This is a genomic window from Hymenobacter roseosalivarius DSM 11622 (genome assembly GCF_900176135.1).
Taxonomy (GTDB): Bacteria; Bacteroidota; Bacteroidia; order Cytophagales; family Hymenobacteraceae; genus Hymenobacter; species Hymenobacter roseosalivarius.
This window is the reverse complement of the sequence record NZ_FWWW01000044.1, coordinates 1-57,671: the sequence shown is the minus strand read 5'-3', so window position 1 is coordinate 57,671 and position 57,671 is coordinate 1. Positions and strand designations below refer to the sequence as shown.

At 54.9% G+C, this 57,671-nt stretch carries 51 protein-coding genes (1 of these 51 running past the window's edge); 19 read left to right on the top strand and 32 right to left on the bottom strand.

Annotation, left to right across the window (positions count from 1 at the left end):
- Both B9A24_RS03960 and B9A24_RS03955 read left to right on the top strand, forming a co-directional pair.
- Positions 1 to 883 carry the 3' portion of a LutB/LldF family L-lactate oxidation iron-sulfur protein gene (locus tag B9A24_RS03960; RefSeq protein WP_084443876.1) on the top strand. It extends 491 nt beyond the left edge of the window, so only the last 883 of its 1,374 coding nucleotides appear in the window; its start codon lies off the left edge, out of view; the stop codon is at positions 881 to 883.
- An 83-nt stretch (positions 884 to 966) separates the two neighbouring features.
- Entirely contained in the window at positions 967 to 2,016 is a 1,050-nt protein-coding gene (locus B9A24_RS03955; RefSeq protein WP_084443875.1) for a hypothetical protein, read from the top strand.
- 42 nt (positions 2,017 to 2,058) lie between these two features.
- Here B9A24_RS03955 and sdaAA read toward each other — a convergent pair whose 3' ends face one another.
- Complete coding sequence (gene sdaAA / locus B9A24_RS03950) at positions 2,059 to 2,964, bottom strand: L-serine ammonia-lyase, iron-sulfur-dependent, subunit alpha (protein WP_084443874.1); 906 nt, start codon at positions 2,962 to 2,964, stop codon at positions 2,059 to 2,061.
- Between the two features lie 176 nt (positions 2,965 to 3,140).
- Positions 3,141 to 3,599, bottom strand: a complete 459-nt coding sequence (gene msrB / locus B9A24_RS03945; RefSeq protein ID WP_084443873.1) for a peptide-methionine (R)-S-oxide reductase MsrB — start codon at positions 3,597 to 3,599, stop codon at positions 3,141 to 3,143.
- Between the two features lie 188 nt (positions 3,600 to 3,787).
- Between msrB and B9A24_RS03940 the strand changes: the two genes are divergently transcribed.
- Complete coding sequence (locus B9A24_RS03940; RefSeq protein WP_084443872.1) at positions 3,788 to 5,299, top strand: NAD(P)H-hydrate dehydratase; 1,512 nt, start codon at positions 3,788 to 3,790, stop codon at positions 5,297 to 5,299.
- 32 nt (positions 5,300 to 5,331) lie between these two features.
- Here the strand turns inward: B9A24_RS03940 and B9A24_RS03935 are convergent, their stop codons facing one another.
- The 4 genes from B9A24_RS03935 to B9A24_RS03920 all read right to left on the bottom strand — a co-directional run bounded on the left by B9A24_RS03935 (position 5,332) and on the right by B9A24_RS03920 (position 9,560).
- The gene (locus tag B9A24_RS03935) at positions 5,332 to 6,228 is read right to left on the bottom strand and encodes a UbiA family prenyltransferase (protein WP_084443871.1); all 897 of its coding nucleotides are present in this window, start codon (positions 6,226 to 6,228) and stop codon (positions 5,332 to 5,334) included.
- 66 nt (positions 6,229 to 6,294) lie between these two features.
- Positions 6,295 to 6,996 (bottom strand): DUF6766 family protein, encoded by a 702-nt coding sequence (locus B9A24_RS03930; protein WP_234996958.1) that lies wholly within the window; start codon positions 6,994 to 6,996, stop codon positions 6,295 to 6,297.
- 70 nt (positions 6,997 to 7,066) lie between these two features.
- Positions 7,067 to 7,654 carry an inorganic diphosphatase gene (locus B9A24_RS03925; RefSeq protein WP_084443870.1) on the bottom strand — a complete coding sequence of 196 codons (588 nt, stop codon included), beginning with the start codon at positions 7,652 to 7,654 and terminating at the stop codon, positions 7,067 to 7,069.
- Positions 7,655 to 7,850: 196 nt separating this feature from the next.
- A complete protein-coding gene (locus B9A24_RS03920) occupies positions 7,851 to 9,560 on the bottom strand; it encodes an alkaline phosphatase family protein (RefSeq protein WP_084443869.1) in 1,710 nt (569 codons plus the stop codon).
- Positions 9,561 to 9,745: 185 nt separating this feature from the next.
- Between B9A24_RS03920 and B9A24_RS03915 the strand changes: the two genes are divergently transcribed.
- Positions 9,746 to 10,471 (top strand): HAD family hydrolase, encoded by a 726-nt coding sequence (locus B9A24_RS03915; RefSeq protein ID WP_084443868.1) that lies wholly within the window; start codon positions 9,746 to 9,748, stop codon positions 10,469 to 10,471.
- A gap of 124 nt (positions 10,472 to 10,595) precedes the next feature.
- On the opposite strand, the gene atpG is transcribed toward B9A24_RS03915, so the two are convergent.
- The 8 genes from atpG to B9A24_RS03875 form a co-directional block, all read right to left on the bottom strand.
- On the bottom strand, positions 10,596 to 11,489 hold the full coding sequence (gene atpG, locus B9A24_RS03910; RefSeq protein ID WP_084443867.1) for an ATP synthase F1 subunit gamma: 894 nt from the start codon (positions 11,487 to 11,489) through the stop codon (positions 10,596 to 10,598).
- 120 nt (positions 11,490 to 11,609) lie between these two features.
- Positions 11,610 to 13,190, bottom strand: a complete 1,581-nt coding sequence (gene atpA, locus B9A24_RS03905) for a F0F1 ATP synthase subunit alpha (RefSeq protein ID WP_084443866.1) — start codon at positions 13,188 to 13,190, stop codon at positions 11,610 to 11,612.
- 6 nt (positions 13,191 to 13,196) lie between these two features.
- Positions 13,197 to 13,757, bottom strand: coding sequence for an ATP synthase F1 subunit delta (gene atpH / locus B9A24_RS03900; RefSeq protein WP_084443865.1), 561 nt, complete (start codon positions 13,755 to 13,757; stop codon positions 13,197 to 13,199).
- Positions 13,758 to 13,875: 118 nt separating this feature from the next.
- On the bottom strand, positions 13,876 to 14,373 hold the full coding sequence (locus B9A24_RS03895) for a F0F1 ATP synthase subunit B (RefSeq protein WP_084443864.1): 498 nt from the start codon (positions 14,371 to 14,373) through the stop codon (positions 13,876 to 13,878).
- 214 nt (positions 14,374 to 14,587) lie between these two features.
- On the bottom strand, positions 14,588 to 14,857 hold the full coding sequence (gene atpE / locus B9A24_RS03890) for an ATP synthase F0 subunit C (protein ID WP_084443863.1): 270 nt from the start codon (positions 14,855 to 14,857) through the stop codon (positions 14,588 to 14,590).
- Between the two features lie 64 nt (positions 14,858 to 14,921).
- Positions 14,922 to 15,992: a F0F1 ATP synthase subunit A gene (gene atpB / locus B9A24_RS03885; RefSeq protein WP_084443862.1), complete on the bottom strand. Its 1,071-nt coding sequence runs from the start codon at positions 15,990 to 15,992 to the stop codon at positions 14,922 to 14,924.
- 33 nt (positions 15,993 to 16,025) lie between these two features.
- Complete coding sequence (locus B9A24_RS03880; protein ID WP_084443861.1) at positions 16,026 to 16,418, bottom strand: hypothetical protein; 393 nt, start codon at positions 16,416 to 16,418, stop codon at positions 16,026 to 16,028.
- A gap of 59 nt (positions 16,419 to 16,477) precedes the next feature.
- Entirely contained in the window at positions 16,478 to 16,723 is a 246-nt protein-coding gene (locus B9A24_RS03875) for an AtpZ/AtpI family protein (protein ID WP_084443860.1), read from the bottom strand.
- A 220-nt stretch (positions 16,724 to 16,943) separates the two neighbouring features.
- Between B9A24_RS03875 and porW the strand changes: the two genes are divergently transcribed.
- From porW to uvrC, 3 genes are all read left to right on the top strand, one after another.
- Positions 16,944 to 19,946 (top strand): type IX secretion system periplasmic lipoprotein PorW/SprE, encoded by a 3,003-nt coding sequence (porW, locus tag B9A24_RS03870; RefSeq protein ID WP_084443859.1) that lies wholly within the window; start codon positions 16,944 to 16,946, stop codon positions 19,944 to 19,946.
- 97 nt (positions 19,947 to 20,043) lie between these two features.
- Positions 20,044 to 22,377, top strand: a complete 2,334-nt coding sequence (locus tag B9A24_RS03865; RefSeq protein WP_084443858.1) for a penicillin-binding protein 1A — start codon at positions 20,044 to 20,046, stop codon at positions 22,375 to 22,377.
- 183 nt (positions 22,378 to 22,560) lie between these two features.
- Complete coding sequence (gene uvrC / locus B9A24_RS03860; RefSeq protein ID WP_084443857.1) at positions 22,561 to 24,372, top strand: excinuclease ABC subunit UvrC; 1,812 nt, start codon at positions 22,561 to 22,563, stop codon at positions 24,370 to 24,372.
- Positions 24,373 to 24,472: 100 nt separating this feature from the next.
- Here the strand turns inward: uvrC and porN are convergent, their stop codons facing one another.
- The 11 genes from porN to lipB form a co-directional block, all read right to left on the bottom strand.
- On the bottom strand, positions 24,473 to 25,363 hold the full coding sequence (porN, locus tag B9A24_RS03855; protein WP_084443856.1) for a type IX secretion system ring subunit PorN/GldN: 891 nt from the start codon (positions 25,361 to 25,363) through the stop codon (positions 24,473 to 24,475).
- 46 nt (positions 25,364 to 25,409) lie between these two features.
- Positions 25,410 to 26,993 (bottom strand): type IX secretion system motor protein PorM/GldM, encoded by a 1,584-nt coding sequence (gene porM / locus B9A24_RS03850; protein ID WP_084443855.1) that lies wholly within the window; start codon positions 26,991 to 26,993, stop codon positions 25,410 to 25,412.
- A 61-nt stretch (positions 26,994 to 27,054) separates the two neighbouring features.
- Positions 27,055 to 27,819, bottom strand: coding sequence for a type IX secretion system motor protein PorL/GldL (gene porL, locus B9A24_RS03845; RefSeq protein ID WP_200813859.1), 765 nt, complete (start codon positions 27,817 to 27,819; stop codon positions 27,055 to 27,057).
- A 122-nt stretch (positions 27,820 to 27,941) separates the two neighbouring features.
- Positions 27,942 to 28,961 (bottom strand): T9SS ring complex lipoprotein PorK/GldK, encoded by a 1,020-nt coding sequence (gene porK, locus B9A24_RS03840; protein WP_084443853.1) that lies wholly within the window; start codon positions 28,959 to 28,961, stop codon positions 27,942 to 27,944.
- Positions 28,962 to 29,185: 224 nt separating this feature from the next.
- Positions 29,186 to 29,668, bottom strand: a complete 483-nt coding sequence (locus B9A24_RS22920) for a type IX secretion system membrane protein PorP/SprF (protein WP_262490578.1) — start codon at positions 29,666 to 29,668, stop codon at positions 29,186 to 29,188.
- Positions 29,659 to 30,153 (bottom strand): type IX secretion system membrane protein PorP/SprF, encoded by a 495-nt coding sequence (locus B9A24_RS22915; RefSeq protein ID WP_262490577.1) that lies wholly within the window; start codon positions 30,151 to 30,153, stop codon positions 29,659 to 29,661. Before B9A24_RS22915 ends, B9A24_RS22920 begins: the two co-directional genes overlap by 10 nt.
- 164 nt (positions 30,154 to 30,317) lie before the next feature.
- Positions 30,318 to 31,148, bottom strand: coding sequence for a uroporphyrinogen-III synthase (locus B9A24_RS03830; RefSeq protein ID WP_084443852.1), 831 nt, complete (start codon positions 31,146 to 31,148; stop codon positions 30,318 to 30,320).
- A 77-nt stretch (positions 31,149 to 31,225) separates the two neighbouring features.
- Positions 31,226 to 32,314 carry a DUF4271 domain-containing protein gene (locus tag B9A24_RS03825; RefSeq protein ID WP_159451934.1) on the bottom strand — a complete coding sequence of 363 codons (1,089 nt, stop codon included), beginning with the start codon at positions 32,312 to 32,314 and terminating at the stop codon, positions 31,226 to 31,228.
- A 112-nt stretch (positions 32,315 to 32,426) separates the two neighbouring features.
- Positions 32,427 to 33,509, bottom strand: coding sequence for an MraY family glycosyltransferase (locus B9A24_RS03820; protein WP_234996957.1), 1,083 nt, complete (start codon positions 33,507 to 33,509; stop codon positions 32,427 to 32,429).
- Between the two features lie 50 nt (positions 33,510 to 33,559).
- Complete coding sequence (locus B9A24_RS03815) at positions 33,560 to 33,976, bottom strand: hypothetical protein (protein ID WP_084443850.1); 417 nt, start codon at positions 33,974 to 33,976, stop codon at positions 33,560 to 33,562.
- A 7-nt stretch (positions 33,977 to 33,983) separates the two neighbouring features.
- Positions 33,984 to 34,760: a lipoyl(octanoyl) transferase LipB gene (gene lipB / locus B9A24_RS03810; protein WP_084443849.1), complete on the bottom strand. Its 777-nt coding sequence runs from the start codon at positions 34,758 to 34,760 to the stop codon at positions 33,984 to 33,986.
- A gap of 70 nt (positions 34,761 to 34,830) precedes the next feature.
- Between lipB and B9A24_RS03805 the strand changes: the two genes are divergently transcribed.
- Positions 34,831 to 35,190 carry a YraN family protein gene (locus B9A24_RS03805; RefSeq protein ID WP_084443848.1) on the top strand — a complete coding sequence of 120 codons (360 nt, stop codon included), beginning with the start codon at positions 34,831 to 34,833 and terminating at the stop codon, positions 35,188 to 35,190.
- Between the two features lie 38 nt (positions 35,191 to 35,228).
- Here B9A24_RS03805 and B9A24_RS03800 read toward each other — a convergent pair whose 3' ends face one another.
- The 3 genes from B9A24_RS03800 to B9A24_RS03790 all read right to left on the bottom strand — a co-directional run bounded on the left by B9A24_RS03800 (position 35,229) and on the right by B9A24_RS03790 (position 39,200).
- Positions 35,229 to 36,176, bottom strand: a complete 948-nt coding sequence (locus tag B9A24_RS03800; RefSeq protein WP_084443847.1) for a toxin-antitoxin system YwqK family antitoxin — start codon at positions 36,174 to 36,176, stop codon at positions 35,229 to 35,231.
- Positions 36,177 to 36,363: 187 nt separating this feature from the next.
- On the bottom strand, positions 36,364 to 38,196 hold the full coding sequence (htpG, locus tag B9A24_RS03795; protein WP_084443846.1) for a molecular chaperone HtpG: 1,833 nt from the start codon (positions 38,194 to 38,196) through the stop codon (positions 36,364 to 36,366).
- 560 nt (positions 38,197 to 38,756) lie between these two features.
- Positions 38,757 to 39,200 carry a hypothetical protein gene (locus B9A24_RS03790; protein WP_143434745.1) on the bottom strand — a complete coding sequence of 148 codons (444 nt, stop codon included), beginning with the start codon at positions 39,198 to 39,200 and terminating at the stop codon, positions 38,757 to 38,759.
- Between the two features lie 378 nt (positions 39,201 to 39,578).
- On the opposite strand from B9A24_RS03790, the gene B9A24_RS03785 reads away from it, so the two are divergent.
- From B9A24_RS03785 to B9A24_RS03745, 9 genes are all read left to right on the top strand, one after another.
- Complete coding sequence (locus tag B9A24_RS03785; protein WP_084443844.1) at positions 39,579 to 39,923, top strand: hypothetical protein; 345 nt, start codon at positions 39,579 to 39,581, stop codon at positions 39,921 to 39,923.
- Positions 39,924 to 40,054: 131 nt separating this feature from the next.
- The gene (locus B9A24_RS03780) at positions 40,055 to 42,448 is read left to right on the top strand and encodes a TonB-dependent receptor (protein ID WP_084443843.1); all 2,394 of its coding nucleotides are present in this window, start codon (positions 40,055 to 40,057) and stop codon (positions 42,446 to 42,448) included.
- A 75-nt stretch (positions 42,449 to 42,523) separates the two neighbouring features.
- Entirely contained in the window at positions 42,524 to 43,087 is a 564-nt protein-coding gene (locus tag B9A24_RS03775; protein WP_084443842.1) for a hypothetical protein, read from the top strand.
- A gap of 260 nt (positions 43,088 to 43,347) precedes the next feature.
- Complete coding sequence (locus B9A24_RS03770) at positions 43,348 to 45,795, top strand: TonB-dependent receptor (protein ID WP_084443841.1); 2,448 nt, start codon at positions 43,348 to 43,350, stop codon at positions 45,793 to 45,795.
- Between the two features lie 34 nt (positions 45,796 to 45,829).
- Positions 45,830 to 46,741 carry a cation diffusion facilitator family transporter gene (locus B9A24_RS03765; protein ID WP_084443840.1) on the top strand — a complete coding sequence of 304 codons (912 nt, stop codon included), beginning with the start codon at positions 45,830 to 45,832 and terminating at the stop codon, positions 46,739 to 46,741.
- A 123-nt stretch (positions 46,742 to 46,864) separates the two neighbouring features.
- On the top strand, positions 46,865 to 48,130 hold the full coding sequence (locus B9A24_RS03760) for an MFS transporter (RefSeq protein ID WP_084443839.1): 1,266 nt from the start codon (positions 46,865 to 46,867) through the stop codon (positions 48,128 to 48,130).
- Between the two features lie 63 nt (positions 48,131 to 48,193).
- Positions 48,194 to 48,580 carry a hypothetical protein gene (locus B9A24_RS03755; protein WP_084443838.1) on the top strand — a complete coding sequence of 129 codons (387 nt, stop codon included), beginning with the start codon at positions 48,194 to 48,196 and terminating at the stop codon, positions 48,578 to 48,580.
- Between the two features lie 122 nt (positions 48,581 to 48,702).
- The gene (locus B9A24_RS03750) at positions 48,703 to 49,152 is read left to right on the top strand and encodes a DUF6526 family protein (protein ID WP_084443837.1); all 450 of its coding nucleotides are present in this window, start codon (positions 48,703 to 48,705) and stop codon (positions 49,150 to 49,152) included.
- Between the two features lie 58 nt (positions 49,153 to 49,210).
- Entirely contained in the window at positions 49,211 to 49,513 is a 303-nt protein-coding gene (locus B9A24_RS03745; protein WP_084443836.1) for a DUF4286 family protein, read from the top strand.
- Between the two features lie 88 nt (positions 49,514 to 49,601).
- Here the strand turns inward: B9A24_RS03745 and B9A24_RS03740 are convergent, their stop codons facing one another.
- From B9A24_RS03740 to B9A24_RS03730, 3 genes are all read right to left on the bottom strand, one after another.
- A complete protein-coding gene (locus tag B9A24_RS03740; RefSeq protein WP_084443835.1) occupies positions 49,602 to 50,114 on the bottom strand; it encodes a GNAT family N-acetyltransferase in 513 nt (170 codons plus the stop codon).
- A gap of 117 nt (positions 50,115 to 50,231) precedes the next feature.
- Positions 50,232 to 50,465 (bottom strand): hypothetical protein, encoded by a 234-nt coding sequence (locus tag B9A24_RS03735; protein WP_143434744.1) that lies wholly within the window; start codon positions 50,463 to 50,465, stop codon positions 50,232 to 50,234.
- A gap of 143 nt (positions 50,466 to 50,608) precedes the next feature.
- Positions 50,609 to 52,702, bottom strand: a complete 2,094-nt coding sequence (locus B9A24_RS03730) for a prolyl oligopeptidase family serine peptidase (RefSeq protein ID WP_234996956.1) — start codon at positions 52,700 to 52,702, stop codon at positions 50,609 to 50,611.
- Positions 52,703 to 53,125: 423 nt separating this feature from the next.
- Between B9A24_RS03730 and B9A24_RS03725 the strand changes: the two genes are divergently transcribed.
- Positions 53,126 to 55,579 (top strand): TonB-dependent receptor, encoded by a 2,454-nt coding sequence (locus B9A24_RS03725; RefSeq protein ID WP_084443877.1) that lies wholly within the window; start codon positions 53,126 to 53,128, stop codon positions 55,577 to 55,579.
- A 66-nt stretch (positions 55,580 to 55,645) separates the two neighbouring features.
- Positions 55,646 to 56,791, top strand: coding sequence for a PepSY-associated TM helix domain-containing protein (locus tag B9A24_RS03720; protein WP_084443832.1), 1,146 nt, complete (start codon positions 55,646 to 55,648; stop codon positions 56,789 to 56,791).
- Positions 56,792 to 56,887: 96 nt separating this feature from the next.
- Here the strand turns inward: B9A24_RS03720 and B9A24_RS03715 are convergent, their stop codons facing one another.
- Complete coding sequence (locus tag B9A24_RS03715) at positions 56,888 to 57,562, bottom strand: OmpA family protein (protein ID WP_084443831.1); 675 nt, start codon at positions 57,560 to 57,562, stop codon at positions 56,888 to 56,890.
- Positions 57,563 to 57,671: the final 109 nt, after the last annotated feature.

Below are 57,671 nucleotides of genomic sequence, written 5' to 3'. Positions count from 1 at the left end.
CATCTTTGTCAAACACCTCGGCATCGAGCACACCGACGATGCCCAGAAGCTGGTGCTCACCGCCCGCCATTTGCTGCGCGACAAGTACACGTCGGCCGAAGTAGGTATCACGGGGGGCAATTTTCTGATTGCCGATACCGGGGCCGTAGCCGTGACCGAAAACGAGGGCAACGCCCGCCTGTCGGCCACTTTTCCGCGCACCCACATTGCCATCGTAGGCATTGAGAAAGTCATTCCGACCATGCAGGACCTGAACCTGTTCTGGCCCCTGCTCAGCACCAGCGGCACCGGCCAGCAAGTCACGGTGTACAACACCATTTACACGGGCCCGCGCCAGCCGCTGGAAAAAGACGGTCCCGAGGAGATGTTCGTGGTCCTCCTCGACAACGGCCGCACCAACCTGCTGGCCCAGCCCGACAAGCGCGAGGCCCTGCACTGCATCCGGTGTGGCGCTTGCCTGAACGTGTGCCCGGTGTACAAAAACATTGGTGGCCACACCTACGAAGCTACTTACTCCGGCCCCATTGGCTCGGTCATTACGCCCCACCTCTCGGGCATGGCCGAGAACAAGCACCTGAGTTATGCTTCCAGCTTGTGCGGAGCTTGCTCATCGGTGTGCCCGGTGAAGATTAACATTCACAATATTCTGCTCAAAAACCGTCAGCAGAGCGTGGAGGAAGGCCATACGGAGAAAGAGGAGCGCATTGCTATTCAGCTCTGGATGCGCACCATGAAGAGCCGCCGCCTGCTGAACTTATTACCCGCCAAAGCCAAAAACTGGGTGCTGATGCGGATGCTAAGCCAGGTGGGCTGGAACAAGCGCCGCGACGCGCTAGAAGTAGCGCCCAAGTCGTTTAACAAGCTGTGGAAGGAGCGGCAGTAGCTGCTCTGCCTGGCTGATAGCCAACCTATTTCCTGGCAGATGAGTACAAAGGTGGCCCCTAAGGGAGTCACTTTTTTTGTAGTATGCTCGACTTAACGCTGCACGTACTGGCCTTCACGGTCGGGGTTGTTTTAATTATCACCACCCTGTCGGCAGCCATTCGCTCCTTTGTGCTGCCGCGCAACGAAGTGGTGAAGCTCAATGGCTACGTGTTCCTTAGCCTGCGGCTGGTTTTCGATTGGTTGACCTCGCTGCGCACCACCTTTGGCGCACGCGACCAGGTGCAGGCGCACTACGCGCCGGTGGCGCTGGTGGCGTTGCCTATTGTGTGGCTGACCGTTATTTCGGCAGGCTTCACGCTTATCTATTGGGGCCAGGGCGAAGGAGACTTACTGGAATGCTATCAGCTGAGCGGCAGCTCGTTACTTACGCTGGGCACCCACAAGACACGCGGCCCGGTAGTCACCGTTTTCACCTTTGCCGAGGCCACCATTGGCCTGTTGCTCCTGACGCTGCTTATCTCTTATTTACCAACTATTTACCAAGCCTTTTCGCGGCGCGAAATCGTGGTGGCGCGGGTGGAGCTGCGGGCCGGTACGCCGCCTTCAGCCTGCACCCTGCTCGTGTGGCTGAACCGCACCGGCTCCCTGCACGACGATACGGAGCAATGGGAGCTGTGGGAGGAATGGTTTGTGGAAATCGAGGAAAGTCATACTTCGCTGCCCGTTCTCTCGTTTTTCCGCTCGCCGCAGCCCGGTCGCTCCTGGGTGACGACCGCCACGCTAATCCTAGACACGGCCGCGCTGATGTTCAGCGCGGTTAAGGATTCGCGTGATTCACAGGTTGAGGTAACGTTTAAGGCCGGCTGCCTGTCGATGAACCGGGTGTATCGCTTCTTTAATGAAGACCTACGAACGGAAGCCAACGACATCCTCCCCGACAACGACCCTATCGAAGAAGCCAGCCGCGCCGAGTTTGAGCAAGCCTGCGACCAGCTAGCGGAGCAAGGTCTGGCCCTGCACCCCAACCGTGCCGAGGCCTGGCAGCAGTACAGAGAGTTGCGCGGCCGCTACGCCACAGCCGTAGAATTTATGGGTAAGCTCACGATGGCTCCAGTGTTGAAGTCGCTGTAATGGAATGGAGCGACCTGCTGGTCGGCGCGCCGCACCCAATCCTTACTGCGAGACTTCGTCGGGCAGAATGTTGATGTCCTGCACCAGTACGCGCTGCTCAATTTCGCGGCCGCGCGGTGTATTGGCCAGGCCGCCGAGCGCCGTTTCCTTGTAGCGGGTTTCCATGCTTTGGCCTACTTCGCCCAGGGCCATCACGCACTGATCGACGGGAATAACTGGATTGACCCCGGCAATGGCAATCTGGGCCGAAGAAAACGCAATAGCTGCCGCCGAGGCATTGCGCACCACGCAGGGCACTTCCACCAGGCCCGCTACTGGGTCGCAGATCAGGCCGAGCATACACTGAATGGTAATGGCTACGGCCGCGAAGGTTTGCTCCACGTCGCCGCCCAGACAGTACACGATAGCGCCGGAGCCCATAGCCGCCGCGCTGCCCGTTTCGGCCTGACAGCCGCCCACGGCCCCAGCCAGCGAGGCATTCTGCTCGATAATAAGGGCTATGCCAGCCGCGACCAACAAGCCCTCGTGAATCTTGCGGTCGTCGAGTTTATGCAAATCCTGAAGCGTGACCAGCACGCCGGGCAGAATACCGGAGGCGCCCGCCGTGGGTGCGGCTACCACCCGACCCATGCAGGAGTTTACTTCTTTTGCACCTAAGGCCCTCGTAACAAGCTGCTTAAACTCTGGTGACAACACCGTAACGGGCGAAGCGGCAATCTTTTTGGCCCCGTTGTTTACCATACCTGAGCGGGAAGTCATATCCTCGGTGAGTCCGGTGTGCACGGCTTCGCGCATCACGTCGTAGGCCCGCTGCACGCCCACCCAGATTTCTTCTTCGGTGCGGCCTTTCTGCTCAATCTCGTAGGCCAGTACGGGCTGGTACAGGGGCTCGCTGGTACGGGCGCAATGCGCTTCCCAGCTGGCAAAATCAGTGAATAACAAGGACATGGCGGGTGGGGGCAAAAGTGGGTGGAAACTCTCTGATTGAACGCGGAACAGCGGAGAGGGGTGCAAAAATCGCGATAATTTCGGCAAGAGCCGCGGCACAAAAAAGCAGCTACCTGTTTAAGGCAGCTGCTTTTCATACTTTAGCTGAACACAGATTACCGCCTGTGCTACCTCACTTATGCTTGTTGTGGCTCTTTCACCAGCTGCACGGAGGCCGAATTAATGCACAGACGCAGCCCGCTGGGCGCTGGGCCATCCGGGAAAGCGTGGCCCTGGTGGGCGTCGCACACGTTGCAGAGAACTTCTACGCGGGTCATGCCGTAGCTGGTGTCCTTCTTGTATTTGATGGCGTTGTCCTGCACGGGCTGGGTAAAGCTCGGCCAGCCCGTACCCGACTCAAATTTGGTGCGCGAGTCGTAAAGCGGCGTGCCGCAGCACACGCAGGCGTATAGCCCGGCTTCGTGGGCCTCGCAGTATTCGCCGCTGAAGGCGCGCTCCGTGCCGTGCTCGCGCGTGACGTGGTATTGCTCGGGAGTGAGTTGGGCCTTCCACTCGGCGTCGGTTTTCACTACGCGGCGCTCGGGGGGCATATTTCCGTTGTTAGCAAGGCGGATAACGTCGTTCCAGGTTTGCATGGTTTTGGGGTTGGGTCAGATAAATGGGTCGTTGTGCAAACGCGGCTGGCACCGGGGAAGTTTTATTTGCCCGCGCTACTTTGGTTAAGGCTGTCCCCACGTCCGCATTTGCCGGGGTTAGGGCGGAAAAAGCCTAAGAATTTTCGCGCCCGCGAAACGTGCGCCGGCTTTTCACGCTACACCCTACTATGAAAATTCTCACCGCCGCCCAGACCCGCGCCGCCGACCAGGCCACCATTCAGGCCGAAGGCATCAGCTCCGAAGCCCTCATGGAGCGGGCCGCCACCGCTTTCACCGATTGGCTCACCGCTCACCAGTCGCCAGCCGAGGCGGGTGAAATTCTGATCCTCTGCGGGCCCGGCAACAATGGCGGTGACGGTCTGGTAGTAGCCCGCCGACTGTATGGGCGCGACTATGCGGTGCGTGTTGCCTTATTGCCCGCGGAAAACTCATCGGCTGATTTTCAAAAGAACCTCCAAAAATTGCCCCCCGAGGTGGCAGTTGCTGAGCTATCAGCCACGCATTTACCCCCCATCGCCGCGGGTACGCTCGTGATTGACGCACTGTTTGGCACCGGCCTGACGCGTCCGCTGGAAGATCTGGCTGCAGCCGTAGTGCACCATCTGAACGCTGCCCAGGCGCGCGTAGTGTCCGTGGATATACCGTCGGGCCTGCTCTCTGACGCACCCCAACCAGCCGGCGCCGTGGTGCGCGCCCGACACACGATTAGTTTTGAGCTGCCGAAGCTGGCTTTCATGCTGCCCCATAATGCCGCGTATGTAGGCCAGTGGCATGTGCTGCCTATTGACCTGGACAAGACGTTTATCGACCAGGCCGCGGCTCGGTTCCACTTCGTCGATGCAGAACTTCTGACCGACCGGCTCCCGAAAAGGGCCCGTTTCGCTCATAAGGGCACCTATGGGCATGCCTTACTATTGGCGGGCAGTAAGGGAAAGATAGGAGCCGCGGTGCTGGCCGCGCAGGCCTGCTTACGCAGTGGCGTGGGCCTGCTTACCCTACGCGTGCCCGCCGTGGGGTACGATGTGGTGCAAACGGCCGTACCCGAAGCTATGTGCCTTACTGATCCAACTACTGATTTCCTATCGGAGCTGCCCGACCTCGCTGCCTACTCTGCCATTGGAATCGGGCCAGGGCTGGGCAGAGAAAAAGCCCCCCAGCGGGTGCTGACGCAGCTTCTGCGCGAAGTAAAAGTGCCGCTGGTGTTGGACGCCGATGCCCTGAATATCCTGGCTGAGAACCGCGAACTGCTGGCTGCTCTTCCGCCTGACTCTCTGCTCACGCCCCACCCCAAAGAATTCGAGCGCCTCACGAGCCCCGCCCGCGACGATTATCACCGGCTTGAGCTGCTGCGCGACTTCTGCCAAAAACATAGCTGCTATACCGTGCTGAAAGGGGCCAACACCTGCCTGGGCACCCCCGACGGCACGTTTTATTTTAACAGCACCGGCAACCCCGGCATGGCCACCGGCGGATCGGGCGATGTACTCACGGGTATGCTCACGGCGCTACGCGCCCAGCACCTCTCCCCTCTCGATGCAGCCTTACTCGGCATCTACGCCCACGGGCGGGCCGGCGACCTGGCCGCCCAGAAAACTGGGGAAGCAGGCTTGGTAGCGGGCGATATTGTGCGGTTTATAGGACCCGCATTAGAGGAGCTAACGACAAAAGAGACTTTTTAACTCTGGGTGCTGATTTTGCGGATGGGTGCGGGTTACGACACCCAATATACGGCCAGAAACTGCACCAGCATGACCCCATCGGCCAGCACGGCGAAATAGTAATCGGGGCGGGTTTCGTCGGCGTACCAGACGATGAGAGCAGCTAAAGCGGTAGGCACAGTGAGCACCAGCAGATACGTATGCGTAACCCCCTGTGGAATCAGGATGCCGGCTATGGCCAGGGCCAGCAGGGCCAGTATTTTGGTGGCTTTAATCCCAAAAATACCCGGAAACGTGCGTGTGCCACTCAGTATATCTTTAGTATAATCCCGGATATCAAATACGAAAGCCAGGGCCAGAATAAAGAAAAACCGCCGCGCGAACAGTACCAGTACGAGCGGCGTCGTCAGGCTTTTGTGCAGGTACAGAGCCGGAATCCAGACGGTGACGGCAGCCCAGACATAAGCTATCAGAAACACCTTGAGCAGGGGAAAGTCGCGTAGGGCGCGCCAGCGGCCTCGTATGCGCACAATTGGCAAGGAATACAGCAGCGAAATAGCGGCCAGGTGACCCAGAAAGCTAGTCAGCGGCTGCCAGCCATCGAGCCAGAAAAGCCCCCCAGCCGCCGCCAGCGCCACAAGAGCCAGCAGAAACAGCTCGCGCCGGTGCTGAATCATCCATAGCTTGCGGCCCGAAAGAATCAGTTGCTGCCGGTGCTTATAAGGCAGGACGCTGTCAATGTTGTACAGGAAAAGCGTAGCCACGAAAATCAGTACCCCTAACCGCCCCGGAATATCCACGCGCCAGAACAGAAACGTAGCCCAGGTAAGCCCCGCCGCCGCCGCCGATACCAGTACGCTGCTGTAAAGCACGGCATCGGTCCACCGCTTCAGGCCGGTGAAGGCGGAAGCCGGCGCGGTAGCCGGCGGTTTGTCGATACTCTCGTGCATGGCAGCAGGGAAGCAAGCTGGGGGGCAAAAACACTCAACGCCCAGCCTTAAAGGTACGGTTCCCGCTTATTTACCCGTTTCGGCGTGGCTCGCATCCACGGGCTTGGATTCGGGGGAGCCTTTCTGGCGCAGAAAAATGGATAAGACTACGATGGAAACAATGGACAGGAATTCACTTTGCCAGTTCTGAAATGACTCAAACCAAAATCGGGAGGTTTGCATGTAGCCCCCCACCGTAACCAGCGGCTCGCCTTCGTGGGCCTGCTCGATGTTGTACACCTCGGCTCCGCCCAAAGCATGCAGATAGAACGCGCCCAGAAACAGCAGGAAAAACGCCAAGCTCAGCGAATTCTGGTACAGCTTCCGGACCCAGCCGCCACGCTTCACCGGACCGGGAGCATCCTCTTTGGCAGGATCGGGGTCTTGGTCTACGTCTTCTTTCTCGTATAGCTTTTTCGACTCCGATGAGCCCCGCTGGCGCAGCCAGGCAGTGAGCAGCACGTACAGGCCCATCTGCAGGAATTCGCTTTCCCAGTTCTCGAACGTGGCCTCAATGAAATGCCCTGATTGAAAATACCGGCCCAGCGTAAGCGTGGCCAAGTCCATTTGCTTCAACTCGTCGTTGTAGTCGTGCCAGCCCGTAAAAAACTGTCCTGCCAGCGTAAGCACAACCAAAGCGGTTACGACCAGCGAAAGACTGTTCTCGTAGAGCCAGCGCCGGGGGCGCGAAGCGGGTGGGTGAGGTAGCATATCCGGCCATACGGCCATACCCCAAAAAAGATAAGTGGCCCGCCAGTGAAACACCAGCGAGCCGCTTCCAGGCACAGAAACATCCTTTTTACAGTTCTACCCCAGCCGGGCGGGGCTTCACGGGCGGTGTAGCGCCGCCAAGCGGGAAGGTTTCATTATAGAGCTTGATGCTGTCGCCGATAATGCGGTAAGCGTCTTCGCGGCCCATAAAGCGCTCTACCGATACCTGCTTGTTTTCCAGGGCTTTATAATCTTCAAAGAAGCGACGCATTTCGCGCAGGGTGTGGGGGGGCAAATCGGCGATGTCGTTGAAGTGGTTCACCGAAATGTCGTTGGCGGCCACGGCAATGATCTTGTCGTCCTCCTCATTCTGGTCAATCATCTGCATCACGCCAATTACTTTGGCCTCAATGATACACATAGGCACTACATCAACGGAGCAGATCACCAGAATATCGAGCGGGTCTTTATCGTCGCAGTACGTTTGCGGAATAAAGCCGTAGGCGGCCGGATAATGCACGGCTGAAAACAGTACGCGGTCCAGTTTGAGCAGGCCGCTGGCCTTGTCCAGCTCGTATTTGCCTTTTGAGCCTTTTGGAATTTCGATGATGCCATTTACAACGTTCGGCGCGTTATCGCCGCGCTCTACGTCGTGCCAGGGATTAAAATGAGTCATTAGAAGGAAAGAGAAAGTAAAATCTTGAAATCAGAAGTAGAACCCGGCAACATCCAGGTAATCAGAGGAAGGAGGAAGGAGGCAGATAGCTTATCGAACCGGAGGTGCGTACGGATTAGGCCGCGCGAAGGTGCCGGGCTTCCAATAAAAAAGCTGACTCTATCTAGTAAAGCCGGAGCTGGCCTTAGTGTTTGTGCTAACGCAAAACTTCCACCAGCGGCTTACCAGTGCACCCATCCGGTTCCTGAATATGGAGCCAGCTGGCCAGCGTTGGGGCAATGTCAATGATAGTAACCGGGGCCCTCGATTCGCCGGGGCGCACATGCCAGCCCCAGAACACTAACGGCACATGCGTATCGTAGTTGCTGGCCGAGCCGTGGGTGGTGCCCTTGTTCACCGGATACGCATACGATTCGAGCCAGCCCGGCTCCAATACCACCATTACATCGCCGCTGCGCTTCGGGAAATAGCCATTCTCCAAATACATCAGCATGCCGCTTTCCCAATGCGATTTTTGCAAATCATCGGCCGTAATGGCACGCGTAACACCGGCAAAATTCAGCATTATGTCGGCCACTTCATCCTGAAACTGCCGCAGATTCTGCTTGCGCTGGGCAACCAGCGGACGATTGAGATAAACCTGCTGGTTATCGTAGGCCAGCACCCAATTGCCCGCGCCGTGCCGTCGTACCAGCTCCCGTTGCAAGGAGTCGCGCATGATGCGCGGCCCTACCGAACCGGCGGGAATACGGTGGCTGCGCAAAAAATCAGGCGAGTGCGCCGCGCCATGGTCAGCCGACAGGAAAACCAGCGCGTTGCCCCTGCCCACGGTCTTATCCAGGTAATCCAGCAACCGCTTTATTTCCTGATCCAGCCGCAGATAGGTGTCCTGGGCCTCAATGGAATTAGGACCGAATTGATGACCCACATAGTCGGGTGAGGAAAAGCTGAGCGCCAGAAAGTCGGTTACGCCACGCTGGCCGAGCTGCTCGGCACGAATAGCTTCTATAGCAAAGTCGAGGGAGAGCGAGTTGCCAAAAGGCGTTGAGCGAATCAGATCCAGGTTGCGGGCGGCGGCTACGGGGGGCTTTTCGCCGGCAGCTTGTAGGGTCGCTTGGGTCTGAGCGGGCGCGGTGGCGCTCAGCCTGGGCAGATCATGCGGAAACACGGGTTTCGCCTCGCCCCGGAAGGCACTTTCCCAGGGCACATCGTCGGCTGAGCTCTCGGTGTACTGGGCAATGGGCAGCAGCGTATTCCAGGGCTTGTCGAGGTACTGCGCCGGCAGGTTGCGGCTGTTGAACTGCTTTACCCACTCCGGCAGGCTATTTTGGTAGAAGGTGCTGGTAATGAAAGCGCCATTTACGCCATCGTACCAATAAGCACCCGTGGCCGAGTGGCCAGCCGGCAGAATAGAGCCCCGGTCTTTCACCGAGACGCCAATCACCTTCGCCTGGAAGTTGGTGGCCAGGCGCAGCTCATCAGTAATAGTGCTGGTAAGCATGTGGCGTGGCGACATCTGGCCCGCCTCTACCGTGCCGCCCACCGACTGCACCGTTTTATCTTCAGTTACATAAGTAGCCCGGCCAGCCTCGCGCACGTACCAGTTGTTGCCCACGATGCCGTGGACCGAGGGCGTGGTGCCGGTATAGATGCTGGCGTGCCCCGGCCCGGTATAGGTCGGCACATAATTGTAGTGGGTATTTTCGTAGCTAAATCCCTCCCCCAGCAGCCGCTTGAAGCCACCATCGCCGTATTTCTCCCAGTAGCGGTAGAGGTAGTCGTAGCGCATCTGGTCGACTACTACGCCCACTACCAGCTTCGGGCGTTCCAGCGATCTGCCTTTCTTTTGGGCGAGAGCCGACACTGCCAAGAAGGCGGCCAGCAACAGAAATAGGCTCTTTTTCAAATCAATAGCGTGTGTAACCGCCTGGCTTGTTGCGGTTGGAGACAGAAGCCAGCGTTGGCGGCCGCAAAGATAACCGCCCGCGTTCGGAATCTCGGCTCTGGCAGCCGAAATAGCCCGTCCGTCGTACACCCATCAGGTTATCTTTTCATTAAAAATGCCCTAGGGACCATTTCTAACTCTATTCTATGGCTACTGCCTCCAACTACGCCCTCATCTTTGATATGGATGGGGTTTTGATTGACAATACTGCTTACCAGGCTCGCGCCTTTCAACTGCTCTTCCGCGAGCATGGCCTCACAACCAATGCCCGCCGTCTGCTGGAGCGCCTGAATGGCATGCCCGCCACCAATATTCTAAAAACCGTATTTCGGCATCCCGTACCCGAAAAAGAGCTCAAGCAATACGCCGATCAGCGCGAGTTTCTGTATCGGGTGCTGTATTGGAACAAGCGCCGTGAAGTGGCCGGCCTCACAAATTTCTTGACGGCAGCCCGGACGGCAGGCTTCAAGATTGGCCTCGGAACGGCCTCGCCCCCCGAAACGATCGGGTATATCATCGACCATTTGAACCTACGCCATTTGTTTGATACCATCACGGGCAAAGCCGATGTAGAGCGCGGTAAGCCCCATGCCGATACCTTTACCACCGCCGCCAAGCAGCTTGGTACGCCGCCTGAGCGGTGCGTTGTGTTTGAGGACGCAGTATTAGGCGAGCAATCAGCCTACAAAGCGGGCATGCGCTGCATCTGCTTAAGCACCAGCGTGAAGCCCGACAAGTTTCAGAACCCCATGAAGATCATCAAAGACTTCACAGAAATTGCCCCCCAGGATGTGCTGGAGCTTCTGGAGCAGCACCTCACAGCACCTAAACCCGATAAGCAAATAGCTCAACGCAAGTACGCGAAGCTGTAGCGCCAAGCTTTGGCTTGGCGGATCGTTGCGGTCGTTGGCATGTAGCGCGAACTATGAGCTTAACGGCACAAAAAAGCCCCCCAAATCAAGTCTGGGGGGCTTATCCTTGCAAAGAAACTCCGTCTTAACGACTCGCGGCCAGTGCTTCAGCACCACCCACTATTTCGAGAATTTCAGTGGTAATAGCCGCCTGACGTGTTCGGTTATAGGTCAATTTCAATGACTTCAACAGCTCACCGGCGTTTTCTGTCGCCTTATCCATCGCCGTCATGCGGGCACCGTGCTCCGAAGCGTTGCTTTCCAGCACCGCCTTGTACAGCTGAATCTTCAATGACTGCGGAATCAGCGTCTGCACAATTTCCTCCTTCGACGGCTCAAAAATGTAGTCGACGTTAGCCGTAGGAGTAGCCGTGGCAGGTGCCTCCGCGGGTATGAGCGGCAGCAGCTGCTCAGCCCGTACGATCTGGGTAGCTACATTCTTAAACTCGTTGTACACCATCGTCACCTCATCGAACTGCCCGGCGCGGAAGCCTTGCATGGCATCTTCAGCAGCAACGCGCACGGTATCAAATGACAATGAGCCAAAGATGTGGATGTAATTGCCTAGCATAGGCAGGCGGCGACGCACAAAGTATTCGTGAGCGCGCTTGCCGATGGCTAATACCGTTACGTTACCAGCCGCAGCCTGTGCACTGTAACGAGTAGCCAGCAACTGATTTACACCTTTGAAAATATTGCTATTGAAGGCACCAGCCAACCCGCGGTCGGAAGTGATAGCGATTATGAGCACCCGACGTACCTCACGCTGTGCACTGTATTCGCTGGCTACCTCATTCTCCATAGAGCTAGTCAGGTTGCTCAGAATGCTATTGAGCCGCTGGGCGTAGGGGCGCATGCGCAGAATGTTATCCTGCGCCCGGCGCAGCTTAGCCGCCGCCACCATTTTCATGGCTTTGGTGATTTGCTGCGTGCTTTGCACCGATATGATGCGGCTGCGGACTTCTTTTAAGCTAGCCATCTTTTGATTGTTAAATGGTTAGATGGCTAAATGGCTGAATGGCTGAACAAGTGAGTGTTCTGGCCGCACACTAAACGCAGACAAAACAAAAGCCATTCAACCATTCAGCCATTCAGCCATTTATTTCGCGTAAGACGCCGACAGATCCTTGGCTACCTGACGGATAGCATTAGTAATGCTGTCGTCGAGCTTACCAGCCTTCAGTGCCTGTAGGGCCTCGGGATGACGGGTCTGCATTACCTGGCGGAACTCCGTTTCGAAGGCGCGAACTTTCTCTACCGGCACGTTATCCAGCAAGCCATTGGTAGAAGCGTAGATAATAGCTACCTGGTCTTCCACTTTTACGGGTGAAAACTGGGGCTGCTTCAGGATCTCCAGGTTGCGACGGCCACGCTCAATCGTGAGCTTGGTAGAAGCATCGAGGTCGGAGCCGAACTTGGCGAAAGCTTCCAATTCGCGGAACTGGGCTTGATCCAGCTTCAGCGTACCGGCTACCTTCTTCATCGACTTGATCTGGGCGTTACCACCTACGCGTGACACCGAGATACCTACGTTAATAGCAGGGCGCACACCGGAGTTGAACAGGTTGGTTTCCAAGAAAATCTGGCCATCCGTAATCGAAATCACGTTGGTTGGGATATAGGCCGACACGTCACCAGCTTGAGTCTCAATCAGAGGAAGAGCCGTCAGCGAGCCGCCGCCTTTCACCAAGTGCTTGATGCTCTCGGGCAAGTCGTTCATGTCGCGGGCAATGGAGTCGGAAGCGTTGATCTTGGCGGCACGCTCCAACAGGCGGCTGTGCAGATAGAACACGTCACCAGGATAAGCTTCGCGGCCTGGAGGACGACGCAACAACAGTGACACCTCACGGTAAGCTACTGCCTGCTTCGACAAGTCATCGTACACGACCAGCGCCGGACGACCGGTATCGCGGAAGAACTCGCCGATGGCCGCACCCGTGAAGGGCGCAAAGAATTGCATCGGCGCGGGGTCAGAAGCCGAAGCGGCTACTACCACCGTGTAGTCCATGGCACCACCACGCTGGAGGGCATTTACTACCTGCGCAACCGTAGAGGCTTTTTGACCAACGGCTACATAAATGCAGAACACGGGCTCTCCGCGCTCGAAGAATTCGCGCTGGTTCAGGATAGCATCAAGCGCTACCGTTGATTTGCCGGTTTGGCGGTCACCAATGATCAGCTCACGCTGGCCACGGCCAATCGGAATCATAGCGTCGATAGCCTTGATACCAGTTTGTAAAGGCTCAGTTACTGGCTGCCGATAGATTACACCGGGAGCTTTACGCTCCAGGGGCATCTCGTACACTTCACCAGCAATAGGGCCACGGCCATCGATGGGCTGGCCGAGCGTATTCACCACGCGGCCAATAATACCTTCACCGACTTTGATGGAGGCAATTTTATTCGTGCGGCGCACCGTGGCTCCCTCCCGGACTTCGCTGTAGTCGCCGAGCATTACGGCACCTACGTTATCTTCTTCGAGGTTGAGAACCAAGGCTTGCAGGCCGTTTTCAAATTCCAGCAATTCCCCTGCCTGGGCGTTGCCCAAGCCGTAGATGCGGGCTACACCGTCGCCCACCTGCAGCACCGTGCCGACTTCTTCGAGTTCGGCTGCGGTCTTGAAATTGGACAACTGCTCCCGCAGGATGGCGGATACTTCATCCGGACGTACTTCTGCCATGATGCGTTATAATTGGGGTTGATAGGGGTTCTTGGTAAACTCGCCGCGCAGCTTGCGCAAGCGGTTGCGCACCGAGTCATCAATCTGCTGGTCGCCTATGCGCAGCACAAAGCCGCCAATGAGTGATTCGTCGATTTTCTCGGTGAGCGTAATGCTCTGGAGGCCGGTTTGACGGCGTATCAGTTGGGTAACTTCCTCACGCAGGGCTGGCGTCAGGGGCTGAGCCGTGGTGACTTGGGCCACCTGAATACCACGGAGGTATTCGTATTGACTCTGAAACTCAGTAGCTACCCATTCCAAGGCGCTTTCGCGGTTATGCTGGGTGATGATGGCGAAGAATTTCTCCGTCACTTCCGACACCTTGCCACCGAAAATAGCACGCAGAATAGCTAGCTTTTTGTCGTGCTTCACAATTGGGTTGCGCAGTAAAAGACGCAGGTCACGATTCTGCTCCATAGTCTTGGCCAGCAGATCCATGTCCTCCTTCACTTGCGGCAATGTACCCCGCTCCTGAGCTAAGTCCAGGAGTGACTTAGCGTAGCGGGAAGCAGCTCGTTGTTCAGACATTTTTGTTACTTAGAAGTGAGAGGTTAGACATAAGAAGTAAGACAACTGGTAGAAGCCGTAAGAGTCTATTCGAATTCTTACTTCTCACCTCTAGCCTCTCACTTCTACAGCTGACTTCTTAGTTGAGCTTTACGTCCTTCAGGTATGAGTCTACGAGTTGCTGCTGGGAGCTAGAATCAGCCAGCTCGCGGCGCAGGATGCGCTCGGCAATATCAATAGAGAGCTGAGCAGCCGTGTTTTTCACTTCGGCCAGCGCGGCGTTTTTCTCGTTCTGAATGGCTTCGCGAGCGTGCGCGATCATGCGGTCGCCTTCTTCATTCGCTTTGTTCTTGGCTTGTTCGATCAGCTGGTTCGCCATTTGGGAGGCTTCCTGCATAATCTTATCGCGCTCCTGGCGAGCTTCGGTCAGCAGCTTTTCGTTGCCGGCTTTCAGCTGTTGCATTTCCAGCTTGGCTTGGTCAGCCATGCGCAGCGCGCTCTCGATGGAATCTTCCCGCTCTTTGAGGGAAGCGAGAATGGGACGCCAGGCAAACTTGGCCAGCAGAAGCAGCACTAAGCCAAAAATCACCAACTGCCAGAAAATCAGGCCTATTTCGGGGGTTACTAAGGGAGGCATAAAGCGGTAGTTAGCATGAGGTAGTCAGTAAAAGGAATCGGTAGTTTAGAGTTGCTTGCCAACAAGCAAGCACCATCTCCGGCGCAGTGGGTGGATTCTGTATTCAGTGCCAACTACCAGCTACTAAATACTCACTACTAAAAAGCCAAGTCAGCCCGCCGCGCCGTGCGCCGAAGCGACGCGCAGCGGGCTGCCCAGGCGGGTGCCTCTATCTCTAGAGGTTGAAGGAAATCAGCAAGCAGACTACGACTGCGAACAGGCCCAGACCTTCGATCAGAGCCGCTACAATCAGCATAGCAGTTTGGATGCGACCTGCAGCTTCGGGCTGACGGCCAATGGCTTCCATGGCGCTACCACCGATGCGGCCGATACCCAGACCAACACCAAGAGCAACCAGACCGGCACCGATACCGGCACCCATTACGGCCAAACCAACAGAATTGGAAACGTCACTGACAGCCTGCAAAAACAGAGAAAGAAGCATAAAACAAAAATTAGAGGGAAGTGAAAAACGAAAAAATCAGGATGAGAAATGTTAATGAAATGGCTTAGTGACCGTGTGCTGGAGCAGCCGAGTTGTCGCCGCCAATCTGCAGGTCAGCATCGTGGTGATGCTCCTCTACGGCGCCGCCGATGTACATGGCGGTGAGTAGCGTGAAAATGTACGCCTGCAAAATAGCAACCAGCAACTCCAGCATATTGATGAACAAGCCGAAAGCCAGCGTGACAGGGCTGATCATTACACTCTGGAAAATAAAAATCAAGCTGATAAAGCTTAGGATTACAATGTGGCCGGCCGTGATATTGGCAAACAGACGAACCATCAGCGAGAATGGTTTTACCACTACGCCAATAAGCTCCACTGGAATCATGATGGGCAGCAAGGCCTTCGGTACACCGGGAGTGGCGAAAATGTGAGCCCAATAATTTTTATTAGAGCTGAACAAGGTGATAAGCAACGTCAGGACGGCTAAGGTCAGCGTCACGGCAATGTTGCCGGTGAGGTTGGCAGCGCCCGGCACCAAGCCCAGCAGATTGCTAAACCAGATAAAGAAGAATACGGTGAGCAAATACGGCATGTATCGCTCGTACTTCGGACCGATGGCCTTTTTGCCTACTTCATCCCGAATAAAGATGATGATAGGCTCGAAGAAAGACTGAACCCCTTTAGGGGCACCGCCTTGGTTCTTCTTATAGCTACCAGCTACCGTAAAGAAAATGCCTAACAGTAGGGCGGCAGTTAATATCAGCGAAGCAACGTTTTTAGTAATAGAGAAGTCGTAAACCTTGCTGCCATCCTCGGCTACGAGGTGCTCGTGCTCCAGCTTCAGGCCGCTGTAGGTTTTGCCTTCGGCAAGCTGCGATGAAGAGAATACGTTTAAGCCTTTGCCGGGCTGAAAAGCAATAATTGGCAGCGGAATAGTAAAATGTAACCCATGCTCTTTCTCATCGCCAAGAGTAGCGAAATGCCACTCGTGGGCATCACCAATGTGGTGCAGAATCATCTCGCCGGGGCTGAAGGCTTCCGAGTCGGTGGCTTCTTCAATGGTGGGCGTAGGCGCTTGGGCAAAAACGGGAAGCGAAAGAATGCAAAAGAGAGCTATCAGTAAACGCTTCATTCAGAGTAATTTAGGTGGGGGCGGGATATTAGACTAACCCTGTTTTGAAAACGGGCGCAAGTTACTCAGGACGCTCCAGATTTCAAACCCGGCGAAGAGAAAATACAGGATAAAAAAGCCCCCCAGAAATGTCCATAGCCCTGGGCGCTCCTGCGCACCTCCTTTATAGAGAAATACGAGTACCAGCCCCACCGACAACAGCAGGCGCACGACCATCGAACCGAAATAAGCACCCATAAAATTGTCGGGGTTGGCGCGTATGAGCCGTGAAGTGACCCAATAGGTAATAAGTGTCAGGAGAGCAAAAAACCCGAATACGTAAATCGTAAGCGGATGAATGACGGTCGCCCCAAACTGACTGAATAAAGCATAGAAAATGCCCCCCAGAAGCAAGCAAAAGAGTATAAACTGACGCAGAAAAATCATCGGGTGTAGAGTTATACCTTATTAATGGTGTTTAGCCGTGAGTTATTACGTAATGAGTACTATAAGTCTCGGGTGAGGGAGCGAATAACCTGGTACATAGCCACGAATACACCAAGCAGCATCAATACAATGGTGTACCATGGTCGGTCGTTTTGGAAACGCTCATCCAAAGCAGTACCTGCCCAGGCACTCAGGCCAATGATGGCCAACATCTGAAATCCTAATCCTGAGTACTTGGCGAAGGTGCGCAGGCGGTCAGGGTTAGAGTTGGTAGGCTTATCAGGTGGAGTAGGGGCGGTGGGCATCTATAAATAGTAGGATGGGGGGCAAAAGTATGATTTTTCAACACACAAATGCATGTAGCAATTCCTTAGTATTGCACAGGTTTGAAAAGGAGGCAGGGAAAAAGCCGTAATTTTACCCGAAGCCCAACGTTGAGAAGAAAATGCCCCCCAGCTTCGCCGAACGAATCGGCCATAGGGGCGCGTTAAACTACCAGCCCACTGCCTTGATTTGCTTTCTATTTTGACTACTACTTCGCTCTTTCGGCTGCTTTTAATTCCGCTGACTTTGCTGCTGCTGGTAGCGGGCATAGTTGCCTGCTCCTCGGAGCGCAAATCGGTGGTGGGGCGCACGTACCAGAATATCGTGGCGCGGGATAACGGCTTCTTTCTGGCCCGCGAAAAGATGCGCGCTACGGAGGTGGCGCTCTACGCCGCCCGCCTCAACGACTACAACCGTTTCCTACCTCTGTTCCCTACCTTGGACGACGCGACTGTTACTAAACTAACGGCCGACCTCGATGATATCATTAAAAAAGCCTCCCTGCCGCTACAATACCAAGCCGGCAGCGCCTGGACGGACGATAGCTACCTTGTTATTGGAAAGGCGCGCTATTATAAAAAGGAGTACGAGGAAGCAGCCAAGACCTTCCGTTATATCAACGGCAGCAGTGAGGATAGTGACGTAAAGCAAGAAGCCTTAATATGGCTCATGCGCACTTATTTAGCCCAGAAAGAATACGACAATGCCGCCGCCGTGTCGGACGTGCTGGATAAGGAAGAAGGCCGTGAGAGCACCGCCAAGGAGCTGTTTCTGACCCGCGCGGAATATCATCTGCTCACTGATAATCCGAAGCTGGCCATTGAGAATCTGAACAAGGCTATTCCGTATATCAAGCCCAAGAATGAGCGTTCACGCACCCGCTATATCTTGGCGCAGTTGTACCAGGCACAAGGTCAGGACAAGGAAGCGTATGCCGAGCTCAACCAGATTCTGAAGCGTAATCCGCCTTACGAGTTGGATTTCTACTCCAAGCTGCTGCTTGGTCAGGTATCAGATCTAAACACTGACCGGGCGCGGCTGGATAAGTATTTTGCTAAGCTGCTCAAAGACCCGAATAATAAGGAGTACCGCGACAAGGTGCTCTATGAGATGGCGCGGCTCGACTATCGGCAGCAGCGCTACCCGGAAGCGCTGGCGCTGGTACAGCAGTCGTTGCGCGTCCCGACGCCTAATCGGGTGCAAAAATCCTATACGTACCTGCTGGCGGGCCGCATTTATTACGAGAACCTTCAACGGTATCAATTGGCGGCCGGTTATTATGATAGCGCTGTACAGAATTTGCCCCCCGTAGCCCCGGAGTATGCTGCCACCGCCGAGCGTGCTCAGATTTTACAGGAGTTTGCCAAACAAATCATCATTATCGGGGCGCAGGACAGCCTGCAGGCGTTAGCCCGACTGGATACGGCCGCGTTGCGCATCCGGCTCACCGAATATGCCAAAGCAGAGGTTGCATCTCGTCAGCAGCAAGCCGATCGGTTAGCCGCCAACTCAAAAGCTCAGGAAGTACGTCAGCAGCAGGTACAGGCTTATACGGGCGTCAGCGCGACCCGCGCCGGCAATCCTGATATCGACCCGGTGGCATTCGCTAATACAAGCACCGGTGCCCAGTGGTACTTTGATAATCCGGCGGCCCTTAGCACGGCCCGGTCCGAGTTTATGCGGCGTTGGGGCGACCGGCAGCTACAGGACAACTGGCGGGTGAGTAGTCAGGTTAGCGGCACCCTTGCAACTAATCAGAGCGGTAGCGGGCCGGCTGTAAATGCTGGGGCCGCCGGCACCAATGGGATTACCGCGAATGGTGCCGCCCCAGCCGCATCCAATGACGCCGCTGCGTTTGAGCGCGGCCTGGTTGCCCAATACCGACAGAACATTCCTCTTACCGCTCCGCAGCTACAAGCTTCGCAGAAGCAGATGGAAGAGGCTTTATTCGCGTTGGGGGGCATTTATAACCAGCAGCTGCGGGAGCCCGCTCGTGCCGCCGAAACCTACGATAAGCTGATAGCTGCCTTCCCCAACAGTACTCATCTGCCTGAAGTATACTATAGTCTGTATTTAATTTACAAAGAGCAGAATGACCCCAAGGCCGAAGTATATAGCCAGCGGCTACGCCAGTCGTTTCCCAATTCATCCTATGCCCGTCTGGTGGGCGACCCGGAATATTTGCGCCGCACCTCGCAGGCGAATGCGCAGGTAGGCACCTTGGTTGATTCAGCTTTTGTCTTTTATAAAAAGCAGGACTTTAAAAAAGCCGCTGACTTACTCACGCAAGTAAAACGCCAGTACCCGGACAATGCGCTCAATGACCGGGTAGCCTTCCTTAATACGCTGCTCACTATTCGGACCCAGCCGCCTCTATCAGCGCAGGCAGCGGTACAAAAGTTTTACAAGGCCTATCCCAGCAGCCCCCTGGCCCCGCAGGCAGCCATTTTGCTCAAGTCGTATGAGGACTATAGGGCGGGTAGCATTAACGGCGCTTTGGCCTCAACAGAAAAGCCCCCCGTATCAGCCTTTCGGCCCGGTGAAATAGATAATCGCCGGCGCGTAGCAATAGCACCCGAAAGGCGGCCGGCCGTGCCCGTCACCCGCGTGCCAGCGACACCAGCTTTGGCTCCTGCTCCCAATCCGAATGCAGCCCCTATCAGGCAGGCAGCCACACCCGTTACCAAGCCAGCGGAACCTGGTAGCCCAGCCAAACCTGTTGCCGCACCACCAACGGCGCCAGCTAAAGAAGTAACGGCTCAACCTGCTGCGCCAGCGCCGACAGCGCCGCTGGGGGGCAAATCTCCGTCTCTCCCCACTGAGCCAGCGCCTACTCCTTACCTGAGTAACCCAGCTACGGGTCATGCTGTGGTACTTGTTTTTCCTAAAGGAGCAGCACCGGCAGCCACCATGCCAGCCGCCCTTGCTACCTATAACAACCGTTTTTACCGCGCCAACAACCTACAAGTGCAGCCCACTGCGCTCGGCGATTCGGTGGAGCTGGTGGTGGTGCAAACATTGCCGGTCCAGAAAGCGGCCCAGAGCTACGCCCTAAAACTGCGCGGGCCTCAGTCGCCGCTAAGCCGATTGCGTGGCGCGGGTTACCAAATCCTGATTATCGGTATTGAGAATCTCCCACTGCTACTTCAAAACAAGGATTTAGCTGAGTATCAACGTTTCTACGAAAGAGAAATCAAGAATTGAAACCAGTCTGGGTTGTACGGGTCAACTTTCAACTGCCGTCGTAGCATCCAATTCCTCTACTGATTTCGCGTTCCTGGCTTATATATCTCCCTAAAGAATGGCTATTCCTGCCACCAAACCCAAAGTTCAGCCCCGTAAGCCCCAACGGTTGGGACGCTTTACGGGCCTCACGCGCACGCTGTGGCTGCTTTTTAGCTTCGGGCTCATCGGCTTCGTCGTGTATGTGTTGGCCGTGAGTGTCAACTTTATGAACCTATTTGGGCGGATGCCCAACCTCAAGACGCTGGAAAACCCCAAGAGCGAACTAGCCTCTGAGATCTACTCGGCCGATGGGGTGCTGATGGGCAAGTATTTCCGCGAAAACCGCACCCCGGTAGGCTACGACGAACTGCCCCTAAACCTGATTGATGGCCTGATTGCCACCGAAGACGTCCGCTTCGAGAGCCACTCCGGCATCGACTTGAAAGGGTTGTTCGCGGTGCCGTATTACTATGTGGCGGGGCGCATCCGCCGGGGTTCCAGTACGCTTACTCAGCAGGTAGCAAAGGTGTTGTTCCGTACCCGCGCCGACCTCAATGATGGCACGCTCAGCCACGTACCAGGCTTGCGGATGCTCATCATTAAAACCAAAGAGTGGATAATGGCCATTCGGTTGGAGCGCAACTATACCAAGCGCGAAATTCTGACCATGTACCTGAATATCAATGAGTACGGATCTAACGCATTTGGCATCAACGTAGCAGCTAAGACCTTTTTTAATAAGCAGCCCAAAAACCTCACGCTGGAAGAGTCGGCGCTGCTGGTAGGTGTGCTTAATGCGCCATCTTACTTTAGCCCCGTAGAGCACCCCGAGCGGGCCAAAACGCGGCGCAACTGGGTTCTGAGCCAGATGCGGAAGTACGGCTACATTGATCAAGCCTCCTACGCAGCAGCCACGGCCAAGCCTATCGCGCTGACTTACAATGTAGAAAATGCCAATAAGGGTATTGCTCCCTATTTCCGCCGGGAAGTAAGCAAAGCACTTTTACAATGGAGCCGCGACACTGAACACGACCTTTACGCCGATGGCCTGAAGATTTATACCACCATCGACTCGCGGATGCAGAAATATGCGGAATCAGCGGTGGCGGAGCATATGAAGCAGCAGCAGAAGCTGTTTACGCAGCATTGGAAGGGCCAGCAGCCGTGGCGTGATGAAACGGGCCGTCTTATCCCGAATTTTCTGCAAAATGCCATCAAGCGTACGGAGCGGTATAAGTCTCTTAACACTCGCTTTGAAGGCAATAAGGACTCCATCAACTACTATCTGAACAAGAAGTATAAGATGATGGTGTTCACTTGGCAGGGCGAGAAGGAGATGACGATGTCGCCCCTAGATTCCTTGGCGTACTACAAGCGCTACCTGCAGGCGGGTTTTATGGCAATGAACCCCTTGAATGGGCAAATTAAGGCGTGGGTAGGTGGCACCAACTTTAAGTATTTCAAGTACGACCACGTAAAGCAAGGCACCCGGCAGCCAGGCTCCACGTTTAAGCCTATCGTCTATACAGCAGCCATTGATCAGGGCTATTCACCTTGTTACCAGGTTCAGGATCTAGCGATTACCTTCCCAGCGGAGGCTGGTCGGCCGGCCTACACGCCTCGCAACTTTGAGGGGGGCTATTCGGGCCGTACGTTCACCATCCGACAGGCCTTAGCACGGTCAATGAACTCGATTACAGCCTTTCTGGTACAAAAGCTAGGGCCTGAAACCATCGTCGCTTATGCCCGGCGGCTAGGTATTACCTCTCCCATCGAAGCTGTACCGGCCATCGGCTTTGGCTCCAGCGACGTGAGTATCTTTGAGCTGTGTGGGGCCTATAGCACCTTCGTAAACAAAGGGGTGTGGACTTCGCCCATGATGGTAACGCGGATTGAGGACAAAAATGGCAATGTTCTACGCGAGTTTGTCCCCCAGACCCGCGAGGCCCTAAGTGAAGAAACCGCTTACCTGATGACGCACATGCTGCAAGCCTCCACCACGGAGCGCGGCGGTACATCTACCATTCTCAAGACGGGCTTTAAATTTCCGTATGAGATGGGAGCCAAAACGGGTACTACCTCCAACTATTCCGACGCGTGGTTCATGGGTGTTACGCCTGATCTGGTCTGCGGCATGTGGGTAGGTGGTGAAGACCGCAGTATTCACTTCCGCAATGGCTCCAATGGTCAGGGTGCCCGCGCTGCGCTGCCTATTTATGGCCTATTTATGCGCAAAGTATACGGCGATAAGGCTTTGGATGTAAGCAAAGAACCTTTCCCCAAGCCCGCGCAACCATTGAGCATTGAGATTGATTGCAGTCGTTATTATGGTGGCCAGCGCGATACTATTCCATTGGATCAGAAGCTAAACCAGACTGATCTCGATATTCTCAATGGACAAGAGATTTAGGGAAGCGTATTACTTGGCCAATTGGCTTTGAATAAAATAACAGATCGTGGCTGGTATGCTTTACCGGCCACGATTTCGTTTTTACAGCTTCTTTGTGGGTTTTGGAAATTCCTCTGTACACCTTCGCGTTCTGTATTTGCGTACCTCTCCCAGGATATTCATTCTGCGCCTAATTACCATCTTATGGCCGCCAAAGCCCATTTACAAGAGCAAATTCGTCAGCTGCCTCATCGTCCGGGTGTGTACAAATACTTCGATGATGAAGGCATTATCTACGTTGGCAAAGCCGTGGACCTACGTAAGCGCGTGAGTAGCTACTTTACCAAGCAGGACCATAACAAGAAAACCCAGCAGCTGGTCAAGAACATTAAGCGCATCGAGTTTACTATTGTAGATAATGAATCCGACGCCTTTTTGCTTGAAAACAACCTCATTAAGCAACACCAACCCAAGTATAATATCCTGCTTAAAGATGGCAAGACCTACCCTTACTTATGCCTGACGAATGAGCGGTTTCCACGTCTCATTCCTACTCGTAAGAAGATCAATGACGGCTCGCGCTACTATGGCCCTTACGCCAATTTAACGGCTATGAACGTGGTGCTGGAACTGATTCGGGCCTTGTATCCGTTGCGTACCTGCACTTACAATCTCACCCCAGAGAACGTAGCTGCCGGCAAGTTTAAAGTTTGTCTGGAGTATCACTTGGGTAACTGCAAAGGTCCTTGCGAAGCCTTACAGGAGGAGGAAACATACAACCAATACATCCAGCAGATTCGCAGTATCCTAAACGGTAATCTTACCATTCCCAAAGCTTATTTCCGGGAGCGTATGATGGCCGCAGCCCAGGAGCAACAATACGAGCTAGCGCACACCCTCAAGAAAAAGCTAGACCGCCTGGATGATTTTCAGGCCAAATCCACGGTTGTGAACGCTTCGCTGTCCAACATCGATGTGTTCTCAATTGCCTCCAATGAGAAAAGTTCTTTCATCAACTACCTCAAGGTGATGAATGGCTCTGTCATTCTCACTCAATCATTGGAAGTGCAGAAGAAGCTCGACGAAATGGACGAGGAAATTTTGCCCCCCCTAATTATGCAGATGCGGGAGGAGTTCGAGAGTGACTCGAAAGAGATTCTTACCAACGTTGCGTTGCCCTCGCTCCCACTCCCTGGCGTCACCGTGTCCACTCCGCAAATTGGCGACAAGCGCAAGCTTCTGGAGTTGAGCATTAAGAACGTGCTTTATCTGCGCAAGGAGAAGGAAAGCATGAACGACCGCTCCAAGGATCTGAATGAGGTGCGCATCATGGAGACAATAAAGAAAGATTTGCGCCTGACTGAGCTGCCTAAACACATCGAATGCTTTGATAACTCTAACTTTCAGGGAGACAACCCCGTGGCAGCAATGGTCTGCTTCCGCAATGCGAAGCCGAGCAAGAAGGACTACCGTCATTATCATATCAAAACGGTCATTGGTCCCAATGATTTCGACTCCATGTACGAAGTCGTGACGCGCCGCTATCGGCGGCTCGTGGATGAAGGTGCCTCATTACCTCAATTGGTTATTGTAGATGGTGGTAAAGGCCAGCTAAGCATGGCTGTAAAAGCCCTGAAAGACCTTAATCTCTGGGGGCAAATTCCAGTCATTGGTATTGCCAAGCGGTTGGAGGAAATCTATGTTCCCAATGATCCATTACCGCTTTATATCGACAAGAAAAGTGAATCGTTGCGTCTGTTTCAGCGCATGCGCGACGAGGTGCACCGCTTCGGCATCACCTTTCACCGTAACCGCCGGGATGCGGCAACGCTCAAAACCGAATTGACCGAAGTGAAAGGTCTCGGCCCCGCAACGGCTGACAAGCTACTGAGTAAGTTTAAGTCAGTCAAGAAAATCCGTGAGCTGAGCGAGGCGGAGTTAGTTGCCGAAATAGGCAAAGCAAAAGCGCGTGTCTTACTTTCTTATTTCGAGCAGCAGGAGCAAGCAGCCGAGTAGCTCAACGATATGTACTCCAAGAAGTCGCATAACCGTTAACTCAAGAAAAAAGCCCCCCAGCTGCATAGCTGGGGGGCTTTTTTGACCCTAAATCAAGAGCTTAAAAGCTCCACAAGTTATATTCGTACTCAATCAGGTCGGCAGCAGCTTGTTGCGAGGCCAGAATACCTTGTTGCTGGCTACCATAGATCTCATCCAGACGAGCGTCGCTTGGATTAGAAACCTTCACGATATAGGAGTTAAATAACCACAACTCAAATGCGTCAGCCAGATTCTTATGCTGAGCGTCGTTCTGCGGGTTGAACCAGATAGCCTTATCAGGGTTGTTGCGGAACATTTTTACCAGGTCGCTATACTTGAAATAGCCAACCGTCTTTTCTATTCCTGATGTGTTAGAGCTAAGCGTGGAAGGCACCAATAGGCCAATGGCTTTGATATCATGATACATCCGCGACCTTTTCTTGTCGAAGATCATATCTTCCTTCACCTCCATTTGATACAAGTCTTTATAGCGATACTCGTAGCTGGCTGGCGCACCGGCAGTAGCAGGTGCACTGGAGCCAGCGGCTGGCTTAGCCGCTGGTGCCCCCCAACCGTCGTCGCTGGCACCAGCATCAGCCTCAGTGAAGCCGGCTGCCTTTTCTTCGTCGCTCAGTTCGTTGGCCGACTCAGCAAAAGACATGTTAGCCGTAACTTCAGCAGGGGTGTAAGTGCTGGTCAGCGAGTCGTTACGATAAGCCTGAATCTCGCCACGCTTTACTGCTTCCAGAATAACCTTGCTGATTTCCTTGCCTTCTGAGAACATGGGCTTATTCTGCTTTTCGCGCAAATCAACAGCCCGCCATATCGTCTTACTGAACATGATGTCCGAGTTCGGAATGGGACGGTACGAGCCATTACTGGTGGCAGTAGTAGCTTGCTCCTGAGCCGAAGCTGTCAATGACAGGGAAAGGCCGGCAGCTAGAGCAGCGAAAGAAAGGAATTTGTTCATACCGTGATAAGCAATTAAAAGCGACGGTTAGTTCAGGAAAAAGCAGCTAGACGAGTGGGATGTTGAACTGCTTCGACACCTTCACTTCTTCCTGCTGGTTTTGGAAGTTCAAGCGGCGCACCTCCTTCACTTCGATGTATAGACGGTCGCCTTCACGAGCCGAGTTAACTACATCGTTCAAGTTAGCATCGGGACCGTTGATGGTACGAGCAGGCATAGCCGGACGCTTACCACGAACCAATGTAATCTCGTACTGAGTTACCCGGTAGCGAGCATCTTCAGGCAGGAAGGTTTGGAAACCAGCATCTGGAATTGCCTTCAGGCTCATGTTACGTACAGCGGTGATAGGCGTACCCTGCTTCTCATTGGCCTCACGACCACCTACGATGCACTTGATATCGGGCTTTGGAATCGGGCGTACCTCGAAGGTCTGCGAACCGATAGCGTTACCGTTGCTGCTAACGTTTAGGGTTACTTGCTTAGCATTAGGCACCAAGGTAATATCACCAGTCTTGGAGCCAGGAATTGCCTGTGCACCCGAAGCGGAGAAGCTTGGCTTGTACTGAGCACCCAGAGCGGGAACCTGCACATTGAGTTTGTTACCGCACTTAAAGTACAACGCTTGTACTGAAGCAGATTGGATCTGCATTACTGGCTTAGTTACCGTATAAGCAACGGGCACTTTGAAGGTAGTATCACGGCCGTTCTGCTTGAATCGCACGGTACCAACCCACTGCTTCTTGGCGTTGCCGGCGGCATCAAATCCACCGGGCTGAGCTGTGAATTCCACTTTACCCCTGCCATCCGGGCCTACCTGAATGGGGCTGCCATTCATAGTCATTGAAGGCCGCAGCGTGCTGGCGGATGCAGTTAGGAAGAGCTCAGCCTTGTACTTGGTACCAGCAGCTACGGTGTTTGACTCAGCACTAGCAAAAGCGCCAACCTTATCGAAAACGATAGTCTGAGCACCAACTTTTGCTCCCAGAGCACTTAGCGCGTCAGCTTCCAACTTCAATACTTCCGTTTCTTTTTGAGAAAGTACGGCCAAAGCAGCTACCAATGGGGTATTTTCGAAGTTCAACTCAGCGAAATTCTTGTTCTTCTGCTCTGGGTCGATAACCATTGGATCTTCCTTAGCATCGAGAGCCAGCGGTGCAGCCATAGGAACATACTGCTTGATATATTCTGAGTACTTGTTCAACTCATCCTTCATCGGATAAGCCGCGCCGTTGCGGTTGCCACCTAACATGGTGATGGCCACCTTATCTTCAGCACTCATGTTCTTATACTCGTTCTTGCCTTTGGTATTTTCCGTAGACGTCACAAGTTTGTCACGAACGTCCCGAAGGTAGGTCACCATCTTGGCCGTCTGCTGGCGTACTTCTTCGCTTTGCTTGAGCACAGCTAAGTCACGCGCTTGGTTCTGGTTTTTTTGTACAGTTGCAGCAATGCCTTTTACTGTATTGGCATTAGCGGTGGAAGTCTTGTCATTGACACCCAGCAAACTATCATCCAGAAATTTAAACTTCAGCAAAATTGCTGAGTTGACTTGTAGGGCTAGAAGAGCAGTCAGTACCAAGTACATCATGCCTATCATCTTCTGCCGTGGAGTCTCTTTTGCTCCCGCCATTGTATTTTGCTAATCTATAACTATGTGAACAGAACCCTTCTTGGCTATCGTAGGATGAATACTAGCTGGTAGCGCGCATCGCGTTCAGCATATTGCCGTAGACGCGGTTGAGGGAATGAAGATTGGTAGTAAGGCTAGTAACCTCTTGCTTGAACTGCTCGGTTTCCTTACCAGCTTCGGTGAGGTTCTCCATAGCCTGGCTCAATGTGCCATAGAACTTGTTCATAGACTTGAGGTGCGTATTAGCATCCTGCAACTCCATTTCATACACTGCATTCAGAGCACCCAGATTCTTAGTTACATTCTGCACTTGCAGGTGGTACTCTTTCGCATCGGAAGTAGCATCCGACATAGCAGCCATAGCTTCAGCTGTGTTAGCATAAGAAGCAGTGATGCGCTCCAGCGACTGGGTAGCAGTACGAACTTTCGTGGTGTACTCTTCTGTCACATTTGTAGCTTCGCCTAACGAAGACAACTGCTGTGTGGTGTTGCTCAAACGGTTCAAACCTTCTCCTAAAGAAGATATAGCCGCAGGAGTTACGTTAGCATCCTTCAACATATCGTCCAGCTTGCGAGTCAGACCCGTGCTGTTATTAGTAGAGAAGCTAGGATCACCGGTAGAGGGGTCATAGCCTTCAGCCAATTGAGGATATACGAGGCCCCAATCAGGCTCTTTGGAAGTAGGCTGGAAAGCACTAAGAAAGAAAATCAGGGCCTCAGTGCCCAAACCTACCATCAACATCAAATCAGCACCTTTCCAGTGCAGAATTTTAAACAATGCTCCAATGATTACGACCGCTGCCCCGATGCCATAAACTTTGGGCATGACCACATCAAAGAAGAAATTACCGCCTTTTGCTGCCATTTTAAGTAAGAATTGAAAAAAGTTGGTTGGAAAGGATGAAGAATGTATGAAAAACGTAAAATGAAATAGTGCTTAATAAGCGGTTAGTTCAGTTGGCGGTTAGTTCCCATACCAATTTGAATCATGGCAGTGCGGAACCCGATGTAGGAACGAGCTGAATCCTGGTACTCAAAGTTGCGGGTTCCTGTCTCGAGGAAGTAAGCAATGTCCTTCCATGAACCACCACGTACTACTTTGCGAGGCTCATTGTCATCAGGGTTTGTTGGGTTCATGTCCCAAACTACTGGTACTGAAGCTTCCATGTAGGCATCATCGCACCACTCTGCTACGTTGCCTGACATATCGTACAAGCCAAAGTCATTAGGAAAGAAGCTACCTACGGCTGAAGTGTAAGCGTATCCGTCACTAGCATAATCACCGCGGCCTGGTTTGAAGTTGGCAAGCATACATCCCTTAGAGTTACGCAGATAAGGGCCGCCCCAAGGGTAAGTGGCTAAGTCGCGGCCACCACGGGCAGCGTATTCCCACTCAGCTTCTGAAGGTAAACGGAAGTTAGGAGTTGGAGCTGAGCCAGCTTCCTCGTTAGCTGCATTCTTATGCTTGGTGCGCCAATTGCAGAAATATTTTGCGGCAAACCAGTCAACACCAACCACTGGATAGTCGTCAAAAGCTGGGTGAGTGTAATAATACTCCATCAGGGGATCACCCATATGATATGTAAAGTCACGCACCCATACCGTAGTATCTGGGTATAGTTCTGTCATCACATACTCCTCGCCCAACACGTCAATTGAATCCTGCCGGATGGCATTCATGAACTGCCGATACTGGTTGTTGGTAATTTCGGTCTCATCCATGTAAAAGCCGGCGATTGTCACCTGCTTATTCATGTTTACCATAGAGGCCGAAATGTCCTGATCAGTCTGGCCCATGTGGAAAGTGCCACCGGGACAGGGCACCATGCCAAAAGGCACTTCTTGCGCGTTGAAATCTGGACGATCCTCCGCTCCAACTAGGTCACCCTGTGGTCCTTTGCCAAAACCACAACCTCCCATTAACAGCGCCGAGAAGGCTACAAGAGGCAATTTGAGAAACTTATTCATGTGAAATTTAAAAAGGCTATTGGGCGGCGATACCAAAAGATTACAATTTTTACAATTGGCAAACTTAACAACTATTTTGCCTAAGCAAGGTTCGTGCCCGAGCTAAGGGCAACATTTAAATAGCTAATAAAGCTCCTAATCATAGCATAAAAACAGCACCAAAATGGGCAGCTAGTCTATAATGCTGCTTTGGTAAATAGAATTACAATAAAATTTAAAGCAACCTAGAAGCTATATCGGGGCGTACGGATTGCAGGACGGGTAGCAGGCCCCATTTTAGGCAAGCGATAGGAAAGCATTATCTCGTGTGAACTAAATGCCCTTGCATCTTGATTAAATGCAACTAGATCAAACGCATAACCAACGCGAAACGAGTTGTTTTCTGCAAAACTCATGCCTAGTTGACCCGTGAATGACTCTCCATAACGATACCCAACACCAGCCCAGTATTTTTCCTGCAAAGTTGCCCGTGCCCCTACCTCGAAAGAGTTGTTGTCGAAAGTGAATTTATCGTCATCACCAAACTCCCCTGGCAGAACCAGCTTACCAATGACAGTAGGTGTTACAACAACGGAAGAACTAACTTCAATATTGTAGCCTGCTGTCAAGTAAGCGTGATTCTCTCCAATATACGATGCGGTCCGTTGACTGCTTTCTGTCTGAAACTGGTAGCGGGACCTTAATAAGTTATTAACGCTTAGGCCCACATAAAATTTAGGAGCTTCGTACCATACTCCTGCACCTGCATCAATTTACTGTCGGAGCTTTCGAAAGGCACACTTGGATCGTCAGCATCGTTTGCCCGGTATGTACCCTTACCCAGATTATTAAATATCCCTTGAGCTCCGATACCTAATAAGCCTTCGCCAATCTTAAAATGTTTTGAATAAGACAGAGCTGCGGTAGTAACACTAGCTTCGCCCACTGTATTACGATAAATATTTACCCCCACGCCACCTCCTAAGATACGAACAGGAGTGGAAGCAGATACTAAAAAGGTGCGATCGTTACCACCTGGATCGAAAGTTCCGCCATAGTTAAAGTACTGCTCACGTACTATAGTTACGACTTCGCCTTGCCCCTTGATACCTGCATAGGCAGGGTTCAGAAACATCCCATTAAACCCATAATGACTAAATTGTGGTTGCTGCTGAGCAACAACGGCACCAGTGGCTGCGAGGAACAGAGCCATAGCACCCAGTATATATCTCTTCATATAGGCACCCAGTTTTAGCACAGATTTTAAGTAGGACATGCTACCCTACGTAACTGATTCCAAATCTATGGAAAAAAGTCTGCGCATCAAACGAGCCGCTTAGAGGTTGCAGCCCATAAAAATGCCTCTGTTATACTGTTTTAAGCGTTTTGTTTATCCGTCCGATTCTTCTCCTTTCCCGCATCAGGTCCGTAGTGATAACGGATATACTGCTCAATGGCACCTGTCATGGAGGGGGCATTGGGATGCGGAGCTTCAATATCCAGATCTAAGCCAGCGTCGATCACAGCTTTGGCTGTAGTAGGACCAAAGGCGGCAATGCGAGTACCATCTTGTTCAAAATCAGGAAAGTTGACGAACAGAGAACTGATTCCGGAAGGGCTAAAAAAAGCGATACAATCGTACTTCACGTCCGTCAGATCTGAGAGGTCGCTAGCGACAGTACGATAAATCACAGCTTCCGTAAACTTGAAGTTGTTAGCCCGCATAAACTCTGGAAGATCATCCTTGCGGATATCGGAGCAGGGATATAAGAACTTTTCGCTTTTGTGTTTTTTGATAACATCAAACAAATCAGCCGCAGTACGCTGCCCCACAAAAAGCTTACGCTTACGCAACACGATGTACTTCTGCAGATAATTGGCTGTTTGCTCTGAAATGCAGAAATACTTCATTTCGGCGGGCATATCCAGCTTTGCCTCTTGGCAAATACGGAAGAAATGATCTACTGCGTTACGGCTGGTGAATATGATAGCCGTATATTCAGCAATATTGATTTTATCCTTGCGAAAATCCTTGTAGGAGACTGGCTCAACCTGAATAAACTCCCGGAAATCGACTTTGATACCATACTTATCAGCGATTGCGAAGTAGGGTGATACGTCGCTTGTGGGTTTCGGCTGGGTGACAAGAATGCTGGAGATCCGCTTGGCGTGTCGGCCCGTCCCCGGTTTGTCTTTGCTCTCGGCCATAGAGGGTGGGTAAATGGGTAGTTTTGGAGCGATAAGAAAGTGTACAAAACGTGGCTGTACAGCCAGCGTTAGAAGAATTAGTACGTAAAAACAATTAACTTGAGCAATATGGTAAGAGGTATTACTTCTGTGGCGCAAAGGTACGAAAACAAATGCAAATTTAGGAGGGACACGCGACTATGCAACGTACGCGTAATACGCACCATTGTCCCCACCAACATTAAGGAAACCACCCCATTAGATATCCATAGTACCGTTTCGGGTAGGTTTTGATTAAGAGCCAGATAGAAGAGCATCACGATGGGTAGAAATAAGCCCATAAACAGAATGGTGCGCACAAACTCACGATACTGCACCACTACTAAAGGCGTAACGTCGAAGATGTAGCCCATCAACTCTAGGAACAGGTATTTTCCTAGTACAAATGCAGCTACCAGAGCAGCATAGAGCAAGACCCGAACCACAATGGCTGACTCTGGCACATCGAATAGGCGACGCAGAATTACGATGCTTTGAATATTGGTATGAATAGCGACCAGCAGCAAAGCAAAGGAAAGGGAGAATACAAACACCAGCAGCAAATTCAGCCAGGTGATAGTGGGCTTCGTCAAGAATGCTTCGTCGCTATTTGATTTACCCAGAAGCCGGTCGAACTGGTAGATGCGTGCGAAGCCGGGTTGATACGCAGCTCTAATACTGCCATACAGCAGCCCAATCAGCAATAGAAAGCTCAGAAACACATTTTGTCCTTGGTGGCCCCGCACTCGGAGCTGAGCTTGATAAGGGGCCGGCTCTATCTTTCCTGGTGCAACTACCGGCAGAATAGGTGCATTGGTGAAGGAAGAAAAATCGGGGGAGATAGCTGGATGCCATACACATAGCAAGTGTACGCCGGCAGGAGTACCGGGGGGCAAAAGCTTCTCTAAGTCAAGAAGATATGAGTCCGGCGTGGCGGCAGTAAACACTAGCCGGTTATCCAGAAAAAGGCTCAGGTCTTTACGCGCAGTGAAAGTGATGGGCAGCTTCTGGCCGGGCCGAATACTTACCCACTGATAGTACGCGTTGGCCGGCGCGTGATATTCGGGCAAATACAGAATTAACTGATTACGGGGAGCATCGTAGATGAGCCAGTCGGCAGAGAGGCCGGTGCGGGGTGCTGGTGGCAACGGCTTGTACTCAGCAGCAGTAGCAGTCAGCGATAAAAATAGTAGAAACAGCGGCAGAAATGCCCCCCAGCCCTTACTTCTACCTCTGTATGTACTTCTGACTATCACCGGTTTAGGAAGCTACTCGCTGTTGAGTAGTACGGCTACGATAAACACCCAAAAACACGCTCAACAACACTGAGAAGGCTGTCAACACGACAATAAGGATCGTGTTCCCCAGCTCGGCGAAGTTGATCACGAACAGAATAACTACCAGATTCAATAAACCTAGCAGCATCACGGTACTGATTTGCTGAAAGCCCATAGCTATAATGCGATGGTGCACATGGTTTTTATCCGGTGAGAATGGCGAACGGCCAGCCATCATTCGGATTAGGAAGACTCGTAGTGTGTCAAAAAGGGGCACGAACAGGATTCCCACGGCCACTGAGGGAGCTGACGAGCCAAAAGGCTGACCCAATTGGGCGCCCATTTCAATAAATTGAATAGTGAGAATAGAAACGATAAAGCCACATACCAGCGAGCCGGTATCACCCATAAAAATGGTGGCCCGATGAAAGTTATAGCGCAGGAAGCCCAAAATGCCCCCCAGTACACATACTGATACATACACGTAGTTACCAAAATCAGGGCCGCCGTAGCGGTAGAAAAAGTAGCCGAGTGTGGTGACAATAATGCTGACAATGGTACCCGCTAAGCCATCTAATCCGTCAATGAGGTTGATAGCATTGGTAATGCCCACTATCACCAAAAAAGTGAATGCGTAGCTAATCCCAATAGGCAGTTCATGAATACCCAGAATTCCTTGAAAGCTGGTGATGCGCACATCGGCCATTACCATCACTATGCCGGTAGCGAGGAGCTGTCCCACAAATTTCTTCGTGACCGAGATGCTTACCAAATCATCCTTCAGCCCTACGAAGAATAAGACGATACAGCCGGCCAGCAGCTGCTGGACGCCATTAGTGAGGTCAGCGAAGATGGTTAGAGCCGACATAAAGCCCGCGAACACGGCTACGCCACCTAAGCGTGGCGTAAGCGACTCGTGCACGGTACGCACGTTAGGCGTATCAAGCATATTCTTGAGGTGGGCAATGTAGATAATAGAGGGCACCGCGAACAGCGCCACTAAAAAGGACCACATAAAGGATAGCCCCAGCGTAATTCCAATGGCATTCATCACGTATCGGCTCAAAGAATAAAGTAACCAGCAGAATACGCTCCTGCTCGTCTGCGCGTAAACTTCTACCCGTGTAGCACGCCTTCGCGGCCCAGCAGAGCAATTGGAATCAGGTTGGCAGACACAATTGAATCGGGCACGAAGATGAACTTCTTATCGAAGATCTGCGGGCCGCGATAGTAGCTTACCCAGTATTGATTATTCAGGTGAAACAAATCAGGATCAATAGGTTCGACGGGTACAGCGCTACGGGGCTCTACTTCCGCAAATACGTGCCGTAGTGTTGAAGTTCGCACCTTTTCGCCATCCTCGTGCGTGCCGTAGCCATTGGAGCTGATGATGACGTTGCTCAATGCATAGTCATTATGGTTGAGTAGATACACTTGCCAACCGGGCTTGCCCTCCTCAGTGGCGGCCTCATCGTCGGGCACGATGGCAATGGAAACACCTTCTACCGGATCAAATACAATATCTTCTTTCATAGAATGATCAAACAAGTAGCTCCGCCTCCAGCACAGCTGCCAGGTGAGGAAGCAAACGGTTCTCTACTTCCGTTATGGGTACGGCGTAGCCCAACTCTTGCTGCAAGGAGGTTACGGCCTTATCAGCAATGCCGCAGGGCACGATATGGCCAAAATACGTGAGGTCGGTGTTTACGTTCAGGGCGAAACCATGCATGGTTACCCAACGGCTGCATTTCACGCCCATTGCGCAGATTTTGCGCGGCCGGGGGGCATTTTCTTCGTAGTCCATCCACACACCCGTCAGGCCAGCGATGCGGCCGGCTGACAGCCCGTACTCGGCCAGCGTACGAATAATGGCCTCTTCCAATACTCGCAGGTAGCGGTGGATATCAGTGAAGAAATTGTCGAGGTCAAGAATGGGGTAGCCTACCAGCTGGCCGGGACCATGATAGGTAATATCGCCACCCCGATTGATGCGGTGAAACGTTGCGCCGTGCTTTGCCAGCTCCGACTCATTCAACAACAGATTTTCAGCTTTACCACTTTTGCCCAACGTGTATACATGCGGATGCTGGCAAAGCAGCAGGTAGTTGGGAGTAAGCGCAGGGGGCAAATTTGCTTCCGCAGTCTGCCGGTTTTGCGTTTTGATTGCTACCGTAGCGGCCAGCAATTGCTCCTGATAAGCCCAAGCCGCCTCATACGCGGTCAAACCCAGCCGTTCTACCAGCACACGCCGATTTTGCCCCCCAGCAAGTGAGGCAGGTAAAGTATCAGGCGTGGTGGCAACGAAGAACGTACTCATCAACAAAAGCGCAAATAAAGGCACAAAGGTACTATATTAAGCGCCAAACCCAACCCGCAACCATCCTGCCATGCTCGGCTCCGGCCACCTGCTCGGCCACGCCGGCGAATCGGCCGCGGCCGATTTTTTCCTGGCACAAGGCTATACCATAGCCCGCCGCAACTACCGCCACCGGCGCGCTGAGGTAGATCTTATCGTGCGACAAGGCAACTCGTTATTGGTTTTTGTGGAAGTAAAGGCGCGTTCATCCAGTCGCTATGGCCATCCCGAAGAATTTGTGACGGAGCGCAAGCGCCAGCTTTTTCGCTTAGCTGCCGATCAATATCAGGAGGAAATAGACTGGCGCGGGAACATCCGCTTTGATATTTTGGCGCTCACTCAGCTTGCCGATGGTTTCCATATCGAGCATTTCGAGGATGCGTTTTATTAGTCGACACTATATGCTATAGTGCGCGTAAAACAGGGAGTTTAATTCCGCTTTGAACCCGGCCGATCCGTAACAGCATCCCGCTTGTCGAGCTTGTCTTTTTCGTACACCAATACCCCGTTGCGGTTATACTCCTTGTAGAGAACGGGCTCCTTTACCTCCGGGTCGTAGCCCGTCTCCCCGTAGAGATATTGATAGTGGCGGCGGTTGCGAAAACCCCAGTACTTCGACCACTCCCCTACTTTCTTGCCGTTCTCAAACTGACCATCCCAGTCCTTCTGACCATTCTCCAGAAAGCGCGCGTACTCGCCTTCCAGTTTGCCATTGTAGTACGGAATTATCTCCCTGATTTTGGTGCGCTCAGCATCGTAGTATGTAATTTCGGCGTCGCGCGAAAAGCCTTTTTCGTAGTGAATCTTGGTAAGCAAAATGCCTTCCCGATTGAAACGCTCCCAGCGCAGGTGCTTCGCGCCTATCACAAAGAAGCCCGTTTCCACTATTTTGCCGCCCTGCATTTTTTTGTACGGCCCGTGCAGCACCTTATTGTCGCCGGGGTCTACGCCGGCTCTATCCTGCACAATCCGGCTCTTGCGCGCATCGAAATAGTAGCGGGTGGGCACATATGGGTTAGTAGGCTTGGGAGTGCGCATGTAATAGAACTGCTCCGTAATCTGATTGCGCCCCTTTGGCCCCGACTTCACGTAGGCTTTCTTAATTGGCTCACCGAGGAAAATATTCTTTTTCTTTTTCGGTTTGCGCTGAGCAGCTTTTTCCTTCGCGCGGGCCGCCCGCGCCTCTTCTTTACTGAGCGTTACTTGCCTGGCAATCTTCCCACCAGTCGTGTCGCTGTTCTGGACCAGTGAATCGGACAAGGCACTCAGGGCCGGGCTGTCGGCTTTGCTGTTAAATGAAACCTTTTTGCGGGTGCAGGCCCCGGCGGCTAGCCAAAGCAAAACCAGCAGAACAAGTGAAAAGCGAGAGAAGCGCATCAATGAAACAGGCAGAATTCAAAGCCTCGAACGTAAAGATAGCCTGATTTGGTGTCCAGCTTAAATTTACCCTCCAAGGTGCCTGAAAGATATTATTTCAGAATAGAAGCCTTATCAAAAAGAAAACCCGCTACCCAATAAGGTCAGCGGGTTTTGTACTACTTAAAACTATGTATACTATTTAGTGCTACTCGGTAGCTAATAAGTCGGTGCTGCGCTTCACGAAGGCGGTTAGGGCCTCACCTTTCAACATGTTCTGCGAAAGCAAAGCCAGGTCGAATGCCTGACGCGCCAGTTGGCGGCCAGCTTCTTCGTCGGCTTGCAGCACGCGCTGCGTAATGGCGTGGTTGGCGTTTACGCTTACCGTGTAGCTATCCGGCAACGAGCCAAACATAGCCATTCCTCCCCCGCCGCCGGTGCGCTGCATATCCTTCATGCGGCGCATAAACTCGGGCATGGTAATAATTACGGGTGCCTCCTGCGGCGACAAAGCGTCTACCTGCACATGCATTTGCTCATTGCTGATGGCTTTGGCAAATAGCTCCTGCAAGCGCGTTTTGTCGTCGTCGCTGAGCACGCTCTCGGTGGTTTCGTCCTTTTCGATGAGTTTGCCGATGGTATCAGCATCCACGCGCTTGAAGGTGGTCTTTTCGAGCTTCTGCTCCAACTGACCAATAAAGTGCGGATCGAGCACCGCTTCCAGGGTCAGCACATCATAGCCACGGTTTTGGGCGGCAACCACGTAGCCGTGCTGGGCCTCGGCGTCGGTGGTGTACAAAATAACGAGTTGGTCGTTCTTGTCTTTCTGGTTCGCCTGCACAAACTCCTGGTACTCGCTGAGGGTGAAAAATTTGCCCCCCACGTTCTGCACTAAGGCAAAATCCTTGGCTTTGTCGTAGAATTTCTCGTCCGACAGCATCCCGTACTTCACGAACATACCGATATCTGACCACTTCTGCTCGTAGCCGGCGCGGTCTTTCCGAAACAGCTCACCGAGCTTGTCGGCTACTTTCTTGGTGATGTAGGTATTGATTTTTCGCACGGCCGCGTCGGCCTGCAGGAAGCTGCGCGACACGTTCAACGGAATATCGGGCGAGTCGATTACGCCGTGCAGCAACATCAGAAACTCGGGCACCACGTCTTTTACCTCGTCGGTAATGAACACCTGCCGCGAGTACAGCTGAATCTTATTACGTTGAAATTGCAGCTCGTCCTTCACCTTGGGGAAGTAAAGAACACCCGTCAGGTTGAAGGGATAGTCCACATTCAGGTGAATCCAGAACAAAGGAGCTTCCGAGAATGGGTACAGCTCCTGATAGAACTTGGTGTAATCCTCATCGGTCAACTCAGCGGGCTGCTTGGTCCAGATCGGCTGCGTTTGGTTGATGACCGTGCCCTCAAACTCAATTTCGATAGGCAGGAACTTGCAGTACTTCGTCAGAATGGTACGCAGGCGAGCTTCCTCCAGAAACTCGTCGGAGTCGGCGGCTACGTGCAATACTACATCGGTGCCGCGCTCTGCTTTCTCCGTGGTTTCGAGGGTAAACTCAGTGCTGCCGTCGCAGGTCCAGTGGGCGCCTTCCGTGCCTTCTTTATACGACTGAGAGAAGATCTCCACCTGCTCGGCCACCATGAAGGCGGAGTAGAATCCCAGGCCAAACTGACCAATAATCTGGTCCTTAGCCCCCGCGTCCTTCTCCTTGTACTTCTCCACGAACTCGGTAGCACCGGAGAAGGCTATCTGGTTGATATACTTCTTAATTTCGTCACCCGTCATGCCCAGGCCGCGGTCGGAGATGGTGATTTTGCGGGCTTCCTTATCCACTGTTACCCGTACCTTCAACTCACCCAGCTCGCCCTTAAACTCTCCGAGCTGCCCCAGGCTCTTCAGCTTTTGGGTGGCATCCACGGCGTTGGATACCAACTCCCGCAAAAAGATCTCGTGGTCGGAGTAGAGAAACTTCTTAATGATGGGGAAGATGTTCTCAGTGTGAATCGAGATACTACCTGTCTCTTGCATAGCGCCTTAATAAATGGGTCTTAAATTGAAAAGTGGACAGAATTGCAGGCTACTGTTAGCCCATATTCATAAGGCGGGGATTTTCAAAAGCTGTTCCATGCTAGTCACGGCTGCCAGTTTGACACCTTATTGCCGCGACTTTTTTTACTGAAATTAAAAGTGGCAAAGAGCACGAAGCAGCACTTAAGGGCACATCGTTATTGGAGACTATAACCAATGGTGGAGTTGAATAACAGCCCCTAGGGGCAGCAAAAAGGGCAGCTGAATCCAGCCGCCCTTTTTGCTTTTAATCGTATATTCAGAAACGACGTGCTCCAGCGGCAGGTCGATTAGACAAACAACGCCTCGGCGCTACCCGATGTTGGCTTTTTGGAGGCAGAACGGAGAGCAGCCACAACACGGCGTAATAAGCGAGCTGACAAGGTTTTCATAGCGTGGGCAAAAATTGGGTGGGGGTGTAAAGCTTTATACTATAAAGGTCAGCAGTTGTTGTGACCTGCATGTTGTCCGTAGATTATGCTTTTGCTTTTTCCGGTGCGACAACCGGAGACCGAGGCTTTTTAAGAGGCCGATTGCCATTCGGCTGTCAGGGCCAGCATATGAATGGGGGAAGCGGTGAGCCAATCCAGCGCTGTGGCGGGGTCAGCAAAAAACTGCACTTCGAAACGGGTAAGGTGGCTGCCGAGGCCCAGAATACTTTCTACAACCATTAGATTGTAGGTAGCAACGGACGGCACCACCACAGCTACCTGCCGTACCACTTGGGAGGTTACCCGCGGAAACCAGTGCACGCCCACCCAAATCTGCTCTTTTATATTCAGGTTGGGTAAACCGTTCATATCCACGAGTACTCGCTCAATCTGATGATTTTCTACTAGGTCGGCCAGATACGTCATTGCTTGGGTGAAGCTATGCAGTTGGTTGCCACCGCACCACTGATAACGTAGCAGGCCTAAAGATTCATCGTACTGCACTCGCAGACAATCGATTTGAGCAAGTATCATCCTGAAACGAAAAGCGCAAAGCTTTTTAAAATACTAAAACAGAGTAGTAGCTAGTAGTAGCGAATTACTTGCCACTTATTTATAAAATAATGCCGAATATCCATTATGAATAATTTTAAGCCATAAATAAATTTCTCTTATCTCTTTGCAAGCAAAAAAGCTACCGCTATACAAGAAGCAGGTTCAGTTATTAATTCCTCAATTAATTTAATAATACTACTATGATACTGCTCGCCGATGCCTGATAGGAACCGGCTTCAGATGCATGATTTAACCCTCCGCAAAATCAACACTCTTTAGATAAATGGAGAGTAGTGAAGCAACTACTTGTCGTTTTCCGCGTACTTTTGCCCAATCAGTTCTGACACATTGTTGCAAATGCGGACCCTGCGCTCCCGTCTGGCTTTCCTGTTGCTGCTCTGCTTTACGCGGGTGCTGCTGCCCGACGCGTGGGTACTGGGCCTGCACCAGCACCAGCACACGCTGGAGGAGCCCGCCCAGGCCACGCGCCAGGATAAGAAGCAGGCCAAAGCCCTACTCACGGCCAGGCACCAGCACTGCCAGACGGATCATTTTTACCACGTTCCCTTCCAGCCTACTCCGCCCCTTGAGCTGCCGTTCGCGGTAGTCTATGCCCGGACGGAGGCTGTGGGGGGCATTTTGGGCGGCGCGCACCGCGCCCCCCACGCCGCGTACCTGCGCGGCCCGCCCGGCCAAGCCTAACCGCCTTTAATCAGCCGCGATTATATTGATTTTGCCCCCTGGGGGCAAATCTGCCCGTTTGCTGGCCCCCGCGGGAGGCCTGAAGGCACGGGCGCGGCTGCCGGTTCAGTTCACCCCGGTCTTCCCTTTGTATGCTTTTTTTATTGCCAAGCCGCCTGGGGCTGCTGGCGCTGCTGTGGATTTGGCTGCTCGGCGGCCCGCGCGCCGGGCAGGCCCAACCGGCCTGTACGCTCTCGCTGAGCGGACGCGTGATTGACCATGAGTCGCGCCAGGCCCTGCCGGGGGCTACCGTACTCCTGCTCGACACCCGGGAAGCCGTCATTACGAACGTAGACGGCTACTACCATTTCCAGCTGTGTGCTGGAGTTAGCCGCCTGCAAGTCAGCTTTTTGGGCTACGAGTCCGAGACACTGGAGGTGCGCATGGCGGGGTCGGTGGTGCACGATATCAGGCTGCACCCGGTGGCGGTGGCCCTGCGCGGGGCGGTGGTGCGGGGCACCCGCGTGGCCGAGCAATTACCCCAGGCTACGGGCACCATCGCGGGCCGCGACCTGCAGCAAACCCGTGGGCAGAGCCTGGGCGAAGCGCTGCAAAAGATCAGCGGCGTGACGGCCATCCAGACTGGCCCCAGCATATTCAAACCGCTCATTCACGGCTTACACTCCAACCGCGTGACGATTCTCAACAACGGCGTGCGTCAGGAAGGGCAGCAGTGGGGCCAGGAGCACGGCCCCGAAATCGACCCTTTCATTGCCTCCCGCCTCACGGTGGTGAAGGGTGCGGCCAGCGTGCGCTACGGCTCCGACGCCATTGGGGGCGTGGTGCTGGTGGAACCCCGCCTCCTGCGCGACTCCGTGGGCACGGGCGCCGAGCTGCATCTGGTGGGCATGAGCAACAATGGTCTGGGGGCCTTTTCGGGGCTGGTAGAAGGTAATATGCGCCGGCTGCCGGCCCTAAGCTGGCGGGTGCAGGGTACGGCCAAGCGGGCCGGCACGGCCCGTACGCCCGACTACGTCATTCCCAACTCCTCCTTCGCGGAGTACGACTTTTCCGGGGCCCTGGGCTGGCGCAAAGACACGTATGGCGGGGAGATTTTCTTTAGTCAGTTCAACACCAAGCTGGGTATTCTGCCCGATTCGCACCTGGGCAACCAGTCCGACTTTGACCTGGCCGTGGGCCGGGGCCGGCCGCTGGTGCCCCAGAATTTCAGCTACGCTATCGGCCGACCATTTCAGCAGGTGCGCCACGACCTATTGAAGCTCTCGGGCTTCGTGCGTACGGGCACGGCCGGCCGGCTTACTACCACCCTGGCTCACCAGACCGACGTGCGCGACGAATACGACCGCTACCGTCCCCGCAACGACAACCGCGCCCGCCTCAACCGCCCCGAGCTGAGCTACACCAACCGTACGACTACCGCCGATTTGGTCTGGGAGCATAAGCCCCTGGGCAAGCTCACGGGCAGCGTGGGCCTGAGCGGCACCTACCAGAACAACCGCTACGACGGCCGCCCCTTCATTCCCTTCTATACCAATAAGGTGGGGGGCGTTTTTCTGATTGAGCGCTGGCACAGCAAGCAGTGGCAGCTCGAGGCCGGCCTGCGCCTCGACCGCCGCGACCTGGAAACCCGTCGCGCCATCGGCAACTCCGGCAACTTCTTCGTGGCCACCGACCGCTTCCAGTATACCACGCCGGCCGCCTCGCTGGGGGGCATTTTTGACGCCAGCCGGCACCTGACCCTGAGCGCCACCGGCAGTCTCACGCGCCGCGCTCCGGCCGCCAACGAGCGCTTCAGCGACGGCGTGCATAATGGCCGCTTCGACATCGGCTTCGACCTGAACCGGCCTGACGGCGTGCCGCCTCTCAGCCCGGAAACGGCCTTGCACGCCGGCCTGACGGCCACCTGGCACAACAATCCGCGCTTCAACGGCGAGGTGAGCGTGTACCAGACCTATATTCAGAAATACATCTACCAGGTGCCGGTGCTGCCGCCCCCGCTTAATATCCGGGGCGTGGTGGCTACGTTTCTGTTTCAGCAAACCGATGCCATGTACCAAGGCGTGGATGTGGCCGGCACCTACACGCTGAGCCCGCAGTGGCAGCTGGTGGGCAAGGCGGCCGTGGTGCGCGCTCGCGACCAGCGCCTGAACGACTACCTCATCTTCACCCCCGCCGACCGGGCCGAGCTGAGCTTGCGCCACGACTGGCACGAGCCCACGGCGGGCCGCTTCACGCGGCGCTTCGCCCAGATCGGGGCCTATGGCGTGGCCCGCCAGACGCGCATCCCTACGGAGGTGCTTGACTACGCCCTGCCGCCCACCGGCTACGTGCTGCTGGGGGCCGAAATCGGGACGACGGTGCAGGTGGGACGCCTGCCGCTGGACGTGAGTCTGGCCGGCGCCAATCTACTCAACCAGACCTACCGCGACTACCTCAACCGCTTCCGCTACTTCACCACCGAAATGGGCCGCAATGTAACCCTGCGCCTGCGCGTGCCCCTGGAGTTTACCAAAAAAGCCCCCTGAAGCCCCTGCTTCCCCCCTCTCCCGTCGCTGTACTCACTTCTAATTTTTCATTTCTAACCACTAATTTCTAAAAACATGAAAGACGTACTGTTCAAAAAATCCCTACTGGGCCTGCTGGTGGCTGCCCCTTTCTTCGTCGCCTCCTGTAGCAAAGACAGCGACCCGGAGCCCGGCGACGACAACGAGCAGATCACCACCGTGCGCTACGTGCTGACGCCCACGACCGGCGGCAATGCCGTGACTGTGGAGTACCGCGACCCGGACGGAGACGGGGCCGCCGCGCCCACCATCGGCACGCTCACGCTGGCTCCCAACACCACCTACACCGGCCGCCTGACTTTGCTCGACGAGACGAAAACGCCCCCCGAAAACATCACCGAGGAAATCGAGGATGAGAGCGATGAGCACCTCTTCGTGTTCACGCCCACCGGCACCAACGTGACCGTCACCATCACCGACCGCGACGAGAAAAACCTGCCTGTGGGCCTCCAGACGCGGGTAGTAACCGGGGCTGCCAACGCGACCGGCACCACCGGCAGCCTGCGCGTGGTGCTGCGCCACCAGCCCGAGGGCAAGGATGGCACTCCCACACCCGGCGACACCGACGTGGACGTGAACTTCCCAACCGTCGTGCGCTAAGCTTATGTCAGGCATAGGGGGGCCGGCTGCAACCGGTTTCCTGCTTTTTTTCTCCGGTTTGGTTTTGGAGAATCTGGGGAAGGCACCGGCCATTGGCCGGTGTTTTCTTTTTGTAACACCAAGCGCTGGCTTGGTGAATCGTCGCGGCTGTTGTTATGTCGCGCGACGAAACGCGAACTAAAAGTTCGCGCTATAAGTAACGAACCCAACGATTCCCCAAGCCAGCGCTTGGTGTTACCTTGCCCCCTGAATTCAACTTTATGAAGCATATAGTACTAATGGCGGGGCTGCTGGCAGCGTCGGGGGGCATTCTGGCCCAAAATCCAGCGTCCCCCGTTGCGGGTCGGCCGGTGGCCGCGCCGGTCACCGGGCACGTGGTGGATCAGGCTACCGGCGAGGCCGTGCCGGCCGCTACCGTGCTTTTTCCCGACCTGCGCCAGGTCACGGCGACGGGCGCGGATGGTACGTTTCGCTTCACCAATCTGCCCAGGGGGCGTTTTTTGATGCAGGTGCGCAGCCTGGGCTACACCACCGTGGCCCGCACCGTGGACACGGGCAGCGGCCAGCCTCTGGAGGTGGCGCTCAGCCCGGCGGCCACCGAAATCGGGCAGGTGGTGGTCACGGGCGTGTCGGCCAGCACCGAGATGCGCCGCTCCCCCATCCCGACCACCGTCGTGGACCGGGCCCAGCTTAACCAGACCGCTTCTACCAACGTCATTGACGCCATTGCCCACACCCCCGGCCTGGCCCAGATCACGACCGGCGTGGGCATCAGCAAGCCCCTTATCCGGGGGTTGGGGGCCAATCGGGTGATAACGCTGAACAACGGCACCCGCCAGGAAGGCCAGCAGTGGGGCGACGAGCACGGCATCGAAATTGACGAGGCGGCCATCGACCGGGCCGAGATTATCAAAGGCCCCGGCAGTCTGCTCTACGGCTCCGACGGCCTGGCTGGCGTGGTCAACTTTCTGGCCCCCGACCCGGTGGAGGAAGGCAAAATCATCGGCTCCGTAGCCACTAACTATCAGACCAACAACGGACTACTGGGCTATTCCGCGATGAATGCCGGCAATTTGAACGGCCTGAACTGGCTGGCCCGCAATAGCGGCAAATTAGCCGGCAACTACCAAAACCCCTACGACGGCCGCGTCTTCAACTCCGGCTTCCGCGAGCTGAACGGCAACGGCTACGTGGGCCTGAACAAAAGCTGGGGCTACTCCCACCTCACACTCAGCACCTTCAATCAGCGGGTGGGCCTGGTGGAAGGCGACCGGGACACCGTCACGGGGCAGTTTCTGAAGCCGGTGGTCAGGGGCAATTCCGGGGAGATAACCGGCGAGCCGCAGAGCGCCGACGACCTGCGCACCTACGCGCTGCAAGTGCCCCGCCAACAGATCAATCACCTGCGCATCGGCACCGAAAACAACTTCATTTTCAATCAAAGTCGCCTCACCCTGAACGTAAGCTGGCAGCAGAACCTGCGCCGCGAGTTCGGCAACCCCGCCGACTTCAATGAGGAGTCGCTGTTTTTTCAGCTCCGCACCCTGGACTACACCCTGCGCTACTTTTTGCCCGAAATGCAGGGCTGGAACACCACCCTCGGCACCAGCGGAATGCAGCAGCGCAACGTAAACAAGGGGGTCGAGTTCCTGATTCCGGCCTACCGCCTGCTCGACGGGGGCGTGTTCGCCGTTACCAAAAAGACCTTCGGCCCGCTCGACCTCAGCGGCGGCCTGCGCTACGATCTGCGCCGTATCCAGGCCGATAATCTGTATCTGGATGCCCAGGAGCGGCCCGTGCCGGCCCCGCGGGGCGAGGAGAAGTTTCCGGGCTTCGTGAGTACCTTCCGCAATGTGTCGGGCAGCGTCGGGGGGGCTTTTTCGGCCAGCGAAAAGCTCGTGCTCAAGGCCAACGCGGCGCGGGGCTTCCGGGCACCCAACATTGCCGAGCTGGGCTCCAACGGCATTCACGAAGGCACGATTCGCTACGAAATCGGCGACCCGCGCCTGAAGGCCGAAACCAGCTTTCAGCTTGATGCGGGGGCCAGCTACGAAACCCAGCACGTCAGCCTGCGGGCCGATGCCTTTCGCAACCGCATCCAGAACTACATCTTCCCGCGCCGCCTAGCCGCCGCCGCCGGCCCCGACTCGCTTTCGGCCGCGGGCGACCCGGTTTTCGTGTACGGTCAGGGCGACGCCCGCCTGCTGGGGGGCGAAATCAGCGTGGATATTCACCCCCACCCGCTCGACTGGCTGCACTTCGAGAACAGCTTCTCGATGGTGCGCGCCACCGAGCTCAACCAGCCCGACAGCCTGCGCTTCCTGCCCTTTATCCCCGCCGACCGCCTGCAATCGGAGGTGCGCGTGAACTTCCGCAAAGCGGGCACTCATCTGGCCAACCTCTACGCCCGCGCCGGCCTGGAGCACACCTTCGCCCAAGGCCGCTTTTTCTCGGCTTTTAGCACCGAGACCCGCACGCCCGGCTACACGCTGATAAACGCCGGCCTCGGGGCCGACGTAGTGAACCAGCGGGCCAAAACGCTGTTTTCGATCTACTTAACCGGCACCAATCTCTTCGACGTGGGCTACCAGAGCCATCTGAGCCGCCTGAAATACGCGGCCTTCAACCCCGCCAACGGCCGCAATGGCGTCTTTAACATGGGCCGCAATGTGAGCGTAAAGCTGCTGGTGCCGCTAGCGTTTAAGTAGCTCCAGCACGTCACGCTGAATAAACAATCAACCCATGGCCCACAACCACAGCCACGACCACCAGCATGGCCCCGCCGACGGCAATTACGGCCGGGCCTTTGCCCTGGGCATCGCGCTGAATCTGGCCTTCGTGGCAATAGAGGCGGCGGGCGGGCTGTGGGCCAACTCTTCGGCCCTGCTCTCCGACGCGGGCCACAACCTGAGCGATGTGCTTAGTCTAGCCCTGGCCTGGGGTGCCACCCGCCTGGCTCGGCAGCCTGCCTCCGAGCGCTACACCTATGGCCTGAAAAGCGCGACCATTCAAGCGGCGCTGCTCAATGCGGCTTTACTGTACGCCGCGCTGGGCATTATTCTCTGGGATGCCATCGACCACCTGCTCCATCCCACACCCGTCGATGGGCGCATTGTGATGCTGCTGGCCGGCATTGGCATTCTGATCAATGGCTTCACGGCCTGGCTGTTTCGCAGCGGGCAGCAGGGCGACGTAAACGTGCGCGGCGCTTACCTGCATATGCTCACTGACGCGCTGGTGTCGGCGGGCGTAGTGGTGGGCGGCGGCCTGGTGCTCTGGACGGGCTGGCTGCGGCTCGATGCGCTGATTAGCTTCGGGATTCTGGGTCTGATTGCCTACAGCTCCTGGGGCCTACTGCGCGAAACCGTGCAGCTCAGCCTGCAAGCCGTGCCACCCGGCATCGATATAGCCGCTGTGCGTCAGTTTTTGCTCGCCCGCCCCGGCGTCACGCAAGTCCACGACCTGCATGTGTGGCCCCTGAGCACCCGCGACACTGCCCTCACCGCCCACCTCGTGCGCCCCGGTGGGGCCGACAACGCCTTTTTGCAGGCCTTGCAGGCGGCTTTACAAGCGGAGTTCAGTATCAGCCACTGCACCGTGCAGGTAGAAGACACGGTGCCCGTAGCCGGGGGCCACGGCGGCTGCGAGGAGTAGCGCTAGGCCGCGGCTCGCAATCTTTTACAAAAATGCCCCCCAGCTAATCGCTCAACGATACGCGAACTGAAAGTTCGCGCTACATTCACCGGTAGTAAGCCCGCACCCAGCATCCCCTTCTATATGAGTCAGCCCGCCGCGCCCAATCCTGTTTTATCCTCCAGCAATAAAAACGCCTCCGTATTCAGCGCCGTGGTAATTGTGGCGGCCCTGGGCTACTTCGTGGATATTTATGACCTGATTCTGTTCAGCATCGTGCGCGTGCAAAGCCTGAATGCGCTGGGCGTAACCGACAAAGCTGCCGTCACCAGCCAGGGCCTCTACCTGATTAATATGCAGATGGGCGGGATGCTGCTGGGGGGCATTTTGTGGGGAATTCTGGGCGACAAGCGCGGGCGGATTTCGGTGTTGTTCGGCTCAATTCTGTTGTACTCGCTGGCCAACATCGCCAATGGCTTCGTGCAGACCATTGATCAGTATGCCTGGCTGCGGCTCATTGCGGGCGTCGGTTTGGCCGGTGAACTCGGCGCTGGTATCACGCTGGTAGCCGAAAGCCTGCCCAAGGAAAAACGCGGCTACGGCACCATGATCGTGGCCACGGTGGGCGTGTCCGGGGCTATGCTGGCGTACTGGGTGGGCGAGCGATTTGGTTGGCGCAACGCTTATTTTATCGGAGGCGGACTCGGGCTGGCTTTGCTGTTGCTGCGCGTAAGCGTCTACGAATCAGGCATGTTTGAGCAGGCCAAGCGCAGTGAAGCCGTGCGCGGCAGGTTCCTGGACTTATTCACCAACGGCCCGCGCCTGGCTAAATACATCAAGTGCCTGCTTATTGGCGTGCCATTGTGGTTTGTGGTAGGCATTCTGATAACACTGGCCCCGGAATTTGGTCGGGAGTTGGGCGTGCAGGGCGAAGTAACGGCGGGTCTGGCAGTGTTCTGGTGCTATTTCGGGCTCGTTTTTGGCGATTTTGCCAGCGGCGCCCTCAGCCAGATTTGGCGTAGCCGCAACCGCGCGCTTCAGGTATTCCTGGTTTTCTGCGGCCTGATGGTCGGCGTCTACCTGTTCGGCCTGCGCGGGGCCAGCACGACTACGTTTTACACCGTGTGCTTCGTGTTGGGCTTATCAGTGGGTTTTTGGGCCCTTTTCGTGACAGTGGCGGCCGAGCAGTTTGGCACCAATCTGCGCGCCACGGTAGCTACTACAGCTCCCAATTTCGCCCGCGGCTCCGTGATAATCCTTGCCCCCTCATTTCAATTATTGACTGGCCCATTGGGCCTTATCGGAAGTGCGACTGTGCTGGGGGTGGTATCATTGCTGATTGCCTTTTGGAGCGTAAGCACCCTACCCGAGAGCTACGGTAAAGACCTTGATTATCTGGAAGTTTCCTAAAATAGCAAGAACATTAAGCTTCAATGGCACGTTTCAGGCTAAACGATACTAAGCCTAATTTTTATGAAAAAGATACTTGGCGTGATGGCCCTCATAGGCGTTGCGCTGCTGAGCCAGCCGGCCCAGGCCCAAACCCCCGTTGATTCCACTCAGCTGCGGATTCAGCAACAGCAGGAAGCGCTAAAAAATAACGAGCAGGCGCTGAAGGAACAGCGCAAGGAGCGCGATAAGACTGCCAGTGCCATTGATGACCAGCGCGACGGCATGCGCAAGCAGAAAAAGGAGATGAACCGGCAGGAGAACGAGATGGATGCTGCCCGACGGGAACAGAAAAAGCAGATAGATAGCCAGGAACTGGATCTAAAAGCGACCAAGCAACGCGAAAAAGCCCGGCAGGCAGAGCTCAAGGCTGAAAAGCTTCGTCTGAGAGCGGAGCGCAAACGCTCATAGTCAGTTGAATCCTGATGCTAGGCCGTCGCATCACATAGACAGTTTAAATGCAGCAATTCTAAAACTCCAGCCCACTGGCTGGAGTTTTTTATGCTTATACTATCCCTCTTTGCTCTTGCTCAATGCCCCATCTACCAACCAAAAACACGGCTCGCTATTACCCGCTGCACCATCTAGTACTGCTGCCAGCTGCTCTACTCATGGCCTTTTACACCGGTCGGCGCTACGCGGCGGCGGCCGGCGACGACTCAGACCTTTCGCGCATCTGGTTTTCCATCATGGCCCTCGCGGTTATTGGCTTGGGAGTACTGGTCATGCTGCGTCAGCATTATGCCCTTACCTTGCAGGACCGCCTGATTCGGCTGGAGGTGCGGCAGCGCTACTTTGAAATCACGGGCCAGAGCCTGCGGCCGCTGGAAGACCAGCTTTCGCTGAAGCAAATCTTGTCGCTGCGTTTTGCCGGTGATGCCGAACTAGCGAGCTTGGTGCAAGCTACTGTCAGCGAAAATTTGCCCCCCAAAACCATTCAGGCTCGTATCCAAGAGTTTTACTTCGACCCTATGCGGGTGTGAGGACAGCTTGCACCAATCAAATGGCTGCCTGACCATTTAATAATCAAACGTTTACATCATGATTCTTTACAACGTAACAAGCAGCATCGAGCCAGAAATAGCGGACGAATGGCTGGTTTTTATGCGCGAAACCCATATGCCGGAGGTGATGGCCACTGGTTTTTTCATCCGCAGTCAGCTCTGTCGGCTGCTCGATGAGGAAGAAGGCGGTATCACATACGCAGCTCAATACTACTGTACCAGCCTGGAACAGTTGGAAGAATACCAGCGCGTATGCGCGCCCGGCCTGCGCACCGACCTCGAAATCCGCTTTCCTGGTCAGTACGTCTCCTTTCGTACGGTACTGGAGGTGGTGGAATAAGTTGCTCGCAGTGGAAACACTACAAAAAGAGCCGTTCCTGGTCAGGAACGGCTCTTTTTGTAGTGTTAGAGATAACTATACTTTCTAACTAGCTATGGGGGGCATTTGCTACGGCGGCTTCCGCGGCAGGCGCGCAGGCATAAGTTTGCAGCTGCTCGGCGCTGAGGTTGCCGTTGTACCATTCCGGATCGAGGTTGGCCCCAATCTTCTTGTAGAAGCCGATGGCGGGCTCATTCCACTCCAGCACCTGCCATTTCATGCGGTGCGCGCCGGTGGCCCGTGCCTCGGCCACTACCGCGTCGAAGAGCAGCTTGCCGAGGCCCGTACCGCGGACTGCTTCCGTCACGACTAGGTCTTCAAGAAACAGCATCCGGCCTTTCCAGGTAGAGTAGGCGGTGTAATATAAAGCCAGCCCCACGATATGTTGGGGGGCTTTTTCGGCCACGAAAAACTTGAAAATGGGGTCGGGGCCGAAGCCGTCACGTTCCATGTCGGCCAAGGTGTTAGTCACTTCGTGGGGGGCGCGCTCGTACACGGCCAGTTCCTGAATAAGAGACAGCACTTGGGGCAAATCGGCGCGGGTGCCGCGGCGGATGTTCATGGGCAATGAGTAATTAACAGTGAGCAATTAATAATGAGCAACGCAGGCGAGTTAAAACAAAGATGAGCAACGGCTTTCGACCATTGCTCATCTTTCATTCTTAATTACTCATTGAGCCTACATCTGAGGCTGCATATTCTTGATATCCTCCGTGGCGTTGACGGCGTTTATTTCGCGGGGCACGTTGGGGTCGGGCTTGCCGCCGGTGGTGTCGGCAGCGGCGGGGATGGGCGGCAGGGGCTTTACAACCACATTCTCATCCATGTTTTTATAATCCGGATTCTTGCATGAGGTCACGGATAGGGTCAGGGAAGCCCCGGCCAACAGACCGAGCACAAGCGTTTTCTTCATAAACAGCCGAATAAGGCGGGCAATTGGGTTTCGGGCCGCAAGATACAAAGCGACCCGCGAAAGGTTAGTACGGAAAAAAGCCCCCAGTGGCTATTTCTTCTCACATTGCTGGTAAGCTGAACCGCTGGGGGGCTTTTTCGCGCTTATTTTCCGTAGGGATTCAGGCCCATGCTGTAGTAGGTGAAGGCCCACACATCGGCCCATTCCTGAATTTGCAGCTTAGTGCTCTTGCCCGCGCCGTGGCCCGCATTCACGTCTACGCGGATAAGCTGCGGGTTGGCACCACCAGCTTTTTCTTGCAACGCGGCGGCAAACTTAAATGAGTGAGCCGGTACCACCCGGTCGTCGTGGTCGGCAGTGGTAATCATGGTGGCCGGATAGTCGGCGCCTTGCTTCAACGTGTGCAGCGGCGAGAAGCTGTAGAGGTTCTGAAACTGCGCGTAATTGTCGGAAGTGCCGTACTCGGGAGCCCAGTTCCAGCCGATGGTAAACTTCTGGTAGCGCAGCATATCCATCACGCCTACGGCCGGCAAGGCCACGCGCGCCACATCGGGCCGCTGAATCATGGTGGCACCCACCAGCAAGCCGCCATTCGAGCCGCCCGCGATAGCCAGGTGCTTGGGCGACGTGTAGCTCTGTACCGACAAATACTCGGCGGCAGCAATAAAGTCGTCGAATACGTTTTGCTTGTTCGGCGTCATGCCGGCTTTGTGCCAGGCCTCGCCATACTCGCCGCCGCCCCGCAGGTTGGCCACGGCCAGCACGCCACCATTCTCCAGCCATAGCATGCGCGCTACGCTAAAGGAAGGCGTCAGGGAAATGTCGAAGCCGCCGTAAGCATAAAGGTAAGTGGGATTCTTGCCGTCCAGCTTCAGCCCTTTTTTGTGCACGATAAACATCGGAATCTTCGTGCCGTCTTTGCTGCTATAGAAGACCTGCGTCGTGAGGTAATCATCGGGCATTACCTCCACTTTCGGGGCCTGAAAAACCGTGCTTTGCTTGGTGGCGAGGTCGTATTTGTAAATAGTGGTCGGGTATGTAAAGGAGGTGAACGCGTAGTACACTTCCTTCGCGTCGCGGCGCCCGCCAAAGCCCGCCGCCGTACCGATGGCCGGCAGCTCCACGTCATTCTGAAACTCACCAGATTCGCTGTACACTTTCACCTGGCTGCTGGCATCCTTCAGGTAAGTAGCAATCAGGCGGCCACCTGCCTGCTCCACGTTATCAAGCTTATAGGTGGTTTCAGGCAATACCGTTTTCCAGTTGGCTTGCTGCGGCTTTTTGGGGTCGATGAGCACTAGCCGGTAAAGAGGTGCCTGATAATTGGTGAGCACCAATAATTTGCCCCCCACGCTGCCCACTACCGAGTTATTGTGCTCGTAGCTGCTGATAAGGGTAGTGAATTTGTCGGCCTGCTTCGCGTCGGTGAGGTCGCGCACGGCCAGGCGGTTGCCGTCGGCCACGCCGTCGGTCAGGCTCAGCACCAGAAACCGCTCGTCCTCGGTGGTGCCCGCGAAGCGGAAACCCAGCGGCATTTTTTTGTTTTCGTACACTAGCTTATCTGCCTGCTGGGGCGTGCCCAGCTGGTGATAGTATACCTGGTGAAACTCGTTTTTGCCGGCCAGCTGGTTTTCGCCGGCTTTGGGCGCGGCGTAGCGGCTATAGTAAAACCCATCCTTTGCCCACGCCACTCCCGATACTTTCACCCACTCCAGCTCATCTTTGAGTGGCTCCCGCGTTTTCAGGTCTAACACTCTCACCTTCAGCCAGTCGGAGCCACCGCCCGAGGTGGCGTAGGCCATGTAGCGGTGGTCGTTGGAGAAATAAGTACCGCTGAGAGCGGTAGTGCCGTCGGTGGAGAACTTATTGGGGTCGAGCAACACTTCCGGCTCGCTCTGGGGGGCATTTTTCTGCACGTACAGCACCGCCTGGTTCTGCAAACCATCATTTTTGGAGAAATACAGCTGCCCATCTTCCACCTGCGGCACACCGTAGCGCTCGTAGTTCCAGATGGCGGTCAGGCGCTCCCGAATCTGGTCACGAAACGGTATCTTTTCTAAGTAGCCAAAAGTAAGCTTGTTCTGGGCCGCCACCCACGCCTTTGTTTCGGGCGAGTCGAGGTCTTCGAGCCAGCGGTAAGGGTCGGCTACGGGCGTGCCATGGTAATCATCTACCTGATTGGATTTGCGGGTTTCGGGATACTTCACAGAGGAGCTGGCTGGGGTAACGGCTGCCATATGAGGGTTAGCCGAATAAGTTGACGCTGATTTAGCAGTTGGTCCCGCTGAGCGGCAAGCTGCCAGTGCCAGCAAAGCCAGCAGCGGGTATTTGGTGATGTGCATGAGGTGTGAGCTGGGTCGGAATAGAGGCCGAAGATAACCGACGAACTATATGTTATAGCATATTGCGGCATGATTTGTTGTAATATATAAAGCTACCGAGCTTATCCTTAGTGCTAATAACCAGTCGAGAAGGAATTTTAAATACCAATCGTAACTGCGAGAATTCTTTCTACATGAAGCCTTCTCCCTAACTGAACAAGGCTTACGAAGGAACCATATAGGGGCTGCCAAGCGATTATTTATCTATTAAGAATTTTTCTAAATAACAAATTTATTGTTCCTTTGGGACTCTTTAGAAAGATTCTTAATAAATACCTGATGTCCCTTCTTCGTACTTTAAGCTTGGTTGCTAGTCTCGCGGGATCTGTTATAACTGCCCAAGCCCAGCAAACTTCCGCCATTCGGGGTCGCGTCACTACTTCCGATGGTAGCCCGGCCGAGGCCGTAACGGTAGGCTTAAAAGACCGTGGTCAGGGCACTATCACCAACAGTCAGGGCGAGTATGTGCTGGACCGCATGCGGACCGGTACCTATACCTTAGTAGTGTCGGCGCTTGGCCTGAAACCAGCGGAGAAGATGGTAACGGTGACCGACGGCCAAAGTGCTACGCTGGACTTTGTGCTGACTGAGAATGCCCAACAGCTCCAGGAGGTAGTGGTAAGCGGGGCCAGGGTAAACAAGTTTGCCCGCAAGCAGTCGGACTACGCGGCCAAAATGCCCCTGCAAAACCTGGAAAACCCGCAGGTGTACAATACTGTGGGCAAGGAGCTACTGACCGAGCAGCTGGTGTTTACCGTGGACGAGGCCCTGCGCAACGCGCCCGGCGTGCAGCGTATGTGGGAGGCCACCGGCCGGGCCGGCGACGGCGGCAGCTACTACAACACCCGCGGCTACATCGTACAGAGCCAGCTGCGCAACGGCCTGGCCGGCAACGTGAGCGGCAACGTAGACGCGGTGAATCTGGAGAAAGTCGAGATTATTAAAGGCCCGTCGGCCACGCTCTACGGCAGCGCCCTCACCTCCTATGGTGGCCTGATCAACCGCGTCACGAAGAAGCCCTATGAGACCTTCGGGGGCGAAGTAGCGGCGGCGGCCGGCAGCTACGGCTTCCACCGCCTCAGTGCCGACGTGAATACGCCACTAAACACCGCCAAAACCCTGGCTTTTCGCCTAAACACGGCCTATCAGTACGAGGATAACTTCCAGGGTCAGGGCTTTAACCGTAACCTGACTATTGCCCCCAGCTTATCATTCCGACCCACCGAGCGCCTCACAATCAACCTCGATGCCGAGCTGTACCGGGGCCGCAACGTGGGCAAGCAGATCATCTTTTTCTACTTCCCGGCACCCCAGCTGGGAGCTTCGCGGGCCGATGAGCTGAGCCTGGACTATAAGAACTCCTATAGGGGCAACGGGCTGGAGCAAACCTCGCGCAGCACCAATTTCTTCGGTCAGGTGAATTACCGCCTGTCGTCGGCCTTCACTTCGTCGACCAATTTCTCGGCCAGCCGCAGCTTCTCCGAAGGCTTCGGCTCTTATTTCTATCTGGTGCCCGATGCCGTGGCAACCAACAACCCCAATGCCGCGCCGGGGGGCAATTTTCTGGCTCGCGCCGACCAATCGACCCGCGACAGCTACGAGCAGGTAGTTGAGGTGCAGCAGCTTTTTAACGGCGACTTCCAGCTCGGCCGTCTTCGCAACCGCGTAGTTCTGGGCCTGGACTTTCTGCGCATTGATTCCAACCAGAATTTCTTCGGCAGCCAGCTCGATGTAGTGCCCCTGAATCAGCCGGGTTTCGACTACGGTCAGTTTAATGGCACCACGATGGCCGCTCTCTACGCCGCCGGCCCGCCCGATTTCACTTATCCCATCACCACCAAAATCAACACCTACAGCGCCTTCGCCTCCGAAGTGCTGAACCTGACTGACCACCTGAGCGTGCTGGCGGCCCTGCGCGTGGACCGCTTCGAGAATCAGGGCGGCCGGGTGGGCAGCGAGGTGCCGGTCTACAATCAAACGGCCTTATCGCCGAAGTTCGGGGTCGTGTTTCAGCCCATCAAGGATAAGGTGTCGCTGTTTGCCAACTACCAGAACAGCTTCAACAACCGCGGCTCCTACCTAGCCTACGACGTGGCCCTGCCTGATAGCACCACCCAGCGCGTGGCCGAGCTGGAGCAGGCGAACCAGTGGGAAGGCGGCGTGAAAGTAGACGCCCTGGAAGGCAAGCTCACCGCCACGCTCAGCTATTACGATATCCGGGTGCAAAACCTGCTCCGCGCCGACCCGCGCCCCGAAGCCGCTGCCCGCTTTGCCCAAACCCAGGACGGTACCCAGCGCAGCCGCGGCCTGGAGTTCGACCTGGTAGCCAACCCTTTCCAGGGCTTCAACGCCGTGGCGGGTTTTACTTACAACGACTCCCGCCTGGAGCGCGCCACCGCCCTCGACACGGGCCGCCGCCCAGCTACAGCTTCCTCGCCCTACCTGGCCAACCTGTGGCTGAGCTACCGCCTGCCCGAAACGGCCTTAAAAGGCTTCGGACTGGGTCTGGGGGGCAATTATGCCAGCGACAACAAGATCCAGAACACCACGGCCAGCGTTTTCGTGTTGCCCGCCTACACCGTCCTGAACGCCGCCGTTTTCTACGACCAGCCCAAGATCCGGATTTCGGCCAAAGTAGACAACCTGACCAACGAGCGGTACTGGATTGGCTATACTACCATGAATCCGCAGAAGCTCCGCAGCTTCGTGGGCAGCGTAGCCTATAAGTTTTAATTGTCATTCCGAGTATTCTGCGCTGCAAACAGAGACGAGGAATGACAGTCAGTCGCAATTTTGCTTATGACCACGTTCAAAAAAGCTGTCGTTAAGCTCCACCTCTGGCTCGGACTCGCGTCGGGACTCGTGGTGTTTGTCGTGAGTCTGACGGGGGCCATTTTCGTGTTTCAGGATGAGATTCGGGACGCTACGCAATCGTGGCGCAAGGTGGAAGCGGCCGCTACGGCCGCCCTGCCACCCTCGCGCCTGCAAGTAGCAGCCGAGCGCCATCATCCCGAGCTAACGGCCAGCTGGGTTATTTACATGGGCCCCGACCGCTCCACCATCGTGTACGGCACCGATAAAACGGGGGGCTCTTACGCGGTTTTTTTCGACCCCTACACCGGCCGGGAGCTGCACTACCAGAACCTGGAGCGCGACTTTTTCACTATTGTGCAGCATCTGCACATGTATTTGCTGCTGCCTACCGCCATCGGCGAGTGGGTGGTAGGCATTGGAGTTAGCATCTTCGTGGTAATGCTCGTGACGGGCATTATCCTGTGGTGGCCCAGGCGCAAGACGGATCGGCGGCGCAGCTTTACCATCAAGTGGGCCGGGCGCTGGCGGCGCGTGAATTACGACCTGCACAACGTACTGGGCTTCTACGCAGCCAGCATTGCCCTGGCACTGGCCATCACTGGTCTGATGATGAGCTACGAGTGGGTGCGCGACGCGGTGTATCTGACTACCAACGTCGGCCAGGACTTTCCCGTCGAAAAAATACCCCCCAGCGTCCCTACCCAAGTTGCTGCCCCTGCCAGCCGCCCCCTCATCGACCAGTTCTACGCCCAGGTGCGGCGTGGCTCACCCACCGCCGAAATGCTCCACCTGGCCGCGCCCGGCCCCGCCGACCAGCCCGTGTACGCCATTGCCTACCAGCGCGCCCTCTTCTACGACCACCGCGACGAATACTACTTCCATCCCGCTACCGCCCGCCTGCTCAAAGTCATTCCGCACACAAGCAAGAGCCGTGGACAGAAGCTGATAGATGCCAACTACGACATCCACACCGGCCAGATTCTGGGCCTGGGGGGCAAAATCGTGGCTTTTCTGGTTAGTTTGATTTCTGCTAGTCTGCCCGTAACCGGCACCCTGGTGTGGTGGGGCCGGCGCAACAAGCCAAAGAAGGAAAAGCGGCATTTGCAGGCGGTACAAGCCAGCCTGCTGTAGGGGCGCGTCGCACGCGCCCGTTGTTGAACGACGGATGTATGCATTCAACCTGTAAAGAATAACAACCAAACAACGATGGGCGCGTGCGACGCGCCCTTACCCGCCAATGCGCCCTACTTTCGGAATCACCTGAATCAGGAACCGCTTGTTGTTTCCCTCTTTCGCCCCCCGGTAGCGGCCGGTGCCGTAGAAGCCGCTGCCGCCAATAATCAGCTCGATGTTGCTGTCCTGGCTGAAATTCAGGCCGTTCTGCTTCCAGAAATTCAGCAGATTCAGGGCGCGACGGTAGCTGAGCTGGTAGGTAAGCTGCTCCTGGGATTGGTTGCGGGCATCGTTGCCGGCGTAGCGGGCCGCCATGCCCTCCACGATAACCAGATAGCGCACCGGCTGCTCGGTTTTGATGGTTTTGAGCACTGAGCGCAGCGTTCGGCCGGCTTGCAGCAAGGCTGGCTTGTAGGCATCCTGAATCTCATCCTGCCCGGCCTTGAACTGTACCGGCACCAGCAGCTCGTGGCGCTCCAGATTCGGGTCATAGCGGAAGTATTTGCCCTCCAGCCGCTGCAAGGAGCGCCGGATTTTGGTGATTTGCTCCAGCTCCTCGGCTTTAGCCTTCAACTCGCCATTGGCCTTTTTCAGGTCATTTTCGCGGTCTTTAAACAGCTTGAAGCTGTACACAAACAACACCAGCATCACCACAAACAAGGACGTCATCAGGTCCACGTAGCTGGGCCAGAAAAAGTCGTTGGAAGAGCGGTTTTGGGAGTCTTGCATGCGGTGGACCCCACCCCCCGGCCCCCTCCCAGCGGGGAGGGGGAGTCAGATGAAGGCGTTCGGGGCTCTTTAGATTAAAGCTAAAACTAGAGCCCCTCCCCACCGGGGA

What these genes read in the sequence shown, in the direction of transcription:
- B9A24_RS03800 (WP_084443847.1), bottom strand. Translation starts at nt 36,176, where the DNA reads ATGCGCTTCTCTCGCTTTTCACTTGTTCTGCTGGTTTTGCTTTGGCTA.
- B9A24_RS03760 (WP_084443839.1), top strand. Translation starts at nt 46,865, where the DNA reads ATGAGTCAGCCCGCCGCGCCCAATCCTGTTTTATCCTCCAGCAATAAA.
- B9A24_RS03865 (WP_084443858.1), top strand. Translation starts at nt 20,044, where the DNA reads ATGGCTATTCCTGCCACCAAACCCAAAGTTCAGCCCCGTAAGCCCCAA.
- atpG (WP_084443867.1), bottom strand. Translation starts at nt 11,489, where the DNA reads ATGGCTAGCTTAAAAGAAGTCCGCAGCCGCATCATATCGGTGCAAAGC.
- sdaAA (WP_084443874.1), bottom strand. Translation starts at nt 2,964, where the DNA reads ATGTCCTTGTTATTCACTGATTTTGCCAGCTGGGAAGCGCATTGCGCC.
- porK (WP_084443853.1), bottom strand. Translation starts at nt 28,961, where the DNA reads ATGAATAAGTTTCTCAAATTGCCTCTTGTAGCCTTCTCGGCGCTGTTA.
- B9A24_RS03895 (WP_084443864.1), bottom strand. Translation starts at nt 14,373, where the DNA reads ATGCCTCCCTTAGTAACCCCCGAAATAGGCCTGATTTTCTGGCAGTTG.
- B9A24_RS03935 (WP_084443871.1), bottom strand. Translation starts at nt 6,228, where the DNA reads ATGCACGAGAGTATCGACAAACCGCCGGCTACCGCGCCGGCTTCCGCC.
- B9A24_RS03735 (WP_143434744.1), bottom strand. Translation starts at nt 50,465, where the DNA reads ATGAAGAAAACGCTTGTGCTCGGTCTGTTGGCCGGGGCTTCCCTGACC.
- B9A24_RS22915 (WP_262490577.1), bottom strand. Translation starts at nt 30,153, where the DNA reads ATGGCTCTGTTCCTCGCAGCCACTGGTGCCGTTGTTGCTCAGCAGCAA.
- B9A24_RS03765 (WP_084443840.1), top strand. Translation starts at nt 45,830, where the DNA reads ATGGCCCACAACCACAGCCACGACCACCAGCATGGCCCCGCCGACGGC.
- B9A24_RS03780 (WP_084443843.1), top strand. Translation starts at nt 40,055, where the DNA reads ATGCTTTTTTTATTGCCAAGCCGCCTGGGGCTGCTGGCGCTGCTGTGG.
- atpA (WP_084443866.1), bottom strand. Translation starts at nt 13,190, where the DNA reads ATGGCAGAAGTACGTCCGGATGAAGTATCCGCCATCCTGCGGGAGCAG.
- atpE (WP_084443863.1), bottom strand. Translation starts at nt 14,857, where the DNA reads ATGCTTCTTTCTCTGTTTTTGCAGGCTGTCAGTGACGTTTCCAATTCT.
- B9A24_RS03830 (WP_084443852.1), bottom strand. Translation starts at nt 31,148, where the DNA reads ATGGCCGAGAGCAAAGACAAACCGGGGACGGGCCGACACGCCAAGCGG.
- B9A24_RS03725 (WP_084443877.1), top strand. Translation starts at nt 53,126, where the DNA reads ATGTCCCTTCTTCGTACTTTAAGCTTGGTTGCTAGTCTCGCGGGATCT.
- B9A24_RS03770 (WP_084443841.1), top strand. Translation starts at nt 43,348, where the DNA reads ATGAAGCATATAGTACTAATGGCGGGGCTGCTGGCAGCGTCGGGGGGC.
- atpH (WP_084443865.1), bottom strand. Translation starts at nt 13,757, where the DNA reads ATGTCTGAACAACGAGCTGCTTCCCGCTACGCTAAGTCACTCCTGGAC.
- B9A24_RS03815 (WP_084443850.1), bottom strand. Translation starts at nt 33,976, where the DNA reads ATGAAAGAAGATATTGTATTTGATCCGGTAGAAGGTGTTTCCATTGCC.
- porL (WP_200813859.1), bottom strand. Translation starts at nt 27,819, where the DNA reads ATGCCCAAAGTTTATGGCATCGGGGCAGCGGTCGTAATCATTGGAGCA.
- uvrC (WP_084443857.1), top strand. Translation starts at nt 22,561, where the DNA reads ATGGCCGCCAAAGCCCATTTACAAGAGCAAATTCGTCAGCTGCCTCAT.
- B9A24_RS03750 (WP_084443837.1), top strand. Translation starts at nt 48,703, where the DNA reads ATGCCCCATCTACCAACCAAAAACACGGCTCGCTATTACCCGCTGCAC.
- B9A24_RS03930 (WP_234996958.1), bottom strand. Translation starts at nt 6,996, where the DNA reads ATGGCCGTATGGCCGGATATGCTACCTCACCCACCCGCTTCGCGCCCC.
- lipB (WP_084443849.1), bottom strand. Translation starts at nt 34,760, where the DNA reads ATGAGTACGTTCTTCGTTGCCACCACGCCTGATACTTTACCTGCCTCA.
- B9A24_RS03785 (WP_084443844.1), top strand. Translation starts at nt 39,579, where the DNA reads ATGCGGACCCTGCGCTCCCGTCTGGCTTTCCTGTTGCTGCTCTGCTTT.
- porN (WP_084443856.1), bottom strand. Translation starts at nt 25,363, where the DNA reads ATGAACAAATTCCTTTCTTTCGCTGCTCTAGCTGCCGGCCTTTCCCTG.
- B9A24_RS03790 (WP_143434745.1), bottom strand. Translation starts at nt 39,200, where the DNA reads ATGATACTTGCTCAAATCGATTGTCTGCGAGTGCAGTACGATGAATCT.
- B9A24_RS03940 (WP_084443872.1), top strand. Translation starts at nt 3,788, where the DNA reads ATGAAAATTCTCACCGCCGCCCAGACCCGCGCCGCCGACCAGGCCACC.
- porM (WP_084443855.1), bottom strand. Translation starts at nt 26,993, where the DNA reads ATGGCGGGAGCAAAAGAGACTCCACGGCAGAAGATGATAGGCATGATG.
- B9A24_RS03715 (WP_084443831.1), bottom strand. Translation starts at nt 57,562, where the DNA reads ATGCAAGACTCCCAAAACCGCTCTTCCAACGACTTTTTCTGGCCCAGC.
- atpB (WP_084443862.1), bottom strand. Translation starts at nt 15,992, where the DNA reads ATGAAGCGTTTACTGATAGCTCTCTTTTGCATTCTTTCGCTTCCCGTT.
- B9A24_RS03915 (WP_084443868.1), top strand. Translation starts at nt 9,746, where the DNA reads ATGGCTACTGCCTCCAACTACGCCCTCATCTTTGATATGGATGGGGTT.
- B9A24_RS03805 (WP_084443848.1), top strand. Translation starts at nt 34,831, where the DNA reads ATGCTCGGCTCCGGCCACCTGCTCGGCCACGCCGGCGAATCGGCCGCG.
- B9A24_RS03755 (WP_084443838.1), top strand. Translation starts at nt 48,194, where the DNA reads ATGAAAAAGATACTTGGCGTGATGGCCCTCATAGGCGTTGCGCTGCTG.
- B9A24_RS03775 (WP_084443842.1), top strand. Translation starts at nt 42,524, where the DNA reads ATGAAAGACGTACTGTTCAAAAAATCCCTACTGGGCCTGCTGGTGGCT.
- htpG (WP_084443846.1), bottom strand. Translation starts at nt 38,196, where the DNA reads ATGCAAGAGACAGGTAGTATCTCGATTCACACTGAGAACATCTTCCCC.
- B9A24_RS03740 (WP_084443835.1), bottom strand. Translation starts at nt 50,114, where the DNA reads ATGAACATCCGCCGCGGCACCCGCGCCGATTTGCCCCAAGTGCTGTCT.
- msrB (WP_084443873.1), bottom strand. Translation starts at nt 3,599, where the DNA reads ATGCAAACCTGGAACGACGTTATCCGCCTTGCTAACAACGGAAATATG.
- B9A24_RS03730 (WP_234996956.1), bottom strand. Translation starts at nt 52,702, where the DNA reads ATGGCAGCCGTTACCCCAGCCAGCTCCTCTGTGAAGTATCCCGAAACC.
- B9A24_RS03880 (WP_084443861.1), bottom strand. Translation starts at nt 16,418, where the DNA reads ATGATTTTTCTGCGTCAGTTTATACTCTTTTGCTTGCTTCTGGGGGGC.
- B9A24_RS03925 (WP_084443870.1), bottom strand. Translation starts at nt 7,654, where the DNA reads ATGACTCATTTTAATCCCTGGCACGACGTAGAGCGCGGCGATAACGCG.
- B9A24_RS03875 (WP_084443860.1), bottom strand. Translation starts at nt 16,723, where the DNA reads ATGCCCACCGCCCCTACTCCACCTGATAAGCCTACCAACTCTAACCCT.
- B9A24_RS03745 (WP_084443836.1), top strand. Translation starts at nt 49,211, where the DNA reads ATGATTCTTTACAACGTAACAAGCAGCATCGAGCCAGAAATAGCGGAC.
- B9A24_RS03955 (WP_084443875.1), top strand. Translation starts at nt 967, where the DNA reads ATGCTCGACTTAACGCTGCACGTACTGGCCTTCACGGTCGGGGTTGTT.
- B9A24_RS03720 (WP_084443832.1), top strand. Translation starts at nt 55,646, where the DNA reads ATGACCACGTTCAAAAAAGCTGTCGTTAAGCTCCACCTCTGGCTCGGA.